This is a genomic window from Pseudoalteromonas sp. 2CM28B (assembly GCF_023161935.1).
Window position 1 is genome coordinate 115,344 of the sequence record NZ_JALNTH010000013.1, and the last position, 45,701, is coordinate 161,044.

General features: G+C 41.3%; 33 protein-coding genes and 3 pseudogenes (1 of these 36 only partly in view). 17 read left to right on the plus strand and 19 right to left on the minus strand.

What is annotated here, in order from left to right:
- Window positions 1-386 carry the end of an OprO/OprP family phosphate-selective porin gene (locus MTN96_RS17890; RefSeq protein ID WP_248532416.1) on the plus strand. Its footprint begins 706 nt before the window's first position, so 386 of the gene's 1,092 nt are visible here — the last part of the coding sequence; its start codon lies beyond the left edge, outside the window; it ends in the stop codon at window positions 384-386.
- A 383-nt stretch (window positions 387-769) separates the two neighbouring features.
- Here the strand turns inward: MTN96_RS17890 and MTN96_RS17895 are convergent, their stop codons facing one another.
- The 4 genes from MTN96_RS17895 to MTN96_RS17910 all read right to left on the minus strand — a co-directional run bounded on the left by MTN96_RS17895 (window position 770) and on the right by MTN96_RS17910 (window position 4,289).
- A complete protein-coding gene (locus tag MTN96_RS17895; RefSeq protein WP_248532417.1) occupies window positions 770-1,651 on the minus strand; it encodes an NAD(P)-dependent oxidoreductase in 882 nt (293 codons plus the stop codon).
- Window positions 1,652-1,800: 149 nt separating this feature from the next.
- A complete protein-coding gene (locus MTN96_RS17900; RefSeq protein ID WP_248532418.1) occupies window positions 1,801-2,220 on the minus strand; it encodes a hypothetical protein in 420 nt (139 codons plus the stop codon).
- A gap of 80 nt (window positions 2,221-2,300) precedes the next feature.
- Window positions 2,301-3,602: a S41 family peptidase gene (locus MTN96_RS17905; RefSeq protein ID WP_248532419.1), complete on the minus strand. Its 1,302-nt coding sequence runs from the start codon at window positions 3,600-3,602 to the stop codon at window positions 2,301-2,303.
- Window positions 3,603-3,779: 177 nt separating this feature from the next.
- Window positions 3,780-4,289 carry a hypothetical protein gene (locus MTN96_RS17910; protein ID WP_248532420.1) on the minus strand — a complete coding sequence of 170 codons (510 nt, stop codon included), beginning with the start codon at window positions 4,287-4,289 and terminating at the stop codon, window positions 3,780-3,782.
- A gap of 618 nt (window positions 4,290-4,907) precedes the next feature.
- Between MTN96_RS17910 and MTN96_RS17915 the strand changes: the two genes are divergently transcribed.
- The gene (locus MTN96_RS17915) at window positions 4,908-5,393 is read left to right on the plus strand and encodes a hypothetical protein (protein ID WP_024032946.1); all 486 of its coding nucleotides are present in this window, start codon (window positions 4,908-4,910) and stop codon (window positions 5,391-5,393) included.
- Between the two features lie 27 nt (window positions 5,394-5,420).
- On the opposite strand, the gene MTN96_RS17920 is transcribed toward MTN96_RS17915, so the two are convergent.
- Complete coding sequence (locus MTN96_RS17920; RefSeq protein ID WP_248532421.1) at window positions 5,421-6,626, minus strand: anhydro-N-acetylmuramic acid kinase; 1,206 nt, start codon at window positions 6,624-6,626, stop codon at window positions 5,421-5,423.
- 147 nt (window positions 6,627-6,773) lie between these two features.
- On the opposite strand from MTN96_RS17920, the gene MTN96_RS17925 reads away from it, so the two are divergent.
- From MTN96_RS17925 to MTN96_RS17935, 3 genes are all read left to right on the plus strand, one after another.
- Window positions 6,774-7,262, plus strand: a complete 489-nt coding sequence (locus MTN96_RS17925) for a GNAT family N-acetyltransferase (RefSeq protein ID WP_248532422.1) — start codon at window positions 6,774-6,776, stop codon at window positions 7,260-7,262.
- A gap of 177 nt (window positions 7,263-7,439) precedes the next feature.
- On the plus strand, window positions 7,440-8,468 hold the full coding sequence (locus tag MTN96_RS17930) for an NADP-dependent oxidoreductase (RefSeq protein ID WP_248532423.1): 1,029 nt from the start codon (window positions 7,440-7,442) through the stop codon (window positions 8,466-8,468).
- 48 nt (window positions 8,469-8,516) lie between these two features.
- Window positions 8,517-9,134, plus strand: coding sequence for a glutathione S-transferase family protein (locus tag MTN96_RS17935; protein WP_004586963.1), 618 nt, complete (start codon window positions 8,517-8,519; stop codon window positions 9,132-9,134).
- 66 nt (window positions 9,135-9,200) lie between these two features.
- On the opposite strand, the gene MTN96_RS17940 is transcribed toward MTN96_RS17935, so the two are convergent.
- Window positions 9,201-9,509 carry a YkgJ family cysteine cluster protein gene (locus MTN96_RS17940; protein ID WP_004586962.1) on the minus strand — a complete coding sequence of 103 codons (309 nt, stop codon included), beginning with the start codon at window positions 9,507-9,509 and terminating at the stop codon, window positions 9,201-9,203.
- A 45-nt stretch (window positions 9,510-9,554) separates the two neighbouring features.
- Window positions 9,555-11,483: an ATP-dependent DNA helicase RecQ gene (locus MTN96_RS17945; protein ID WP_121638252.1), complete on the minus strand. Its 1,929-nt coding sequence runs from the start codon at window positions 11,481-11,483 to the stop codon at window positions 9,555-9,557.
- Between the two features lie 503 nt (window positions 11,484-11,986).
- On the opposite strand from MTN96_RS17945, the gene MTN96_RS17950 reads away from it, so the two are divergent.
- The 3 genes from MTN96_RS17950 (at window position 11,987) to MTN96_RS17960 (ending at window position 17,128) form a co-directional block, all read left to right on the plus strand.
- Entirely contained in the window at window positions 11,987-13,291 is a 1,305-nt protein-coding gene (locus tag MTN96_RS17950; RefSeq protein WP_004586960.1) for an NAD(P)/FAD-dependent oxidoreductase, read from the plus strand.
- Between the two features lie 135 nt (window positions 13,292-13,426).
- On the plus strand, window positions 13,427-15,517 hold the full coding sequence (locus MTN96_RS17955; protein WP_248532424.1) for a cupric reductase: 2,091 nt from the start codon (window positions 13,427-13,429) through the stop codon (window positions 15,515-15,517).
- Between the two features lie 111 nt (window positions 15,518-15,628).
- The gene (locus MTN96_RS17960) at window positions 15,629-17,128 is read left to right on the plus strand and encodes a DUF2235 domain-containing protein (protein ID WP_248532425.1); all 1,500 of its coding nucleotides are present in this window, start codon (window positions 15,629-15,631) and stop codon (window positions 17,126-17,128) included.
- Between the two features lie 513 nt (window positions 17,129-17,641).
- Here MTN96_RS17960 and eat read toward each other — a convergent pair.
- The 3 genes from eat to MTN96_RS17975 are packed head-to-tail and all read right to left on the minus strand — an operon-like array spanning window position 17,642 to window position 21,347.
- Entirely contained in the window at window positions 17,642-19,045 is a 1,404-nt protein-coding gene (gene eat / locus MTN96_RS17965) for an ethanolamine permease (protein ID WP_248532426.1), read from the minus strand.
- Between the two features lie 20 nt (window positions 19,046-19,065).
- Entirely contained in the window at window positions 19,066-19,944 is an 879-nt protein-coding gene (gene eutC / locus MTN96_RS17970; RefSeq protein ID WP_248532427.1) for an ethanolamine ammonia-lyase subunit EutC, read from the minus strand.
- Window positions 19,944-21,347 carry an ethanolamine ammonia-lyase subunit EutB gene (locus MTN96_RS17975; RefSeq protein ID WP_248532428.1) on the minus strand — a complete coding sequence of 468 codons (1,404 nt, stop codon included), beginning with the start codon at window positions 21,345-21,347 and terminating at the stop codon, window positions 19,944-19,946. Before MTN96_RS17975 ends, eutC begins: the two co-directional genes overlap by 1 nt.
- Window positions 21,348-21,566: 219 nt before the next feature.
- Between MTN96_RS17975 and MTN96_RS17980 the strand changes: the two genes are divergently transcribed.
- Window positions 21,567-22,529 (plus strand): helix-turn-helix domain-containing protein, encoded by a 963-nt coding sequence (locus MTN96_RS17980; protein WP_024032959.1) that lies wholly within the window; start codon window positions 21,567-21,569, stop codon window positions 22,527-22,529.
- A 484-nt stretch (window positions 22,530-23,013) separates the two neighbouring features.
- Entirely contained in the window at window positions 23,014-23,577 is a 564-nt protein-coding gene (locus MTN96_RS17985) for a cytochrome b (RefSeq protein WP_126009533.1), read from the plus strand.
- A gap of 31 nt (window positions 23,578-23,608) precedes the next feature.
- Here the strand turns inward: MTN96_RS17985 and arfA are convergent, their stop codons facing one another.
- The 3 genes from arfA to MTN96_RS18000 all read right to left on the minus strand — a co-directional run bounded on the left by arfA (window position 23,609) and on the right by MTN96_RS18000 (window position 27,774).
- Window positions 23,609-23,809 (minus strand): alternative ribosome rescue factor ArfA, encoded by a 201-nt coding sequence (gene arfA / locus MTN96_RS17990; protein WP_024032961.1) that lies wholly within the window; start codon window positions 23,807-23,809, stop codon window positions 23,609-23,611.
- A gap of 219 nt (window positions 23,810-24,028) precedes the next feature.
- Window positions 24,029-26,569 (minus strand): TonB-dependent siderophore receptor, encoded by a 2,541-nt coding sequence (locus MTN96_RS17995; protein ID WP_248532429.1) that lies wholly within the window; start codon window positions 26,567-26,569, stop codon window positions 24,029-24,031.
- 227 nt (window positions 26,570-26,796) lie between these two features.
- Complete coding sequence (locus tag MTN96_RS18000; RefSeq protein WP_096042679.1) at window positions 26,797-27,774, minus strand: sensor histidine kinase; 978 nt, start codon at window positions 27,772-27,774, stop codon at window positions 26,797-26,799.
- 111 nt (window positions 27,775-27,885) lie between these two features.
- Between MTN96_RS18000 and MTN96_RS18005 the strand changes: the two genes are divergently transcribed.
- The gene (locus MTN96_RS18005) at window positions 27,886-29,217 is read left to right on the plus strand and encodes an HD domain-containing phosphohydrolase (protein ID WP_096043023.1); all 1,332 of its coding nucleotides are present in this window, start codon (window positions 27,886-27,888) and stop codon (window positions 29,215-29,217) included.
- 285 nt (window positions 29,218-29,502) lie between these two features.
- Window positions 29,503-30,522: a ferrochelatase gene (hemH, locus tag MTN96_RS18010; protein WP_004589664.1), complete on the plus strand. Its 1,020-nt coding sequence runs from the start codon at window positions 29,503-29,505 to the stop codon at window positions 30,520-30,522.
- A gap of 227 nt (window positions 30,523-30,749) precedes the next feature.
- On the opposite strand, the gene MTN96_RS18015 is transcribed toward hemH, so the two are convergent.
- On the minus strand, window positions 30,750-31,907 hold the full coding sequence (locus MTN96_RS18015; RefSeq protein ID WP_096042678.1) for a benzoate/H(+) symporter BenE family transporter: 1,158 nt from the start codon (window positions 31,905-31,907) through the stop codon (window positions 30,750-30,752).
- A gap of 377 nt (window positions 31,908-32,284) precedes the next feature.
- On the opposite strand from MTN96_RS18015, the pseudogene MTN96_RS18020 reads away from it, so the two are divergent.
- Together MTN96_RS18020 and MTN96_RS18025 are read left to right on the plus strand one after the other, a co-directional pair.
- Window positions 32,285-33,000 (plus strand): annotated as a pseudogene (locus MTN96_RS18020) (hypothetical protein).
- A 60-nt stretch (window positions 33,001-33,060) separates the two neighbouring features.
- Window positions 33,061-33,804, plus strand: a complete 744-nt coding sequence (locus tag MTN96_RS18025) for a zinc-dependent metalloprotease family protein (RefSeq protein WP_096042677.1) — start codon at window positions 33,061-33,063, stop codon at window positions 33,802-33,804.
- A 136-nt stretch (window positions 33,805-33,940) separates the two neighbouring features.
- On the opposite strand, the gene MTN96_RS18030 is transcribed toward MTN96_RS18025, so the two are convergent.
- Window positions 33,941-35,164, minus strand: a complete 1,224-nt coding sequence (locus MTN96_RS18030) for an alkaline phosphatase family protein (RefSeq protein WP_374275503.1) — start codon at window positions 35,162-35,164, stop codon at window positions 33,941-33,943.
- A 191-nt stretch (window positions 35,165-35,355) separates the two neighbouring features.
- Here MTN96_RS18030 and dgt point away from each other — a divergent pair, with 191 nt between their 5' ends.
- The gene (dgt, locus tag MTN96_RS18035; protein ID WP_096042675.1) at window positions 35,356-36,822 is read left to right on the plus strand and encodes a dGTPase; all 1,467 of its coding nucleotides are present in this window, start codon (window positions 35,356-35,358) and stop codon (window positions 36,820-36,822) included.
- Window positions 36,823-37,003: 181 nt separating this feature from the next.
- Window positions 37,004-38,677, plus strand: a complete 1,674-nt coding sequence (locus tag MTN96_RS18040; protein ID WP_248532430.1) for a cell surface protein — start codon at window positions 37,004-37,006, stop codon at window positions 38,675-38,677.
- 347 nt (window positions 38,678-39,024) lie between these two features.
- Here the strand turns inward: MTN96_RS18040 and MTN96_RS18045 are convergent, their stop codons facing one another.
- The 4 genes and pseudogenes from MTN96_RS18045 to MTN96_RS18060 all read right to left on the minus strand — a co-directional run bounded on the left by MTN96_RS18045 (window position 39,025) and on the right by MTN96_RS18060 (window position 42,080).
- A complete protein-coding gene (locus MTN96_RS18045) occupies window positions 39,025-39,588 on the minus strand; it encodes a hypothetical protein (RefSeq protein ID WP_248532431.1) in 564 nt (187 codons plus the stop codon).
- A 927-nt stretch (window positions 39,589-40,515) separates the two neighbouring features.
- Window positions 40,516-40,656 (minus strand): annotated as a pseudogene (locus tag MTN96_RS18050) (type II toxin-antitoxin system HipA family toxin); the annotation flags it as partial.
- The gene (locus MTN96_RS18055) at window positions 40,646-40,945 is read right to left on the minus strand and encodes a helix-turn-helix transcriptional regulator (RefSeq protein ID WP_004589614.1); all 300 of its coding nucleotides are present in this window, start codon (window positions 40,943-40,945) and stop codon (window positions 40,646-40,648) included. The gene MTN96_RS18055 and the pseudogene MTN96_RS18050, both read right to left, overlap by 11 nt.
- A 346-nt stretch (window positions 40,946-41,291) precedes the next feature.
- Window positions 41,292-42,080, minus strand: a complete 789-nt coding sequence (locus MTN96_RS18060) for a nuclease-related domain-containing protein (RefSeq protein WP_248532433.1) — start codon at window positions 42,078-42,080, stop codon at window positions 41,292-41,294.
- Between the two features lie 702 nt (window positions 42,081-42,782).
- Here MTN96_RS18060 and MTN96_RS18065 point away from each other — a divergent pair.
- Window positions 42,783-45,623, plus strand: a pseudogene (locus tag MTN96_RS18065) (DUF3427 domain-containing protein); the annotation flags it as partial.
- Window positions 45,624-45,701: the final 78 nt, after the last annotated feature.

The window sequence follows — 45,701 nt, forward strand, 5'->3', positions numbered from 1 at the left end:
GCGTAGAGCTACTATGGCTAAAAGACAGATTTACCATGATGGCCGAGTGGCAACAAGCACAAGTAACCAGTATTGAAAATACAACTAACGATTACGAAGGCGGCTATTTACAATTTGGTTATCAGCTATCAGGCGGATACCGCAAGTATAAAAACGCAAAACTAGGCGCAAGCTCAGAGCCAGGCTGGGAACTTACAGGCCGCTACAGCCTACTTAAGCTCAAGCAAGAAAACCAAGACGCAAAAACCTACGCCCTCGGCGTTAACTACACCGTAAACAAAAACATAAAGTTTATGGCCGACTACATTAAAGCCGACTACTTTGATGCAGGCGGTACTATCACATCGGGCAATGCAATCTCATTAAGGCTGCAGTATTCGTTTTAATACATTTGGTGTTTAGTAGGTTAGCCCAAACCTGTATTAAACGTTACGTTTAATACAGGGGCTTATTTTAATAGAGCTGTTATAAACTCCTAAAGGTTACTTATCAGGTTGGTACTTATTCCACTAATTACAGTGAGGGATTTAAGTTTACCTGTTCACTAATTAATATCGTTCAATAAAAATGAACACCAGCATTTAGTGAACAAAAGATGGACAAGGGCTAATACAGGCAGCTATCGAAAAACTAAACTTGCAAACGAGTTTAGGCACAAAGTATGAAACTTTTAAAAAAGAGTGTACTGAGGGCGAACTCGCTTTGCCTAATGTTAAAAGCAATGCATAGTAAAAACGCTGCCCATGCCGAATCACTCTTAATTGCTTTGTTAGCTGCGTTTCAAAATTGGCAATACTTCAGGTATTTCAGTATCTAGCATTTCCAAAACGCTTTTAAAACCATGTATAGGTGACCACCCTAATTTGTCACAGGCAGATGATGAGTCATATACGCGATCTAAGCTTTGAGGTAGTTGCCAATTTCTTTGTTTAAATGCTAGCGCGATGTCAGGACATTGACGCTCGATGACAGATGCTGCATCAGTATATAGAGCTTCACAATCAGAAAGTTGAAAAGGTGTAGCGCCTGAGATTATAAAACGATTAAAACCACTTAAGCGTTTTTCCACAGAACATAAATGAGCGTTTGCTACATCACGAGCATCTATGCCACGAGTAAGGCGAAATACTGCCATTAAATCCGCAGGTTCAGGAAAACATCTCGACATTTGCAGCACAGTAACTGGAAGCTGAAACAACTTTGAAATTTCTTCTAGCTTAGCTTCAGCCGCAATTTTACTTTTATGATAAATCGACTTGGGTTGAGGTGTGATGTCTTCATTTATCCAACCTGCAATACCTTTAGGTGTTGAAGCATAGCCGTACAATGCAGTAGTGCTGGTAAAAATAAAGTGCTTAATACCTGCTTTTAATCCAGCCAGAGCGAGTTTCTCGGTCGCGTCTACGTTGATAGACTGAAACTCTGAATCAGGTACTAAACCAACATGTGGAGCGTGAAGAGCCGCTGTATGAATGATGACATCAACATTTTTAAGAGCCCGATCAATCAGATCACTATCAAGAATATCACCAATGTAATCGGCTGTTGAGCAAGGCGTTTTATCAATGCCGACCACGTCATGGGTGCGCATTAATTTAATATAGATTGCACGCCCGACTCTACCGGCAGAGCCTGTTACTAAAATTCTCACTATGACACCTTACTAATGATTGACTTCAAAGCAGCTAACTTTTAAATAAGGGGCGCAGACATGTGGGGCATAATGGCGAAGCCGCCCCACGTGTATGCGTCCCAGCGAACGCAGTGAGTGTATTTATTGAGTTGTTATATGCGTGCCTTTTACAACACATGGACGTTGTTGATAGTTGCTGCATAAAATCCGTTACCTTGCGGGATAAACTCAAACTCCACTGTTAGATCCGTAATCTCACTATTAGACGGAAGATAAAAACCAAAAATTAGGTGTCCAGATTCGGTTTCCAAATATTCGGGAAAACATCTGGAAAGGTCTTCATTATGGAATGTTACTGGCGATGTGTTGTCGTAATATTCCTGTACAGCAAACTTCAATTTGGCTTCTGTCCAAGTTTCTCCGTAGCTGTTTGGGCAATCCAATAGTTTCTGGGCTTCGCTGAACTTTTGTAGAGAGAGCAGCCTTAACCAATTCTGACAGTAAGACTTCACATACACTTCTTTGTTTTGTTCAGCGATAGTTAGAATGAATTCCTCAAAAGCATATAACGCTTTGCTAAGCGGCAATAAAATAGCTGGCTAAAATTAGCGAGGAACGAGCAAAAGCCAGCTGTTTTTCGTCCATTTAAGCAACTTGTTAGCAATTTTTACATCGTTCTCTGAAACTCTCGTGCATCCTCGCCAAAAGAGAGCATTTTCAATGCTACGGCTTCTTTATCTTTATATATTGCTTGCAACCGTGCTTCAGTAAACGCTTTAAAAATAATAGTTTCTTTATCAAGTAGCTCTATTTCAAAAGCTGGATCATCTAAATATTGATAAAAAAGTTTGCCATTTTCTTGAAAAATTTTGCGCTTACCATACGTACCTATAATTTGATTGAAATCACTCTGACTTGGCTGGTACTGGCTGGATTTTGCTTTAACCAATGGATAGACCCATTGATGCAAACTAAGGTTGCTACTATTATTTTTGATTAAGGAATTAAGCACCTCAGCATAAGCTACATTAAGTGCATTGTCGCTGTTGGTTTCTATATTTGGTTTTACACCTTTTCTTTCCCAATTATCTTTTGTTCGAGGGTCAACAGGTCGTGTAGATGGTAAAGTGAGAATATAATCGTTATTGACTATTTCTGCACTTCTACCATGAGCGGCACCAGCAGTTACCTCTCCAACAATGGTTGCTCTAGTCAAACTTTGCATAGCATAGCTAAAGCCTTCTGCAGCGGATGCAGAATTTCTGCTGGTGAGAATATAAAGCGGAGTATCTTTAAACCTAGGACCCGGAACATATGGAGACGTCCAATCTTGCGTTTGAGTTAACACACCGTTTTCACGTTGTTCAAAGGTTGATAAGTGGACGGTATCTAAGTCAAAAAAGTAACTTGCTAAGGAAGTTACCATAAATGGGCTACCACCAAAATTGTTCCTTAAATCAATAATGATACCATCTGCATACTGTAAAAATTTCATCCCATTTTCAAGCGTCTCTCCACCTAAATGACTGTCAGAGAACATTCTTATGTCGAGGTAACCAATGTTTCCATCAAGCATTTCAACTTTTTTAAAACCATAGTTATCTGTCGGAGTTTCCATGGCTCGACTATCCGAAAACGCTTTAGTTTGTGCTGATGAACGGTATGTTTTCAGTTCATTTACCCATTGTGGGTCATAAACGACAGAGAGGTGTTTATCATTAGCAATTTTGTTTAATTCTAAAGTCATAAAATCAGCTATATCTTCAGCTGATTCTAGGCGACTGCAATCAGAGAGAAATAGCTTGGAGCGCATTAACTTAGATAGCTTTGTTGCCGTATTTTGAATTACGTAGTTATCTTCAAGCTGCTTAGCAATAATTTCTGACACATCACGACAATCTGCCGCAGCAACTGAATTACATAAAACTAATGAGCCAATGGCGAGGGATTTTAGTATTTTATTATTCATATTCTTCCTGAAATTTTATTATTATTTTTTAATAACGTCCGAACACACCAAAAGGGGTTAAAAAAATTTCCACATGCTAAATTAAATTGCTAACGCTCGATTAACGGGTTAAAAATAGTGGGCTAAAATTGAGCGAAGCGAAGAGCCCGCTGTTTTTAATCCCTGTTTAATTGCTTGTTATAAGCCACTTACCACTTTAAGGTAGGATTTAGTACCAATACCGAGCTGAGCCCAAACTTTACGTTTATGATTGCCGATATAATCGTATTGCTCACCCATTTCCCAAAGAGTAACTATTTGGTCAGGGAAAATATACTCTGACTCATTAAATGAATGACTCTCCGATTCATTAGCAGAAATTACTTTAAACAAAGTACTTCCATCAATATCAAACACGTCAATATCACCGAACATAAGTTGGTAATTTTCGTTTTGAGAAACCCCGATAAAGTTAACTAAGTCGTTTTCAAACTCAATTTGAAGACAGCTATCAAAATAAAAATCACTCGCCTCATCTGACAGACTGAAAAAGCCCGCAAGTAATTCTCTTACTTGCTCTCTATTCATTCCAAGTTTGACAGGTCCAATTCCATTGTGAGGCTTAATTAAAAACTCCATATCTTCCCATGGCTTATAACAATTTAATAGTGCGCTCATCGCGCATATTTCTGCCGACTTAGCGCTCATTTATCTACTTTATATAGTTTTAACAAATTACCTAAGGTATTACTATCACTAAGTTTTCTAAAGTTTTTAGGTAAACTTAAATAATCCAATTTGCGCGCAGCGCTCATTTCCATGAATATATGCGCAAAGCGCAGTTTAACCAATCAATTAACGGCGATATTTAGCCAATCTCAATGAGCGGTTATCGCTCATAAACGCCTTACTACATTTTTAACATAGGATAGCTTAGCTTGTGAGGGCACTCTTCTAATACGGGCTACAACAATAAACCGCAACCTATACCGTATTAAATCAAGAAAAATAAAGTATGGAATATTAATTTAGGATCTTTATTTAGTGTTTCAATTAGTTTAATCCCAACAACCAAATTCCAAACCTTATGAGAAAGCCCAAATAAGGAACAACAACACCATCGCTACAAGTCTTGCCACGTAAGGCTCTTTATTCCAGATGTGTGACAAACCATTCCAAAACCGAATGAGAAAGAACATATAGCGATCTTTTTTGATCAAAATACAGCGATTATACGATTAAGTGCAATTTGTCATAAAACTGCAATCAAAATAGGTGATAATTTAAACTCGAACTGTATTTTTTATAATCTAGAAGTTGAAGTAAATGAGCACACCAATGACGCAACTCACATTTGCGTTACAATCGTTTGAAGATCCTCTCTCTGCGGCTATGGGCCACACAATGGAATACGAGCAGTTAACCTTGCAAGCCAGTGCTATGCATGAAATAACGCTGCAATGCGTATTGCCTGACGACGCCCACGAAAACGATATTATTTCGCTGAGCGCAACGTATCCCAGTGCCCGTGATGCACAATACTTTACTGAAAAAGTACTCACTAACGCCGATTTAGAGCGTGGTTATGTATATTTAACATTAAGTAAAATTACCCAAAGCCACTGCTTAGTAATGCAATTGATGCTGCATGGCTTAAATGCCACTTTAAAAAATAGTTTACAGTTTGATATGCAAGTAAATGCGTTTGAGGCTGGTTATAAAAATCAGCAAGCCCTTAAAAGCCAAACTAAGCCACACGGCGTTAAAAAATACTTTCGGAATATGAGCTCAAGTTTATTTTCGTTTTTTTAATGTGTTGGTATACAAATTTATAAAAACTTAATCAGCAAAACTCACTTTACCCATAGTGACCCCTGCAATACCCTGCGCAGTATTATTTAGGTGCTGCTGCTCACCTGCTAGGCATTCGTTGGCTAAAATGGCAAATAGTACGGCCTCTTTGGCATCGGGGTTTATGCCTAAATCATCAGTATTTTTAAACGCTTTAATAGTCGGGCACAGCGCATTAAGGTGCGCCATTAATAATGGGTTATGAATACCGCCACCACTTGCGTACACCACACACTCTTTAGCACTTTGCCCACATTCATTTAACGCGTTTGCAATTACCCTCGCGCTAAACATATTTAAAGTTGCCATAACATCTTCATGGCTTAAGTGCTGTGTATTTGTTTGCAGCTGAGCTCCATGCAAATACGCTAAATTAAATACTTCAGGCCCTGTTGTTTTAGGCAGCGCAAGCTCAAAAAAAGTGTTGCTACACAATGCATTTAATAAGAGTGAATTAACCTTGCCAGCTTTAGCTATTTTAGCGCCATCATCAAAGTGCATGCCTTTAAAATGCTGCTGTACGTACGCATCCATAATAGTGTTACCTGGGCCTATGTCGCTACTAAATACGCTATTTGCATCACCACTTTTAGGTAAAAACGTTAAATTAGCAATACCACCCATGTTTAATAAAATGCGGTTCTCATTGGGGTTTGCAAAAAATAAGTAATCGCCATATAACGCAAGCGGTGCACCTTCCCCTCCTGCGGCTATGTGTTTTTGCCTAAAGTCGCCAATCGTTGTAATACCGGTAGTAACGGCTATTTGGTCGCTGTCGCCAATTTGTAATGTGCCATTAGTAAAGCTCTTATGATTATGCTGCGACTGTGGGCTGTGGTAAATTGTTTGCCCATGACTGGCAATTACATCAATACTTGCTGGATTTACCTGCCAAGTATGTAAGCACTGAGTAACCATCTCGCCATGGAGTTTACCCACCCACGGGTGCAGTAAGGTTACTAGTTCTAAGTCACACTCTCGTTTGGCAAATACCTGCTTTATTTTGCTTTTATACTCGTTGTTATAGTCAACGGTGGTAAAGTTAAGCACTTCAATTTGCGTATTTATACCTGCGCCCGTTACCTTACACAGTGCTACATCGAGCCCATCTAACGAGGTACCACTCATTAAACCTATAATTAAACGGCTTGGTTTTTGGGCACTATTATAAAGGGCTGCTATGTGTGGGTGCATAAAGGTATCTTAAACAGGTATCATATTTTGCTTATATTAGAGTACTTTAAAACAAAGTTATAGCCGTAAACGGTTAATCTTTGTGATTGTGCAATCTCTAATTGCTTGCTAAGTTGACCCGTATGCAACAGACACTTAATTAAAACAATGATCACCCTAAGAGACTTTAAACCAAAGGACGCGCCACACATTATTAATACCTTAAACGATGAACAGGTTACGCGCTTTTTATCCTCTAAAATTCCATTTCCGTATACTCAAGCCAACGCCGACTGGTGGATAAACCAAGGCTCTAAAAGTGGAATAGTTAAGGCCATTGTTGTAGATGAGCAATTTGCGGGGTGTATTGGTATCACCCCCGGAGAATTTGAATATAGCCGCAGTGGCGAAATAGGCTATTGGCTTAATAGCCACTTTTGGGGGCAAGGAGTAATGAGCCGGGCTATTTCGCAAATTTGCGATGACGCATTTAAAAGCTCAAACCTAAACCGTATTTTTGGCGCTGTATTTGCTGGCAATACAGGCTCTGTAAAGGCACTCACTAAATGCGGTTTTAAGGCCGAGGCTGTTCTCAAACAGGCCATTTATAAAAATGGTGTATTTTACGATAGCCATATTTTTAGCAAGCTAAAATAAACCGTTTAGAATAAATACTCTGCAAAGCTTGAATTACCAGCCTCGCGCCCAAAGCTCGTGTATTAAGGTACAAATTTTTATTTTCGTATAACTTAGCGCGCATTATTGTTTAGGCTCAACCTGGTTTTAAACGCGTAAACATTCGCTAAGTAAATTCACTCTTAAGAGGAGATTTTTATGTCTGCAACTAGTCGTCAACTTACTTTAGCATCACGCCCGCACGGTGCCCCTACCGATGAAAACTTTGAACTTAAAACAGTAGATTTACCAGCGCTTAAAGATGGCGAGGTGCTGCTGCGCACTATTTACCTATCACTTGACCCATACATGCGTGGCCGCATGAGCGATGCAAAGTCGTATGCCGATCCGGTTAATGTGGGCGATGTAATGGTAGGCGCTACCGTATGCCAAGTAGAAGAGTCTAAAAACGATAAATACAGCGAAGGCGAATGGGTACTTGCTTACACCGGTTGGCAAGATTACGCCATTACTAACGGCGAAGGTCTTATGCAATTAGGTAAAGAGCCAGAAAACCCATCGTACGCACTCGGTATTATGGGTATGCCAGGCTTTACAGCCTACATGGGCTTACTTGATATTGGTGCACCTAAAGAAGGCGAAACCGTTGTTGTAGCTGCAGCAACAGGGCCGGTTGGCGCAACCGTTGGCCAAATAGCTAAAATTAAAGGCTGTAAAGTGGTAGGCGTTGCTGGTGGCAGCGAAAAATGTACACATGCCGTTGAAAATCTGGGCTTTGATGCCTGTATTGATCACAAAGCTGATGACTTTGCAGAGCAGCTAGAAAAAGCCTGTGATAACGGCATAGATGTTTATTACGAAAATGTGGGCGGTAAAGTGTTTGATGCCGTATTACCTCTACTTAATACCGCAGCTCGTGTGCCACTGTGTGGTTTAGTGTCGCAATATAATTCTACCAGCCTTCCAGATGGTCCTGATCGTATGGGTATGCTAATGGGGCAATTGCTTACTAAACGTATTAAAATGCAAGGCTTTATAATTTTTGACGATTACGGCGACCGTTACGACGAATTTGCACAAGACATGCAAAAATGGCTACAAGATGGCAAAGTACAATACCGCGAACACATGGTAGAAGGTATTGAAAACACCATTAGCGCATTTAACGATATGCTAAATGGTAAAAACTTTGGTAAAACCGTTGTTAAAATTAACGAGCCACTTTAAATTTTACAAAGCGTTACTGCACATGCAGTAACGCCAACAAGGACTGACATGATTAAACTACACCATTTAAATAAATCGCGCTCAAAACGTATTATTTGGCTTTTAGAAGAGCTGGATGTTGATTACGAAATTGTTGCCTACCAGCGCAACACAGAGACCTTTTTAGCGCCTGACGAACTTAAAAAAGTACACCAATTAGGTAAGTCTCCAGTGATTGAAGACGATGGCTTAATTGTTACAGAATCTGGCGCGATCACCGACTATTTAATTACTAAATACGGTAACGGTAAATTTGCACCAAAAGCTGGCACTGCCGAATATGTTGAGTATCAACAATGGCTTCACTTTGCGGAAAGCTCTGCTATTTTACCGCTGTTGCTTAAAATGTTTGTTTTAAAAGATGGCGCTAAAACAGAGTTTTTAGAAAATTACGCCGATGCAGAAACCGTGAAAGTAATTAGCTACTTTAACGACCGACTCCAAGGTAAGCGTTATTTAGTCGGCGACACGTTAACCGGTGCCGATATTATGATGTCGTTTATTGTAGAAATAGTTAAAAACTCAGGCCAGCTTGCCCACTTTAAACACCTTGTAAAATACGATGAACAATTACAAAGCCACGAGAAGTTTCATACAGCTAATGAGCTAGAAGCTAAATACGATTAATTAAAGTACAAAACACAGATAAACCAAAGGGGCTTTTAAGCCCCTTTTTTAGTGCATATGTTTTTATTAAATACCCGCTATTTCGCGCTCTGTAATACACTCGTTTGAGGCCATTTCAAACTCGCGGCACGTAAGTGGGCGGTTTTCGTAAATAGTACACATTAGGGTATTGCGGTCGAGTGCTTGGCACCAGCCGTCGTCTGCGCGTTTCATTACTTCGCTGCCCCATTTGTCGTAATCAATGTACTGAAAAGGCACGCCCGTGTCGGTCACTATGCGCACTTCTAATTGGCAGCAACATGCCTGACAATTAGCGCAGGTTACGGGCTCAGGTGTAGAGGAAATAGTTTTACTTGGAATAACAGTATTAGGCATAGTGACTTACTTTTTTGAATAAGCCACTAGGATACAGTAACTAATTTAACGCGCTAGTAGTTTTGCTTTTATATCGCTGTAACGCATCTGCTCACAAAGCGCAAAACCACTCAGTTGGCGCACTTTATTACGTGCAAATAATGGCACACTCATGCCTGCTAAAAAGCGGCACTGGGTTTCAATACCTACACTGTGAATACCTTTTGTTGCCATGTGCGCTAAAAACTCATCCACTTTTTGATAAACCACGTCATCGGCAATATGAGCAGGCTCTATTGAATACTCAAGCTTTACAGCATTACCACGGCATACACTACAATGCCCGCATTGCGCTGGCGCATTTTGGTCGTCAAAATAGCGCGCCAAGTTATAGCTTAAGCAACTTTGTAGCTCAAAAAAGCGTACCAATGCAGCTATACGTTTAATCTCAGCTTGTTCTTTTTCGATAAAATAACTGTGTAATTGTTTTGCAAGTTCAGGGTTATTTATAACCTCACTATGCACTTTGTAAACTTGGGTAATACGTTTGGTTTCAAGGGTTATTAGGTTTTTTTCGGCTAAGTAGTCAAGCGCTGCCACTACGCGTTTACGGTCAACTTGGGCGGCTTGGGTAAGGGTGTCGAAATTAAGCGTGCCCCATATTTTTTTAAAATCGGTGTGGCTAAATATTTGCGTTAAAAAGGCTTGGCGCTGCTCGTCAAACTGGCTAAGTAGCTCGTTTTTATCAACCAAAAACTTGTATTTAAAATCGGCGTAATAGGCGTACTGCGGCGTTATTGCACCTTGCATTTCTAGTTGTACCAGCAAGGTTTTAAGCGCTAATTGGCGAATGTTACTTTCGCTTGAAAGACTGTACTCTTGCATTTCCCATTGCTGCGGCTGGGCTTTAATATCGTTAATTACGTATTCAATGCCGCTCAGCTCAGGGGTGTCGCCATACACAAAGTTTTCTACTGTGTTTAGGCCATCTAAATTAGCCAAGGTGTAGCAGTTTGATGGGTTGCCATCGCGCCCTGCGCGGCCAATTTCTTGGCTGTAGTTTTCAATCGATTTTGGTAAATCGTAATGAATAACAAAGCGTATATCTGATTTATCAACGCCCATACCAAAGGCTATTGTTGCCACAACAACGTTAATTTTACCCGCCATAAAATCATCTTGAATTTGCCAGCGTAGTGTATCTTCAAGCCCTGCATGATACGCAACCGCCTGAATACCTTGCGCACTTAGCGTATTAGCCACTTGCTCAGCACTTTGCTGAAGCGTTACATACACAATACCTGGGCCATTTTGCGCACGCACTATGTTTGTAAGCTCAGTGTTTTTATCAGCCGTTTTTACACTTAGCACACTTAAATCGAGGTTAGCGCGGTAAAAGCCTGTTTGTACAATACATTCTGGGGCAATATTAAAACGCTCGCTCATGTCGCGTTTTACTTTTTTTGTGGCTGTGGCGGTGAGTAATAGTACCAGTGGAATATTTAGCTCTTCGCGGTATCGCGGTAGTTTAAGGTAGTCGGGTCTAAAGTTATGGCCCCATTCAGATATACAGTGCGCTTCGTCTACCACCAGCATAGACAGCGCAACTTGGCTTATAAACTCTCTAAAACGCTCGTTTTTAAAACGCTCAACCGACACCATTAATACTTTAATTTTACCATTTCGTACATCGTTCATTACGGTGCTGCTTTGCATTTGGTCTTGGCTAGAATCAAGGCTTGCTGCGTAAATACCTTTGCTATTTAAAAAGCTAATTTGATCTTTCATCAATGCAAGTAAAGGCGACACCACCAAGGTTAAGTTTGGTAAATGCATAGCTGTTAGCTGATAACACAACGACTTACCCGACCCCGTAGGAAATATAGCCAATGACGACTGCCCATTTAAAAGCTGCTCAATGGTTTGCTGTTGCCCTGCTCTAAATTGGCTAAAACCAAAATGCTGCTCAAGTGATTTAATTAATGGCGTGGTCATAAATATCCTTTTTGGCTAGGGAATAGGCTTTAACAGCAAAAGTGCAACGTAAATGAAATATTTGCATATACCCCAAAGCATCTCAATATAAGAGTGTCGGTTGGCATTAAAAGCAATTTAGATAAAGCATAGATTGTAAGTATTAGCGGCTTTATCGCAACAATCAAAAAAGTATTGAAACTTACTTAAAATCAATAGATTAAAAGATTTAAAAGCATTTAATATCAGCGTTATACCCTATTAAAAGCAAGCTGTCTTTTATGTAAAGTAGCGCCTTTATATTAGGGCCCTGTAAAGCGCTAAATTTTTCATACTGAGGCGATTTAGACCTTAGTATACAACAAATAAGCTTATCAATTGCTGACATATGTTTTATTTAGGCGCAAAATACGCAGCAGATGCTCAATGGTGTTAACAGCCAAGCTAATTTTGTATACCCAAGTGATTTTTTATAAGCGTTATAAGCAGATTATTTGGGTATATTATTTTTTAAGGGCATTGCTATGAATATAACTAAACCTAAAATCGTCGTTATTGGCGGTGGCGCAGGCGGACTAGAGCTGGCAACACAATTAGGGCATAAATTAGGGAAGAAAAAACAAGCCGAAATTCTTTTAATCGATAAAAACCGCACCCACATATGGAAGCCGTTACTACACGAAGTAGCGACAGGCTCTATTGACCCTGATTTAGATGGCGTTGTGTATTCAGCCCACGCTGCAAAACATCATTATAATTTTCAGCTTGGTACATTTTGCGATATAGACCAAAGCAATAAAACCATTACCCTTGCACCGCATCTAGATGAGCTAGGCCACACTATTTTGCCACAGCGCAGCGTACGCTACGACCACCTTGTTATTGCCATTGGTAGCGTAAGCAACGACTTTAATACCCCAGGCATAAAAGATCATTGCTACTTTTTAGACTCAAACCAGCAAGCTGAGCGTTTTCAGCATTCTCTACTCGACAGCTTTACTCGCCTTCACCAAGACGACAACCAACAACAATCATTAAATATTGCCATTGTGGGCGGCGGCGCAACCGGTGTTGAGCTCTCGGCAGAGCTTTACCATGTATCTGAATTATTAAAGCTTTACGGCCTTACAAATATGTCGTCTAAGCGTTTACATATTCATTTAATAGAAGCGGGGCCCCGTATTTTGCCCGCCCTACCCGAGCGCATAGCCGATAGCGCAAAGCGCGAGTTATTAAAACTCGGCGTAAACGTACGGGAGCAAACACTGGTAAAAGAAGCCACCGAACAAGGGTTTATAACAAAAGACGAAGAACACATAGACGCCGATATAATGGTATGGGCTGCAGGTGTAAAAGCGCCAGATTTTATTAAAGATTTAGGTATTTTTGAGCTTACTCGTAGCAACCAAATTCAAGTAAACGAGTTTTTACAAAGCACAGTAGATGAAAGCATTTTTGTTATTGGTGATTGCTGCGCCTTTACCCAAGAAGACGGAAAGCTCGTCCCCCCACGTGCGCAATCGGCGCATCAAATGGCGCTATGTGTAGAAAAAAACCTCATTGCCACGTTAAAACAACAGCCATTGTGCGGCTTTAAATATAGCGACCATGGCTCTCTCGTTAACTTATCGCGCTACAGTACGGTAGGTAATTTAATGGGTAACCTAACCAGCAATACCTTTTTTATAGAAGGTAAAATTGCTCGCTTTATGTATATATCACTGTATCGCATGCACCAGCGCGCCATACACGGCAGCGCAAAAACCTTTGCGTTATGGATAAGCGAAAAAGTACTGCGCGTAGTACGCCCTAAAATGAAACTGCATTAATACATAAACAGCAGCTAAATAGTCAAAAAGCTTTAATAGGTAATGTAAATTATCTTTTAAAGCTTTTTTGCATTATGCGTATCTAAAATAGTACCATGCAGTTAGATGTAATTGTAATTCAAGGGATTGACGCTAATGAAAAAAGTACTTTTTGGGATTGTAATAATCACTGCTTTAGCTGTTTATTTTTTTCAAACTCAACCGCACTCTGTAGCTGTAGAGCAAGCAGAACAAGTTAAACCAACCACCTCTCAGACCAGCGTAGTTAATAAAAAGCAGCCAAATGAGGACTCACCGCTACAGGTAGTTAATAAACTAAAAAAACAGATTAGCCTGTGTAGAGATCAGTCACAACAACAAAGCAATAAAGTACAAACATTGAATCAATCGCTTGTTTCATTTTTTGTAAGTGAACTTAAAAAAGGGACATCGGTATCCACGCTTTTAAAGTATACAGATTTATCAAAAATCAATCAGCGTACATACATTGCCCTTTTAAAAGATGCCATTATTGCAGAGCAAAAGCAGCAACTTAACATTACTAGCTCTTTAAACGAGTTAGCTAATTGGCAAGGTATTGAGGCAATTAAGGGCTTCACCAATGATAAAGTAAAAGAAATGATACAACAGCTTGGAGATAATAAGCATAACCCTCCAGGACTTACTCTGAGTGTACCCCTTGATGAAAATGTACAAAAAGAAACGCTTTACGCTTTATTAAGCAACACCGATACATTTACCACTTACTCTAAAACGTTTATTAAACTTGAAGGCAGTGAGGTAATTTCTCCGGCGACATTGTTTGTGCTTAATGCAAATAAATTTACGCCAAAAGAGTTTGAGCAGGCAATTTCATCTAACCAATTTACAGTGAATGAAGTGGCTACCGCTATAAAAAACGATATTCCAAATGAGTATATTATTGCGCTTTTACAGCAAGTTCCCGTGCTAGATGCCATGCCGTTATACGAAAAAAACACTGTTTTATATAACTTAGCCGATATTGCGGTCAGTAAATTTAATTTACCTCTTGTAAAAGCACTGCAAACAAAAGGCGTTACGCCAACCAACGAGCCAGGCCTATTTACAGGTTTAGACGTGGCTATTGTAAACCTGCCTAAAAGCGGTAACTTAACCCTAGCCCCATTAGATACTAAGCACACCCAGCTTTTAGATTATCTTAAAAAGCGTGGTTACAAAGCACATAGCGGCAATGCGAATGAAGACCTAAATAGCAAAGGGGTATTTTTTGTAAATGACTTTATTTACCAGCAAGGGGCCTATATTAATAAGCAGGACAACCCAGCGCAATACGCTTACTTTAGCCCTATTGGTAAAATTAACAATAACGCGTTACCCCAAATAACTGAGCCTGATAATTCTGATGTTGCCCTTTTTTTAGTAGATTTAAAGCAGCAAAAAGCGCAGCTAAACAATAAAAGGCAAAACTGTGAGCTGTTACAACAACAGTTAAAAGATACAGAGCAGCTGCACACAGTAATGCAAGCTTATGACAAAGTTCAACAGGTTAAAAATAAGCACGGTTCTAACTTTGTACGTGTTTTGCACGATATAGACCCTGTTTTAGTCAATTATTGGTGGAGTAGTCTGAGTAACCAGCTTTCAAACGATAGAAGCCAAAGCACATTTAACGAATATTTATCTAAGAAAGAATATCAAAAAGCTTATGAATACAGCCTCAGTACGGTATTAACTCAAGCCGAAACCGATACGCTTTTTTCTTTATTACTCTTAAACCCTGATGATTTAATCACTACTTGGCAAAACCGCATAAACCCTAAGCCACCGCGTGAGTTAACACGATTAAGCCGCTTTTCGCTAAATCATTGGCAAGCACTCGCACAGGCGGGTTTTGATTTTTCGATTACCGATATACATGGGCGCGACGTTTATACACAAGCTGCATCGTCTTCTTCTGAGGCAGTACAGTTTTTAATTGATAATAAAATACCGGCTGATCCAAGTAAGCTTGGCGTAGATATACTCGACTTAGCACTAGAGCAAAGTTACAGCAAAGGGGAGTTAAGCCCAATGATTCCTTTAGCTTTGCAGCTTGTGGAAAAATTTGAGCCAAACCACTTAGCCCGCGTAGCACGATTAAAAATGTTTTACCCTGAGGTTTATCAGCAGTTAATTCAGCTAAACCCAGCGCTTAAGCCTGCCCAGGGCACAGAGCTAAATCATTATATATTTGATAATCACTAAATAACCCGCTAAGCACGCTAACGCCACTTAGCGTGCTATTTGAAAAATTAATGTCTTTAATATTTAACATTGCCTGTGTAGAGTATTTAAAACAATTAAAGGATTAGGGCTATGACGGGTAAAACGCTAATTTTTAATTTTGATGGTACTGGTGGCGAGCCTCGCGATGCTGAGCAATTTAGCTCAGACCATTTTAAAGAAGACAGTAGTATTTCTAATATTCTAAAGCTGCATTTATTATTAGGCGGCAAACTCGATGACTCCCCCACCACCCCATTTACAAACCAGCTTAGTTTTTATTATCAAGGTATTGGCACTAAAGGTAGCCGCTTAAAACGTATTTTAAACCAAACTTTAGCGCCACGTGGTGACGATGTTGCCAGTATTTTAAATCAAGCCATGAGTGATTTTAAAGCGCATTACCAACTCGGCGATACCCTTTTACTTACCGGCTTTAGCCGAGGCGGCGCACTCGCTCGGCGTTTTGCAAAAATCCTAGAGCCTTTAATTAACGATAATGTTTACGTATGTGTATTTGATACCGTGGCCTCAATAGGTTTATCAAAAGTCAGTAAAGCAACGCGCGGTGCCGAGCATGTAATATTTGAAAACCACACCATTGCTAATAATATTTCGCAGGCACTGCACTGTGTAGCACTTGATGAAAAACGCCGTGCGTTTGAACCCACCCTAATGAACCATCAAAATAATATTACCGAGCTTTGGTTTGCAGGGGCGCATTCAGATATTGGCGGCGGTTATTACCGCGATGGCCTAGCTGATATTTGCCTACGCTATGCGCTTGAATGGTTAATTGAGCAACCACTTAATATTAGCTTATTAACCAGCCACGATATTGACTACGAAACCTTATTGCCTGGCAGTAAATTAGTTGACCAAGACGATGTAACCGTAACGCCCGATCCTCTGGCTTTAAGCCATCAGCAAAATTACTTTTGGTTTAATCCCTTTTTTAAATTGGTGGATAGGGAGTGCTATGTACTTATTGATAACGAAGCCAGCAACTTAGAACCACATATACATCAAAGCGTAGCTACACGAATTAATAAACTAACTAGCTATCGCCCAGAATCGCTTAAAAACCTGCATTACAAAATTAGGTATAACGATAACAGCACATTAAGCTTTACTGGTTTAAGCCAACACATTGCCCTTGAAAACCAAAACATGAGCGTATTACAAGTTTCGCAAAGCCAAGATGTGATAGTGTTTGCCAGCGAGGCACATAACAATACAGGGCTTATGTTAGTTGAAGGCGCAACTTATAAGTTTGAACCTTACCCTAATCAATTTTGGTATGACGACGGCATTAAATGCACTGCAAGCGGCTGGCACCGCGATAATGTGCAATTAGGGGTTAAAGAAATCCCCATGGCATTGCTTGAACCATTTAGACGACTTCCTCGATCGCAGTGGTTCTCTTTGGTTGGCGCAATTAACAATAACGACGAATATTTATTTGAAATAGCCAATGGCGCTACAGTAACCATTACTAAATCAGGTGAATTTAGCCCCTTCGCCAATGACTTAAGCCGATTTTACGGCGCCAATGCAGGAAAAATAAAAGTAAAAGTAACCCGCATAAGTTAAATGGGCTGTAGGTGCGCAGCTTGATGGCGTTTAAAAACAATGCTTTAACCGAGGTATAAAGTGATTGTTTCACCACCGAGAAGCGAAGGAGAACACCTAGAGAAGTAACTAGCATCTTGCGCGAGCAAGCTTCGCGCCTACAGCTTTCACTTCTCATTTACTCCTCATTCCCTTCTCTTTGTGCATTTTTGTATTAAAGATCAATAAACCACAAAGAGGTTTAGAGGCGCTTCGCTTTTAGAGAAGTAACGAGCATCTTGCGCGAGCAAGCTTCGCGCCTACAGCTTTCACTTCTCATTTACTCCTCATTCTCTTCTCTTTGTGCATTTTTGTATTAAAGATCAATAAATCACTAAGAGGTTTAGAGGCGCTTCACTTTTAGAGAAGCAACTAGCATTTTGCGCGAGTAAGCTTCGCGCCTACCGACAAAATTAACACCGAGGTAAATTACCTTGTAGACGCGCAGCTTGCTGGCGTTTTAAAAGCAACGCTTTTACCCTAGTGTTAACCCCCTTAATTTGAGGCGGCTAAGTCCGCTTCAGCGTCGGCAAGCATAGCAAACTCTTCATCTGCACTTTTAGCGACTAAATGCTTAGCGCTATAGCCAAAGTAATAAGCTGCACCAATCACAAATAACACTACTGTGTATAAAAATGCACGAGGGTCAAACGCATACACACCCGTTAATGCAATAAGCGATAACACTAACGCAATACCCGATGTAACCACGCCACCTGGCGTTTTATACGGGCGAGCTAAATTAGGTTGCTTAATACGCAACATAATATGGCTCAGCGCCATTAACGCATATGATACCGTTGCACCTACCACCGCCATGGCTAGCATTAAATCGCCCTCGCCACTCAGTGAGGCAATAAATCCAAAAATAGCGGGTACAATTAACGCACGCGCGGGTACTTTGCGCTCTGTAGTAATTGATAACGAACGCGGCAAATAGCCCGCACGCGAAAGCGCAAACACTAAACGACTATAACCATAAATAATCGAAAAGAACGACGCGACCAGCCCCGCTAAACCTAAAATATTTACTACAGTGGCTAAGCTTGTATTGCCTGTGGCGTTAAGCGCATCAACTAAAGGAACTGCACTGGCGCCCATTGCGTTTGCACCACCGGTAGCAGGAACTAATACCACAACAAGTAAAGCGGTAAACAGTAAAAATAACATAGCGCCAATAATGCCTTTAGGTACATCTTTAGCCGGGTTTTTAGCTTCTTCGGCTGCAAGCGGCACGCCTTCTACTGCTAAAAATAACCACATAGCAAAAGGCAATGCAGCCCACACACCATACCAACCAAGTGGTAAAAATTCATTTGCACCTGCGGCATTAGTTACCGCAACATCAAATAAATTAGCCGCGTCAAAATTAGCAATTAACGCCACGGCGGTGGCAATAATAGCCAATACTGCTAAACCACTTATCACCATCATTACTTTTAGCGCTTCACCCACACCCGCTAAGTGAATACCCACAAACGTTAAATAAAACAGTGCATATACCCACGGGCCATTAAAACCCGTTAACGCCTCAACCGCCGAGCCAATAAATATAACAATGGCGGCGGGGGCTAATGCATATTCAATTAATACCGCAAGGCCAGTTAAATAACCCCCAGCTGGACCCATTGCTTGTCGTGCAAAACTGTAACCGCCACCCGCCGCAGGAATTGCTGCCGACATTTCAGCAAGCGATAACACCAGCGTTAAATACATTATTGCCATTAACACGGCAGCAATGGCAAATCCGCCCCAGCCGGCTTCGGCTATGCCAAAGTTCCAGCCTGCAAAGTCGCCCGAAATTACATACGACACCCCTAGCCCTGCAAGCAATAACCAGCCCGCAGTGCCACTTTTTAACTGCCTTTGTGCAAGATACTCTTTATTGTTATTAGACATATTGACCTCTTTTTATGGTTTTATTCCGCGATTAAAAAATTTGTGGTTTGAACCTGATGCTCTATTACATCGTCTTGTGTTCTGTCTTTTAAGTTAACCCCAGTAAGCCCGCACTTTTTGGCCTCTTGCAGTAAATATACGGCTCTTCGGGCAGCCTCAAAGTAGCTAAGCCCTGCAGGGCGAATGTTAGAAATACAATTACGGCAGGCATCGTTAAGCCCTGTTTTAGGCTCCCACGTTAAATAAAGGCCAAGGCTGTCGGGGGAGCTAAGCCCTGGGCGCTCACCAATTAATACCATTACCACTTGTGCGTTTAACAGCTCGCCAATATCATCACCAATCGCTACGCGGCCTTGCTCTACTAGGGTAATTGGCGCAATTTTGTAAGGTGAGGGCTCAGTAGGAAGCTGCTTTAAAAGCTCGCTTATAAATGGCGCTGCGTTTTTTTGTACCGCCAACGACGAAAGCCCATCAACTACTACAATGGCTAAATCGTATTGCGCCTGTGTACTGCTTTGCCTACTTTGCATAGTATTTAAAAGCGTTGTACGCCCTGCTTGGTTTAGCTTTCGGCCTAAATCGGGGCGCTGTAAATAGGTAACACGATCAACAGCCTCACTTTGTACACTTAGCGGTTTTTCAACCTCGCTAAGCGCATCAATAGCACTGAGTGTTTTTGTCATTTCGCTAATATCTAACGGAAAGTTAACCGCATCGCGCGCCTGAGCATGCGATAGCTGAAACGCTAGCATTTCAGATGTAGGTAAACTAATGCCTGCGCGGCCAAGGCCTATACGGGCATCGGTAAAACGACGTAAATCGCTCCATGGGTTTTCAACCACTTTGCCATTATCGTGATCGTTGCTGCTTTGCGTGTTTATGCTTTTAACCGCTTTCATTACATCCCTCCTTGTACAGCTTTTAATGGCTTAGCAAAGGCAGTTGGTAAGGTGTTCGATAAAATAGTCTCGGCGGTATTTTCCATAATTTTCATTTTGCTAAGCCACGCTTCAAACTCGGGCGCTGGGCGCGAGCCTAAAACTCGGCGCACATATAAGGCATCATGAAATGAGGTAGTTTGGTAATTAAGCATAATATCGTCCGAGCCTGGAATCCCCATTACAAACGAGCAACCCGCCACACCTAATAAGGTAAGTAAGTTATCCATATCGTTTTGGTCGGCCTCGGCGTGGTTGGTGTAACACACATCGCACCCCATAGGTATGCCTAAAAGCTTGGCACAAAAATGATCTTCAAGCCCTGCGCGGGTAATTTCTTTACCATCAAATAAATACTCGGGGCCAATAAAGCCTACAACAGTATTAACTAATAAAGGGTTAAACTTACGTGCTACAGCATAAGCACGCGCCTCACAGGTTTGCTGGTCAAGCCCATGGTGTGCATTAGCCGAAAGCGAGCTGCCTTGCCCGGTTTCAAAATACATTACATTATTGCCAACCGTGCCACGCTTTAAGCTCAGCGCAGCATCTTGCGCCTCAGCTAGTGTATTTAAATTAAAACCAAAGCTTGAATTTGTAGCCTCTGTACCGCCTATTGACTGAAACACCAAATCAACCGGCGCGCCTGCTTCTATGCACTCTATGGTGTTAGTGACATGGGTAAGCACGCAGCTTTGTGTTGGAATTTCGTATTTTTGAATTACATCATCCATCAGCGTCATTAACTTAATGGCTTGCGCTACGTTGTCGGTGGCGGGATTGATGCCAATTACCGCATCGCCATTGCCGTATAAAAGGCCATCGAGCATGCAGGCAGCTATACCATTTATGTCATCGGTTGGGTGGTTAGGTTGCAAGCGGGTTGATAAATGCCCAGGCAAACCTATGGTGTTTCTAAACGCGCTTTTTACGTGGCACTTTTTAGCAACAAGTATGAGATCTTGATTACGCATTATTTTACTTACCGCAGCGGCCATTTCAGGGGTAATGGCTTGCCTAACACTTGCAAGTACCGCAGGCGTTGCAAAATCACTTAATAACCAGTTTCTAAAATCTCCCACGGTTAAGTGCGATATAAGCTTAAAAGCGTTTGCATCGTGCTCGTCAATAATAAGGCGTGTAATTTCGTCTTGCTCGTAGGGAATAAGTACATCGTTTAAAAATGTTTTTAGCGGTACTTCGGCCAATGTCATCTGCGCTACAGCGCGCTCTTGTGCCGATTGTGCAATATCTCCCGCTAACCTATCACCCGAACGCTGTGGCGTAGCTTTAGCCATTAACTGCGCTAAGCTCTTGAATTGATAAGTATGTGTTCCTAAAGTATAACTGTACGTATGCCCCATGATTTACTCCGCATAACTAATATTACAAACCTTGGTATAGGTCTTGCCTTATATAAGCTATAAATCAATTTTGAATAGTCACAAGAAGGCTTAATTTGTACCAAGTGGCTATCGAATTTTGGCAAATCACGTTTTATTATTTTATTTCAGTAAGTTAATGCCTTTATTTGGCATTCACTTAAACTAAAAATATGTTTACTTTAAAAGAGCATCACCTATATGGCGCAGCAAGGTAGCAACAACGCACCACAAAAGAGCAAGGTATACACGCACGATATTGACGAGCAAGCCCACAACCTCACTCAATGGCAGCAAAAGTACGACCAAGTAAGCGATGGCCGCTTTTATGGCTGTATAGAAGGCGTAAATTACAACGATATTCATGCATTTAAAGAGTACACCGAGCGTGCGCTGCGCCAGCAATGCAATATAGCCCCTAACTCTATTTGGCTTGGCATACCGAGTCAGTCGCAGCAAAGTAAAATTAATGGCCTTGATGTAGCGAGCAATCAATTTATGTGCCGTACCAGCAGCAGCGACTTTGAGCTAATTACCCCTGATCAATTTGATATTTACGGTTTGGTTATTGATTGGCATTCCATTGAGTACATGGCGCAGTTACAAGGCGTAACTATTAAAAATCTATCATCTGCACAATCTGCTCGTTTAACGGTAAGTGATTCATCACTGCAAACAGCAAGGCAAATTATTAATAGTATGGTTGCCTGTAAGGGCTTTGGGCTTAAACCAGAGTCACAGCAAGATATGCTTAGTATGCTAGCACTGCATTTACTGCAAGCCGATAACCCGCAGCAAAACATAGCCCCAAGCTACAAACACCGTAAAGCGGTGGTCGATAAAGTAAAAGAGTACGTGGCAGCCAACCCACAAAAAACAATAACCATAACCGAACTTTGCGAGCTTACTTTTGTTAGTAGGCGCACGTTGCAGTACAGTTTCGAAAGCATTTTAGGTATTAACCCGCTTAGGTTTTTGCGTTTAACTCGACTTAACAATGTAAGGCGCGAGCTTAAAGTGGTTGGACAAACTAAGCCTATATCAATCATAGCGGCCAATTGGGGGTTTTGGCACGCAGGGCAATTTACTAAAGATTACACGCAGTTATTTGGTGAAAACCCCTCTCAAACTATCGCCAATAATATAAAAGAAAGTGGCCTTTGAGTATTAAATGCTGCGCATCGCGCGCGAGCAAGCTTCGCGCCTACAATTTTCACTTCTCATTTTCTCCTCATTCCCTTCTCTTTGTGCATTTTTGTATTAAAGATCAATTAATCACAAAGAGGCTCAGAGGCGCTTCGCTTTTAGAGAAGTAACTAACATCTTGCGAGAGCAAGTTTCGCGCCTACCACTTTCACTTCTCATTTACTTCTCTATCCCTTCTCTTTGTGCATTTTTGTATTAAAGATCAATAAATCACAAAGAGGTTCAGAGGCGCTTCGCTTTTAGAGAAGCAACTTACATCTTGCGCGAGCAAGTTTCGCGCCTAAAACTTTCACTTCACGTTGCGGGTTTATCCTTTTAAATTTAAAAAATAAGTTTCGTTAACCCTACTTTAACCCTCTATAGTTTAAGCTAGCTGCATTAATGTAGATTATTCAATTGTACACGCAACTAAGCGCCACTTTTTAAGTTAGGAATAACCACAATGAAACTTACAAAAGATACAACAAGTACGTTAAGCAAAACCACCATAAGCCTGCATTGGATTGTAGCTATTTTAATTATCGGGTTATTAGGCTCAGGCCTATATATGGAAAACTTTAAAGCGTTTTTTCTAATGAGTTGGCACAAGTCATTTGGCGTAATGCTGCTTGCTTTTGCGTTATTAAGAGTAACATGGCGCATTGTAAATGGCTGGCCAAAGCACGATGTTAAACACCCAAATTATGAGCAAGTGTTAGCTAAAATTGTGCATTACGTTCTTATAATAAGCATGTTACTTATGCCTATTTCGGGGCTGATTATGTCGGGCTTTGGTGGGCATGGCGTAGAGGTGTTCGGGCTAGAGCTTATACCGCACAACCCCAACCCAGAAAACCCACAAAAAAGCCTCGCTTTTAACCAAGGCTTAGCAGAAATAGGAAAAACCGTTCACGGTATTACAGCAAATGCGCTTCTTATCGCGTTAGGTTTACATATTGTGGGCGCTTTAAAGCACCATATTATTGATAAAGACAACACCCTTACGCGTATGCTTGGCAAAAAGTAGGCAGTTAAAAGTCTTATTTGATCGGTGCTATTTAAGCCGCGATTAAATAAGACTCTCGTCCTACGTGTTTGTTATTGCGCTTAAACGAGCCTTTCCCTTTTTTAGCTTTAACCACTTGAGGTTTAAACACTTTAGAGGTTACTAGCGCCGCCAGCGCATTATGATTAATAACACCTCGGCCGGTGTCTACCGCACTATTATTTGCGGCTTTGGTTTTCGATTTTTTAGCCATTTTATTTCCTAACTATTTATAACAATAAGAACCTTAAGAAGTGGCGATTGTATGCCTAATTTTCAACCTTGCAAGTGTTTTAACGCTCTTTTTTCATAATAAATAAACATAAAAAAAGCGCAGTAAATAACTGCGCTGAGTAACCTGAACGCTGGATAATAAAATATGCTGGTATATCTCTTAACCAGAATTCAGGTTAAATAGGTTTAGCTCAAATAATTAAAATTCAAAGCTTACTTTTGCATAATAAGTACGCCCGTCAAAGCCGTAAGGCAATGCACGTACAGGGTATTTAAACGCGCCGTTGGTAATAAAATTAAGCACTTCGTCATCACCTAGCTCATCTGGGGTTTCATCAAAAATATTATCAGCCCCTACCGATACGTTAAATATTTCGTTAATTTGGTAGCTAACGTTTAAATCCACTAGTACTGCTGATTCAACTGTACTTGTTGGTTTAAACGACCCCGTAGGTGAAAGCTCACCCGGTAGTGAAATATGGTCATTACCAAAGTATTTAACGTCTGTTTCGCCAAAGTAATTAAAGCGAAGCGTTGTTTCATACGCATCACGCTCATAGTCAAACGTTAAAGTTGCGCGCTCACCTGGCTGGCCGTCGGTAAAAAAGCTACGTTGTAAATCATCAAACGCCACCGACTCAGGAATACCTTCTTCTGCGTTCACGTTATCAATTTTAGTGTCGTTTAAGTTACCCGCAAAGGTTACTCCAAAATTACCGCCCTCTACATCAGTACGGTAAGATGCAATAATATCAACACCTTGTGTAGTTGAATCTACTGAGTTTGAAAAGTAGTTAGCTTGCACAGCGCCGGTTGCTTGAAGCGCGGCTACGGCTTCATCGCTAAAGGCAACATCCTCTGCAGAAAGTAAACTACCAAGCGTAATACGGTCTTTAATTTCTACGCGGTAAAAATCAACCGTTAACGAAAGCTCACTTGTTACATCGTAAACAAAACCAGCACTGTAGTTAGTTGAGGTTTCAAGCTCTAGGCTATCTACACCTAACGCACTTGGAAAAGCAGTCCCCGTATTTGCAGTGAACGACTGCGTAAGTGTGCCATCTGAGCCTAGGTTAGTTGTAAATGCGGTATAACCACTTTGCTGAAGCGATGGCGCTCTAAAACCAGTAGAAACCGCACCACGTACTGCAAAGTCATCGTTAAATTCATAACGTGTTGCTAATTTACCAATTAAGTCATCGCCCGCATCTGAAAAGTCTTCATAGCGCAGCGCACCACTTACGTTCCATGCATCCGTTACCATGGTTTCTATATCTACATAAAACGCGTAGCTGTGGCGATCGCTCTTGTTTGTTGCCTCTGGGCGCAAACCGTTATAAGCCTGAAAACCACACTCAGCAAATTGATCAGGATCGTTTACTGAAGGGTACGAAGCATCGGTATTTGCTAAACCACATGCGTAAGAGGCTTCATCGCCAGGTACTATTTCGTAGTTTTCTTTACGGTATTCAGCACCAATAGTTACATATAAAGGCTCATTGCGGCCAATATCAACAATGCCGTTAAAATCAGCATTAACTGTTGTTTGATCAAATCTAAAACCACCAGAGTAACCGCCGCTTGGGCCTGCATTTGCTGCTATATCGGCATCGCTTGCATCTGGGTTATTAAATACGTACTCCGCCGCATAAGAGGCATTTATAGTATTACGTGAGGTAAAGTCGTATTGGTTTTCACCATACACTGCCGATACATCGTATCCCCAATCTGGGTTTATATCGCCTCTAAAACCAACCGCTACTGAAATATCTTCAGCTTCGTTATAAATGCGGGGTAAAAAGCCATCACTGTATACTTGCGTTACATTTTTAGACGCTTCGTTAAAGTTACGGTAAAAACCATTACCCAGCGCGGTACGCTCAGAATAGCCACCAAATGAGTACAATTCGCTGTCGCCCATTGGCAAAGCCATGTTGTAAAACAACGAGGTAAATTCACTTTCTGAGTTACCTTGGCCCCAACGTACATCTTCACTCAGCGTGCCTGGCTCAACATTTAACGACCCACCGGTATCGCGCTCTGCACGGTTAGTGCCATCGGCATCACGATACTCAAGCGATAAATTAATAAAGCCGCCTTCGTTACCTAAGTCAAAACCACGGTTTAAACCTGCAGAAAGCGTATCGCCGTCGCCTTCACTGGTGCCGCCGTACTGTACGTAACCCGTTGTTACGCCAGTTGAATTATTAAGCGATAAATTAATTACGCCAGCTATCGCGTCAGAGCCATATTTAGCTGCTGCGCCATCGCGTAGTACTTCTACACCTTTAAGCGCAGTTAGCGGAATGGCGTTCATGTCGGTGCCGGCTGCGCCTGCACCTACAGTGCCGTTAAGGCCAAAAATAGATTGATTATGGCGGCGCTTACCGTTAACCAACACTAACGTTTGATCTGGCTGTAAGCCGCGCAGCGTTGCTGGTCTAAATAAATCAGAGCCATCAGATACTTGCGTACGAGAAAAGTTAAACGACGGGGCAGTAGCTTGCAGACTCTGCCCTAGTTCTGTAAAGCCGCCTTTGTTTAAATCATCAGCATCTATTAAATCAATAGGTGACGAAGACTCAGTAGAGGTGCGGTTAGAAACGCGCGACCCTAATACAGAAATTTGTTCGATATTTTGTGCAGCCTCAACAGGTGCTTCTTGAGCGCTTACAATGCTTGGTGCGCTTACGGCAAACGCAACAGCGGCAGCTAATGTATTTAAACGGTATGTTGACATGGTGACGACCCTGTTTAGTGTGTTCTTTAATATTTGTTATTGCGATGTAACGCATCGCACTGGGGAACATCCTAGCAACATATGCAAATAAAAAGAAATGAAAAAAACTAAATAATAGGTCTAACTATGCAAAAAAATGTAAATACTAAAAAATAACACTTAAACTTGTTTAAAACACATACAATTAAGGATTTTAATTTCAACCCCAAACTAAATTAACACTTTATTTACAATGGGTTTATCACGCTTTCTTGTACTTTTACGGGTAACCAACAACAAATGGTAGTACCTGTTCCTAAAGTACTGCTAACTTCTATTTTTCCGCCGTGATCTTGCAAAATAAAGTTAACAACGGTCATTCCTATTCCTAATGAGTGGGCGGTTTTATGTGTAGTAAAAAAAGGCTTAAATAAGTGCGCTTGGGTATTTTCATCCATTCCACAACCGTTATCTTTCACTTTTATACATACCCCCTCATTTTGCTGCGTTACGCTTAGTTCAATAATGGTGCCTTTTTCTAATTCATGTTCGCACGCTTGTTGAGCATTTAATAACAGCTCAACAAAAATTTGATGAATAGACGACAGCTCCCCCAAAATTAGGGGCACTTGCTCAAAATTGGTTTTTATTTCGCAGTATTTAAGCTGCCCTTGCAACACGCCTAAAGCAGAGCCTGCAACCTCGCTTGCATCTAAATATTGCTTGTTATGGGTACTTGTAAATTGGCTAAGGTTTAATAAATTATGCACGGTTTGCTTTATGCGCTTTAAACCATCTAGGCTTTCGCTCAACTGCGAGTAAATTTCGTGTCCATTCCATGCCAGTTCGTATTGTTTTTTTAGATCAACCAACACGTTTTTAAATTGCCCTGCATTTAATTGGCCGGTTAAAAACTGCTCGTTATAGTGAAGAGATTTTGATAAAAGAGGGCTAACATATTGCAAGCTTTCTATATTACTAATTACATACGAAAGCGGGTTATTTATTTCATGCGCAATACTGCAAGACAAAACACCCACACTTGCCATTTTGTCGGCCTGAACAAACATTTGCTGATACAAAGACAGCTCAGCAACGTTTTTGGTTAGTTCGCCATTTAACACAACTAACAATTGGCTTTTATCGGCAAGCAGTTGCTCTGCTGCTATGCGCTTTTGCTGCTCATCTAAAAAGGCTTGTTTGTAGTCGTCGGTTAAAGTGCTCATCCTATTAGCTCCATAAATACGCATCCATGTATAACGTTTAGTTTGCCATACGTAATTATGCAAACTAGGGGCAATTTTTAGGCTATGCTTATTATTTTAAAAGGTAGCACTATGACCAAACCAGCAGACGCTGCACATTCAATCACTGCCGTAGATGTACTTTGTGTTGATGACGACGAAATTGTTCTGCGCTCACTAACCTCCCTATTAAAAAATAATAACTTTAGTTTTATGACCTGCAAAAGCCCAGTGCAAGCGCTTGAGCTTTTAAACAGCCACGAATTTAGCTTAATTATTAGCGACATGAAAATGCCCACCATGAATGGCGCGCAATTTTTAGAGCAAGCCCGTAACAAAGCCCCCGAAACACAACGTATTTTATTAACCGGCTACGCTGAAATAGAAACCACCCTAGCCGCTGTAAACCTAGCGCAAATTAACGGCTACATTCAAAAACCATGGCAAAACGATATGCTTTTGCGCAGCATTAACGACAGCATCGAAAAATTTCAGCTAAAAAAACAAAACAAGCAACTCGAGCAGCAAGTAAAACAGCAAAACAAAGAACTTCTCGAATTAAATAACTCATTAGAGCAACGATTAGAAAAGCGTACAAAACAAATTAAGCAAGTACTTAAACAGCTAGAAGATGCCAACGAGCGCGAAAAACACGAACACAAAGCCACCGTAGAGCTACTTTATAATTTTATAAACGCCAATCCGTACTTAGATGGCAACAAAGCGCAAAAAATTGCCGACACCTGCACCCAAATAGCACTGTACTTAAACCTCTCGCAAAAAAGTATAGATTTAGCCCCCATGGCGGGTTACTTAGCGCAAATAGGTTTGCTTGCTATGGACCCAGAGCTCTATAAAAAGCCAGTGAGCCGGCTAAGCGAGCAACAGCGCAAAGCCTTTTATACACACCCAAGCACAGCACAATTAATGCTGATGCCTGCAATACATTTACATGATGTATCTGATGCAATTTATCATCAATATGAGCGCTTTAACGGCAACGGTTTACCAAAAGGATTAGCAGCAAACGACATTCCTATTGGCGCTATGGTGCTTAGCGTTGCTCGCGATTATTGGAACGCATTTGAACAAAGCCAAAGCCCCACAGACAAAGAGCGCCATAGCGATGCGCTCGAAAGCGTTAAAATGTACAGTGGCACTTTTTACCACCCTAAAATTGTGCGCGCACTCGAGGCAAGCCATAGCAAATTAAATGAGCAACTTAATAATGCGGGCTCTATTATTATATGCAGCGCTCAAGAGCTAAAAGCTAATATGGTTTTAGGCCATACGTTACACAGCCACAGCGGTATTATGTTGTTACCTAAAGGCCATGTGTTTGGTAAAAAATCCATCGAAAAACTACAGCAACTAGAAGCCAAAAAACCGACCCCATTTAGAATAATGGTAAAAAGCGCTAAATGAGTGATCTAAACTGTGGCTTTTTTCGTTACAATTACCGTAAATAAGCTAAACTAATTCAAACAGGTACCTGTTAATCTGGGTATAAATTTTAAACTGTTTAATACCAATCCGCTTAATTAAGTAATTTATTTTGAGGGTGGAAAAACGTGTAGATAGCTAGGCAAAAAATTCGCTATTTAGTTGTTCTAAATGAGAGTTTTTTAACGCTGGTAGCGACACGTTTAGCCCCGCAAAATGATCAAGTATTATTGCGAATTGGTATCACATTGCTTTAAGGAGCACAGCGTGTCGCGATTTTCTGCAGTCACTGACAATCCCCACGACGGACGTTTTAATCAAAAAACGGGCATTTTACTTACCAACTTAGGCAGTCCAGACGCGCCCACACCAGCGGCACTGCGTACCTACTTACGTGAATTTTTATCCGATCCGCGCATTGTAGAAATTCCACGTTTAGTGTGGATGATAATACTGCACGGTATAATTTTGCGTATTCGCCCTAAGCGCTCAGCAAAACTATACGAAAGCATTTGGACCGAAAACGGTTCGCCGCTAACACATATTACCCGCCTGCAACGCGACAAACTAAACGCGCTACTCCAAGAGCAAGGTTACACCAATACCGAAGTTGTTATGGCCATGCGTTACGGTAACCCTTCAATAGAGGCGGGCCTGGAAGAGCTGCGCGATAAAGGCCTAACGCGCATAATTGTACTACCGCTTTACCCGCAATATTCAAGCCCTACCACCGGCTCAACATTTGATGCCGTATCAAGAGTATTGCAAAAATGGCGCTGGGTGCCAGAGCTACACTTTGTAAATGGTTATCACAAAAACACCGCTTACATTGATTCATTAGCTAGCAGCATAAGTGAAGATTTAGAAAAAAACGGCATGCCACAAAAATTAGTTTTTTCATACCACGGTATGCCAAAGCTATTTTTAGATAGAGGCGACCCTTACCACTGCCTATGTTTGCAAACCACGCGTTTAGTGGTTGAAAAACTAGGCCTTGATAAAGATAAAGTAATTAGCACTTTTCAAAGCCGCTTTGGTAAAGCCGAATGGTTAAAGCCATACACCGACGCCACGCTTGCATCGTTACCTGATGAAAACATTACCGACGTTGCAATTTTAAGCCCTGCTTTTAGCGCCGACTGCTTAGAAACACTCGAAGAGCTTGAAGAAGAAAACCGCGAAATATTTGAAAATGCGGGCGGCGAAAAGTACCGTTATATTGCAGCCTTAAACGACAGAGACGATCACATTAACGCTTTATATGATGTGCTAAAACCAATGCTTTAAACACATCTTTATTGCCTTAACGTAAAAAAGCGGTGTTAAATTTAACACCGCTTTTTTGATTGTAAGGTAAGCAATTATTAAATGTCATAGCCACTATTTTGCGCGAGCAAGCTTCGCGCCTACCAATAAAATTAACACCGAGGTAAATTACCTTGTGGACGCGCAGCTTGCTGGCGTTTTAAAAGCAACGCTTTTACCTGTTTTAACCTATTCGTTAACGCTTTTCTTTAACTTTTACGGGTGATCATCAACGTACAAACGCCGGCAATTATTCCCCAAAACGCAGAGCCCACCGAGAGCATGGTTAAATCAGATGCGGTTACCAAAAACGTAACTATTGCAGCCTCTGTGTATTGGGCTGAGCTTAAAGCTTGCTGCAAGCTATTAGCAATGGTGCCAAATAACGCAATACCCGCTAAGGCTAAAATTAATGCCTGCGGTAAACTTGCCACTAAACCAACAAGCGTTGCCGCGCAAAGTGCCATAACAATATAAAATACGCCTGCTGCAATACTTGCCCAATAGCGTTTATCGGGGCTTTTATCGGCCTCATCGCTCATACAAATAGCAGCGGTAATAGCGGCTAAATTAATAGAGTACGTACCAAACGGGGCTGTTAAAATATTAATAAAACCAGTTACGTTAAGCGTAGCCGAGATAGGCGCTTTATAATTATGAGCTTTTAGTACAGCAATACCCGGTAAGTTTTGTGAGGTCATGGTTACTATATAAAGTGGTAAGCCAATACTTATACACGCTTGCAAGTTAAACACCGGCGCTATGTATGCAAATTCACTTATTTTCCAATGAATAGCGCCAGTATCAATATGCCCCATTTGCCACGCCAGTAGCACGCCTGCAACTAAAACACTAAGCATGGCAAAACGCGAAAAAAAACGTTTTCCTAAAAAATACATAAGCACCATTAGGCCTATAACCAGTGGTAGCTCATTCATAAAATTAAATACATCTATACCAAAGGTGACCAATACGCCTGCCAGCATGGCACAGGCAAGTTCGCTCGGTATACGGTTCATTATTTTTTCAAACCAACCGGTAACACCCGACACAAAAACCAATGTAGCGGCAAACATAAATGCACCAATAGCTTCGCCTAAATGGTAGCCCTGCGCGCTGGAAATAAGTAAAGCCGCCCCAGTGGTAGACCATGCAATTAAAACGGGCACTTTATAATAATACGACAACCCAATAGTGGTTATACCCATTACCAGCCCTAGCATTAAAAGCCAGCTTGCGACTAAATCGGGCGTGCCGCCAAGGGTTATAACAACTTGATAAATAAGCGCAATGGAACTTGAAAAACCAATAATAACAGCCACCAACCCTGCGGTTGCTCGATTAAGCAGCTGATCGGAAAACATCATAAAATCCCTCTTAATTTTAGATTTTTAAGCCCACAACATACGTTGCCTATTTACGCTTTGCAATTAGCGTTTACGCTATTAAGCGTGAAAAATATTCATTATTTTAAAATTTTTTTTACCTATAAAGATCACACCTTTCATTGCCAAATTAAAAACAAAAACAATTATTCGCTTACACTTGCACCCCGCTAAAACTCTATAAAAACCCATCCTTTTTAGCTCAATAAATCAAACCCATTATAGGTAAATTGTTTATTTACAATTATTTACAATGTAAATAATTAGCACTTTTATACTACCACCACTAACTTGATCTAATTATCTAGATGATATAAAACGTAACAATTAGTTAACCAAAAACCCCGTAAGAGAAACAAATGAAACGCGCTATTTTAATAATTGTTGCCCTTGGTCTATCTGCCTTTGCTATTTATAAGCTGCTATTTAATACCGAAAAACCTCAGCAGGTAACGGCGCCTGTTGCAGTGGATATAGTGCCCGTTGACTCTCAATTTGCAGCAAATAAAAAGCACCGCAGCCCATAGATATGAGTAAAGATCCCGTTAACGTAAAACCTAAAACCATTGAGGCACCAGCGAAAAGAAACCAGTTTGAGGCTATAAACAAGGTATCTGAAAAAGCTAAATCGGTACTTACCAACGCCAACGTACTACCAAGCGATTTAAACAACGAAGCCTACATAGAGTTCGACCTAAATACGTTACAAGCCCTTGAAGCTGGCGACTCGTTTGATATTTCAATCCCGCAAACCGCCGAAACCTACAGCGCCGAAATCACCTCGTTATCAGAGGCGAGTAATGGCGATAAAAGCATATTTGGCCAAGTTATTGGTGCCAATGGGCAACTACACACCACGGTTATGACCGTAGGAAACGATGCAATTTATGGGCAATTTACTGCACCTAGCGGCAATTATGTTTTTGAAAGTAAAGGTAAATATGGCTGGATTGCAGCAAAACGCGACTTGTACCAAAACCACATAGAGCATCACGTAGATGCACCCACACCAAAAACAGATAAAACCATAGATATGTTTGCCCCAAAAAAAACTGAACAACCCAACACGCAGTAACCAAACTAAATCAATCAGCAGTAAAACTTCCAACCACTACATAAGTAAGGAAATATAAAAATGAAAAAACTAATCACGACGGCAGCCATTGCCAGCGCGCTATTTGCAACCAGTGCAGCACAGGCAGTAGCGATTGATATTGGTATTTTATATACCGACCAATCGGCCGCAGCTACGAGTAATATAAACACTAAAATAAACCAGCTGATCGCCTTTAGTAACCAGGTTTATAGCCAAAATGGGGTAGACATTACACTGCGTTTAGCGGGCACAGAAAACCTAGGCGATTACGCAATTACACCGTCTGAAGATTGGTTAGATGCTGTAACTAACAGCAGCTACATAGATGGTTTACGCACTAGCTGGAAAGCCGACATGGTTGCCGTACTTGGTACCGGCCAAAGTGCGGGTAATGGTTTAATCTCGTGTGGTTTAGCTTGGGTTGGCCAAGGCACTAACGGTAATTTATACAGCTCAATGAGCGACCGTATGTACTCTATTACTGCTATTGACTGTGGTGCCACTACGTTTGTACACGAACTTGGTCATAACCAAGGCCTAGCGCACTCACGTAAACAAGGCGATACATCGGGCGGTGTGTATGTTGATGGAATGGGCCACGGCGTACAAAACGAATTTGCCAGCATTATGGCCTACCCGCACGTTTACGGTAGCGCAACGCAGTACGATTACTTCTCTAACCCTAATTGGAGCGTAAATGGCTTACCCTTTGGTGCAACTAACCAAGCGTATGCTATTCGTACGGTTACCGACACAAAAACAAGCATTGCTAACTTTAAGTAAGTGATTTAAAGCAGGCTGTATTTAGCCCACTTATAATTATTTCCCTTTAGAGCGCATTTGCGCTCTTTTTTATTTGGCTTAAGGTTTGTTGATCTTTCAAGGTTAAGTCACTAAAAGCCTAAAAGTGCGCAGCTAATTAATGCACTACTATTTTTTGTTTTATAGCAGGCATTAACGTTTTACCGTCACCATCTACTTTACTTAAAAGCTTAAGCCCCATTACTTTGGCAAGTACCGGGTAAATATCAAGATTATTTACCTTTTCAAGGCTTAGCCCTTGTTTAAAAGCAGGCCCTACTGCAATTAACGTAGCCGCCATATCATCGGTATAGGCATAGCCATGAGTACCTAAGTACATTGCTTTGCCTTCGTTAGTAAATACCGCTGGCGCATTAGTTTGCACAACAATATCGCCCACACGAGTGCCTTTATTATAATGATACCCAGCTAATTGCTCGTCGTTTAATACCGTATAACGCCCATTGGCTGCTTGTTGCAAACGTTGTTTGTAAGTTGCAATTTGCTCGCTTGTTACAGCAGGCTTTGCATAAATAAGTAAACGCGGGCCGGTATTTTTAACTATAAAATTATCGTTTTTAGGCAATGTAGAAACATCAATACTTTGCTCTGGGTTTACATGCGCCATACCGTGATCGGATACAATAACAAGGTTAATCTCTTGCTCTAGCTTGCTTAAACGGGTTTGTAATTGCCCCATTAGTTCATCTAATTGTTTTACCGCATCGCGAGTTTGCGGTGCGTCTGGTCCAAACTCGTGGCCCATGCTATCAACAAGTGAAAAATAACTTGCCACAAAACGTGGGCGCTGCGCTTTAGGTAAGCTTAGCCACTGTACTATTTGATCAATACGGCCTTGGTACTCACTGTATTTAGAATAATGAAAGTAATAGTCGGGCGTCATACCGTTAAAGCGCGCATCCGACTCTGGCCAAAAATAAGTAGCCGACTTTAGCCCCTGCATTTTTGCTAAATTCCAAAGTGGAATGCCATTTACCCACGTGCTATCGCGCATGCCTTTCCCCATGCTGTAGCACTCGTTTTTACGGGCTTTATCACAAAAGTTATTATCTACAATGCCATGATTTACCGGCAGCAACCCTGTAATAATAGAAATATGATTAGGAAACGTTTTTGTTGGGTAAACAGGCATTAGCTTTTGCGCGCGGACACCTTTAGCAGCCATTGCTTTTAAATTAGGCGCGCCGTGTTTTTCTATATAATCCCAACGCATGCCATCTATTGATATAAGTACAACGGTTTGCTCTTTTGCCGCATATGTCGCTTGGCTGGTTAACACTAAAAAAGCCAACTTCATGGCCTTTAAAAATACATACTTCATTACAAATACTCGCCTACATTAAAATGCGTTAAATACTGAAAAATATAGCTTTATAATACAATTGCCAGGCCTTAAATGATACAAGCACCTGTACCTAACTCGTCTAGATGTATATATTAACAAGTAAGTATTTAAAACGAATGACAACGCGCATTTACTTTGCCAGTCGTCACCACTAAGCAAGGACTCCGATGACTATCGACTTTAGTAAAAAAATAACCCCAGCGCGCATGTATCGCACGACTGCAAATTTACAAATGGCGATGGAAAGCGATCGCGGTCGTATAATTAACAGTGCAGCTATTCGTAGGTTGCAGCAAAAAACCCAGGTTTTTCCGCTAGAGCGAAACGCTGCGGTGCGCTCGCGCTTAACTCACTCACTAGAAGTACAGCAAGTTGGCCGTTTTATAGTACAGCGTATTTTTGCAAATTTAAGCTTTGAGCAACAAACCGAATTTGGCTTAAAAGGGCTAGAGCGCCCACTAGAAAGCCTAGTAGAAATGGCCTGCCTAATGCACGATATAGGCAACCCACCCTTTGGACATTTTGGCGAAGCTGCCATAAATCACTGGTTTAATAACAATTTAGCAAGTGTGACACCAGCGCGCTGCCAAGAACAAAATACCGGCATAGGGGTTATTTTTAAGCATCTAGCGCACGATATTTGTAATTTTGAAGGCAACGCCCAAGGCATACGCATAATTCATTCGCTACTGGGGTTAAACTTAACTTATTGCCAAAGCGCGGGCATTTTAAAGTACACCCGCCCCGCGGGATTAAACCCAAAAGACATACCACAAAATAAAAACTACTTAATGAAAAAAGTAGGTTACTACTACAGCGAAAAAACCTTTGTAGAGGCACTGCAAAACGAGCTGGTTATAGAGCCATACTGCCGCCATCCGGCAAGTTACATAATGGAAGCCGCCGACGATATTTCGTATTGCTTAGCCGACATAGAAGACGCCGTAGAAAAAGACATAATAACCACCGAGCTACTTTGTCAGCAGCTAAAAAGTGAATATAAAAAAGCCCTTATAAATCTAACCATTGACGACACCGAACACCTAAATTTTGTAGATAAAGCAGTAGATTACGCACTAGAGCGCGCCAACGCGCAGCCTTACAACTTTAATAGCGAATTTTTTATTTACCTACGCGTGGCCTTGCTTCACCCACTTGTAAACCACGCCGCTAAGCGTTTTATAGAGCACATTGAGCCTATTTACCACGGCGACTTTAACCAAGCATTATTAGAAGATAACAGCCACTTACATGCCGTTACTAAAACCCTTAAACAGGTGGCGCTTAAGCATGTGTTTTCTCATAAAGAAGTAGAAAAACTCGAACTACAAGGCTATCGCATAATTAACGGCCTGCTCGATTGTTATAAACCACTGCTACAACTTAACAGCGACGATTTTAAACGCGCATTAAATGGCGACTCACGATTATTAATCGAATCGCGTTTGGTTAAAAAGCTCTCTAAAAAGCACTTAAATAGTTATCAGCACGCCATAGATGCCATGCAAGAAGAGCCCGATCACTTTGCCGCTTACGAGTTTTACTATCGCTGTAGGCTAATTCAAGATTACATAAGTGGCATGACCGACCAATTTGCCTACGACGAGTACCGCAGCCTAATGGTGATTGATTAACGAGGGCGTGCTGTTGGGTGGTTTTTACTTATTTCACTAGGTTACAAACCTCACGCCGCGATTTAATCGCCCTTAGATTGAACAAATTTTCAATCCACAAAGGTCAACACGCCCTTAGTGCCTAGATATATTTTAATTTTGCGCTTAAAATCAGACTATTGATACTTAAGCGCCGTGTTTTATGATTATTAGACTCTCTCAACTTATTTTTTGCTTTGCTTTATTTTACAGTAGCCAAAGTGCTGCCTATAACGAAGCCATGTGTATTTTAATAAAGCAAGAAATGCAGCAGTACAGTAATAATAAAGCCAGTGCCAAATACCGCAGCGCCGCACGCGATTTTAAAAGAAACTGTAATAAACCCAAGCAAGTACAAACAAAACCAAAACCTGTAGAGCCGCCAGTAGTTGAACAAGAGCCACAACCACTTGCCCTTACCCCCGAGCAAGAACAACAACTGCTTGAGCAAATAACTGCGGCCGAAAAAGCTATAAAACAAAGCGCAAGCAAAGCCACTACAAGCACTCAGCCTACAAACCAAATAAACCAGCAAAACCCAGAAAATAACGAGCCAGAGACTGCGCCAATTAATACAGTAAAGGATGCGCCAAGCACGCCTAAGGCCGAACTTGCGCCTAATAACAGCGAGTTAACACCTACAACTAGCCAAGCGCAGCCGGTGGCCACTGAAACCGCCCCAAAAGCAGCGCCTATAATAGAGCCTAAAAAAGAGCAGGCAACGGTTAATACAACGCCCAAACCCGCACCTGTACTTATACCTGCGCCAGTTGCTGAGCCACCAAGTTCATTATTGTTACCAAGTTTGCTACTGCTTATTGTGGTATTAATTGGCGCCATGGTGGTTATACGTTTACGCCGCGCTAAACAAAATAAGCCCGAGCCGCCGGTTGCTCCACCGGCTACAGCCCCAAAAAATAACAACAAAAGCGCAGAGCAAGCAGCACCACCCAAAACGGCTCCAGCCCCAAGTGATGAGCTTTCAAAACCAGTTGTGCCGACGGTTTCGGCCCCGAGCGTGCCAGAGCCTGCAAGCTCTAATGCACCAAAAAACGAGGCAATTAACGAGCCACTGCCTGCCGATACGCAAGCCACAGAGGCTGAGCCAGAACAAGCTAAACCAGAAGAAGATGCACCAGCACCTGAACCTAAAAAAGTAGCGCCAGAGCCAAACACCGCAGAGTTTGAAGCTGCCGCAAAAAATACATTAGCGCGTATTCAAAATGCAAAAGGCTTTGCAGAGCCCGAAGTAAGAGAGTTTAACCCAGATGCTCCTTCGGTTAAGCGCACGCGTAAGCACAAAGCCGCCGCAGTAGAACAGCCAAAAGCAGAGCCCATTGAAGAAGTAAAACCACAAGAGTCTACTCTTGTAAACGAACCGGCTGCGCCTAGTAACCCTATCAATGAGCCTAATACCAGCGCACAGCTGCATACAGCCGATAAAAACAGTGAGCTTGATCAAACCACGTTAAATAGCGAACACGACTTTAAAGAGCCCGAAATTCGTACCTACAATCCAGATGCCCCTTTAAAACCAAGTAAAGAGCCTGCACAATCTACAGTTTCAGCAAAACCAAATAACGAACTCACGTTAGATGCGCCAATATCAACAGCTCAAGAACCACAGCCAGCTCAAGAAAAGCCAGCGCAACCAGAGCCTGATAGTACGCCCAAGCAAAGTAATTCTAGCAACCCATTTGCAAACCTTTCGCTAGATGAAAGCTGGGACCCAAATTCAGATAAAAAGCCCGTGATTGAGGAAAAAAAGAAAGCGCCTAAATCACAAGCCTTAATAGAGGCAGAAGAGCGCGCTAAAAACATGCAAACAAAAGAATAGCCGAGCAAATAAGCTTGATATTATTGCTCTATACAAATAATTTTTAACGCAGCAAGTACGCTATTTAAAGATAAAACTGCCATTACTCAATTACCAGCACAAAAAAGCGGCCACAAGGCCGCTTTGTCGTTTAAAAATATAGAGTTGTATTAATGCGCTTACTTAAGCGAGCTATTTTAAGTATGGATTTAAGAGTGGGAAAACGTTTTATTGCTACAAAAAATGCCTTGTTTAGTTGTTAAAACTAACTAGTTGTACATTGCTGTACTTTTAGCATCTTTGTATTTGTAACACAGCTAGCACCAAGTTTGGCGGCTCAAAATAATTAACTATTATTACGCTTAGTATTATTCGGGGGGCATGTTTTTAATATTTAAATCGTATTGTAAAATACCATCGTTATTAACCGCTACACCGGCTAATTGCACAGAGTGATTAGCAAACTCTTCAGACGCCGATAAATGCGCTAACACGCCGGCTATGTCTTCGTGTTTAGGTTGGCCGTCGGTTGCCACAATGCCTGCATTACAATCGTTTTGCTTACACTCAAAGCTGTATAAAAATAGCGACTTTTCAGCAAAGCTGCTTTGCACTTTATCTAAAAACGCTTGCTCTGACTGTGCTAAATCAAGCGTACTTTGAATTTGAGCAGCGCCTTCTAGTTCAGAATATTCACCTACCTCTTGGGGAGTAATCACTATTTGCTCGGTAAGTGCAGTGCCTTCTTTATTAGTTACATCGTGGCTACTTTGCATTGCTTGTATATCTACCACCAGAGGTTGAGCAGGCTGCACAGCCGTGGTGTTAGTTATTGAGTTGGGTAGATTATTTTGAGCCAAGGCGGTCAAATCGTTTTTAAACACGTACAAAGTTGCAGCAGTGATAGCGCATGCAATGAGTAATTTGTTCATAATACTTCCCTCCTTCAACCAATTTACGCAATACAATTAAGTGAAATGCTTTTTAAGTGTAGCCAATGTTAATATTATGTTTTGTTTGGGTGTGTACTGTCAATCTTTAATACTAGACAGTGCAAATTAAAAGAACAATTTTATCAATGTTAATATTTAATGAACCACTGGTAAGCTCAGCGCGCCACATTATAATGCTAGCAATAGCTACACGCTCATTTTGCAACCAGGCAGTGCGTTATTTATTTGTAACAAGCTGTAAAAAGCAGCTCTTTTTATGACCACACCCCAAGCAAAAAGTTTGCGTTTATTGTTACTAAAACTTAAATAAAATTACCCAAAGTAAATAACCGCATAATTAAAACCGCACACAGCAGCTTTAATTTGCTAAAAGATGCAAAGATTACATAAAGAAAGGCACCAACATGTAGGCGCGAAACTTGCTCGCACAAAATGACAGGAGCGTACCTCGCGTTTGGTATGAAGTTTTTCGCGGCATATAAAGCCGCTGCTACTAGTTAATTGCACCACAAAGGGCACAGAGGCGCTACGCGCCTACACGGAGAAAACACAGGAATAAGTAAGTCACTTCTCCTGCTCTTCTCGGTGGTGACATAATCACTTTTGAACAGAACCAATGCGCGCCTACAAAGTTAAATTTTACGCTGACGTGGATGTGGTGCGTAGGCGCGATTTTATATCGCGCTTGTAGATACAAGACGTTGAGCTTGCTCACGTTAGAAGCGCAGCTTCTCATTACTTAAAAAATTAACACCGTAAAAGCCCTGCTTTTAAACGAAAGCAATGTGCGTCTACAAGGTTACACCAAGCTTTGCTGTTAGCACTCGATGTAGGCGCGAAGCTTGCTCGCGCTCTGTATTTTTAGTTCCCTATGTCGCGTTGGCGATGGCGTTGGCAACCAAGGGGCGCAAACGCATCAGAGCGCGCAAGGTAACTTTTACCATAATTAAACTCACCTCGGCCAGTTTGTGGATTTAACTTAAAAAAACCACAAATTATGGGGCTCTCTTCTAAACCGTCAATAAATACATAAGCTTCAGAAGTCATCGTTAATCACCTGAGTTTTATTGCTTTTACGCTGTCTTGCATTATAACCGCCCACATCTGCGGCTAGCTCGTTAATTTCATCCAGCAATGAGCCTTGCAATTGAAGAACAACAAGGGCTTCAAACAATATATCGCTTTTTACTACCTCTCCTTGTTCAAGCTTTTGTACCGTGGAGCGAGATACACCAATCATCTTAGCGAACGTGCTCTGGGTATAAAGTAAAGTACGATGCTGACGAATTAAATCACCCAAGCGGCGCGCCAACTTTAATGCTTGTTCAGATCTCATAAATGACTACCTAATCGGTCATTAATAAACTAATGATTAGTTTAGCGGTATTTAATATAATTGCAATATTATTTAAATAGAGACGTAATGAGCTTCGAGGAGCGAACTTAAAGCGCCTAGTCCCTTTTGCGTTACCTCTTCAGCGCAGCGCTTCATAACCTCTTTGTGAATAAATCACTTAAAACCATATATGCACAAAGAGAAGTGAATGAGGGTAAATGAGAAGACAGTAAGCTATGGGTAACGAGCCGCGAGCTACGGGCTATAAATTCAGACTAACCCCTAGCGCCTTTAACCTATTCCTACCGTAGGCGTTAAGCTTGCTGACGCTAAAAAAGCTAGGCTTTTAAATTGCTTTACTTTCATGCAGTGAACGCTGAACTACTTGATAACAAATCGCACGTTGCTGCTCTTGGTTTAAATTTACTTGTCGCATCGAAAGAATCGTTTTCACTATTTGTTTATGCGAAACAATTGGAAAGAGTGGGCGCTGTTTTAATTCGACAAACCAACCAGGAAAGCACAAAACAGGGAAAACTTGAGTGTTAAAACCCGTTGCCTCTTGTAGCCATTTGTTCACCCAATTAGCCTGCTTTTGGGCTTGTTCTAGCGGCTTACTTTCAAACCAAGAGGGAAATGCTAAATGATTATTCTCAAATTTAACTTTGTAATTTGTATCGTCCTTTATTCGCTTGTGCCTGCCCTTGGTTTCAATAGCAAAAATACCATTTGGCCCTACTACTAAATGATCAATGTTAAAACCATCAGCTTGTATATCATGAAATACTTGGTATCCGTGAGACTGTAACTCTATAAGTTCAGAGGCAACAGCAAGTTCGGCATCACGCCCAAGCTTTAACTTTATTAAGTGATTTGATTTAGCCCAAAGCTTTCTTGCTACATAAGCTAAACCTAGCAAGATCATAATAATTAAAAAGTAATTAAACTTGCCGCTAGCAAGCATTTCAGCAATCCCTTTAATTGCAAAAGGCATTATAACGATGAGTGCAGCCAAAAATATTAGGCCAATAACATCAACAATCTTGTCATTCACTTGCTCTTGAAGAGTTTGTGCAGCAACACGTTTAAGCTTTTTACGATCTACAGGTAGTTTTGCATTTTTTGATGAAGCCATATTTTGAGAAACAAAACGCCTAATAAGGAATAAACACTACCTACAATAACTAAAAGGCTTAAACCTTGGTTTAATAAATCATCCATGATGGGTTCCTATAATCACAATGTTTACGTTATACCTTAAAAACAGGTACATGTCGCATTATTCAAACTCCGTACAATCTATTCAACAAATTTCACCTAAACACCTGTAGACGTAGAGCTTGCTCACGTTAGAAGCGTAGCTTCTCATTACTTAATAAATTAACACCGTAAAAGCCCTGCTTTTAAAACGCCAACAAGTTGCGCGTCTACAGGTTATATCAAAGTGTTCTGTTAAAACTCGGCGTAAGCGCGAAGCTTGCTCGCGCTAAAAGCAGAGCTTTTGAAATAATACAAACAGTTCATAAATATCGCGTTGGCGATGGCAACCAAAGAGAAGTAACCGCCGACTTCTCTTTGGAATCTCTCGGCGCCCCGAGGATCACACTATCTCCTCAATTTAAATTAATGATATGAACGTAAACGCGATGAAACACGTCCGTGTATAAGCATCACTTAACGCGCATCCATGCGCTGCTATTACTCATCACTAATTCAATTTCGGGTGTGATCACGGGGGAGTGGCCTAAGCATCAGCCTTCAATTCAATAATGAGTTAATGCTTGTTTACAATGCACTTTTAAGTAAACTAACTGCACGCAAACAGGGAGTGGTTTTAATGCAGCAAATTGGTATTTACGAGCAGTTAATTACGCAAGTAATTGAGCAAAATTTAAATCGTGACCAATTTTATGTGGGCGAACGTCAACTAGAATCGGCAGAGGCCGCAACATGGCTTTCGCGCTTTTTGGGCAAGCTTGTTGAACATGCCATAAATTCTATTCCCAACTCGGGCGAGCGTTTGCAAGAGCAAATTAGCCTAGCTAATAGCCTTGTTCTTTGGCTTAAAGATCATATTCGTGATGACGAGCTAATTAACGAAAACCTTATCGACAGCCAAGGCAGAATACTCACCGCGTTGTTTAATACCCAAAACCCCATTGCTGCAAATCTTAAAGATTATTCAAGCGATATTTTTCCGCTAACAGGTCTTACCCAAAGCGAATTATTTAGCGGTGCAAATGCAGGTATATCGCTCGAAACCGAGCTAAAGCGCGAGATCAAATCGTCCGACACTATTTACTGGCTTGTTTCATTTATAAAATGGACGGGGCTGCGCATTTTTAAAAATGAGCTTGAAGCGTTTACTAAAAGCGGCAATAAACTCAAAGTAATTACTACTTCGTACATGGGTGCAACGGATGCAAGGGCGGTTGAATTTTTAGCAAACCTACCAAATACCGAGGTAAAGCTTAGCTACAACAATCAGCAAGAGCGTTTACACGCGAAGTCATATTTGTTTATGCGTAATACAGGTTTTCATACCGGTTATATTGGTTCGTCTAACTTATCGCATTCGGCTCTTACCAGCGGCCTAGAGTGGAACTTAAAAATTACAGCGCAAGAAATCCCACACATAATAGCCAAAACCAAAAGCACGTTTGAAACCTACTGGCAATCGCCAGATTTCGAGCTATTTACAGGCAAAGCTGAATGTAAAGAAAAGCTAATAAACTCTCTTAATGAGCAACGCGGTGTTGGGCAATCAAGCAGCCAGTTTTATTTTGATATAACACCAAAAACACACCAGCTAGCTATTTTAGAAAAACTAAGCGCTGAACGTAGCGTGCATAATCGTTTTAAAAACTTAGTGGTCGCCGCAACAGGCACGGGGAAAACCATAATATCGGCGTTCGACTTTAAAACCGTTTACGATAAAAACCCAAACGCACACTTTTTGTTTGTAGCCCACCGCGAAGAAATACTTAAACAAGCGCAAAGCGCTTACCGCGGCGTGCTTAAAAATAACGACTTTGGTGAGCTGTGGGTAGGTAACTACAAACCACAGCGCTACAACCAATTATTTGCATCAATCCAAACGCTGAACAGCCAAATTGAATCGCTCAATTTAACTCACGATTACTACGACTACATAGTGATAGACGAAGTACACCACGTAAGCGCAGCGAGTTATCGCGCTATATTAAATCACTTTGCGCCCACAATATTACTTGGCTTAACCGCTACACCAGAGCGACAAGATGACGCAAATATACTCGATGACTTTTGCGGTGTAATAGCCGCCGAAATCCGCTTGCCAGAGGCAATAAATCAACGCCATTTATGTCCATTTCAATACTTTGGATTAGATGACGATACCGACCTAAGCCAAATAACATGGCGCCGCGGCCGTTACGATATAACCGAGCTAAGTAACCTTTATACAGGCGAGAACAGCCGCGCTAACAAAATTATATCCAGCCTTGCTGATATAGTGACAAATGTTCATAACATTAAAGCGTTGGCATTTTGTGTAGGCCAAAAACACGCAGAATTTATGGCTAAAAAGTTTAACTTAGCAGGCATAAACGCCGATGTACTCACCAGCAAAAACACCAATGAGCGCGCGGCTAAACAGCAAGCACTACGCCAAGGCGAAATACAAATACTTTGCGTGGTTGATATTTTTAATGAAGGTGTCGATATTCCAGAGGTCGATACCTTACTATTTTTACGCCCGACTGAAAGCCTAACGCTGTTTTTACAGCAACTCGGCCGTGGTTTACGCCTGCCCGACAACAGCCAAAAACAGTGCTGCACCGTGCTAGACTTTGTAGGCAATGCTCGCCCAGAATACGACTTTGCCAGTAAGTTTCGCGCACTCATTGGTAAAAGCAACCAACCAATAAAAACCGAGGTTGAAAACAACTTCCCACATTTACCACTGGGTTGCCGCATAGAGCTACAAAAGCGCACACAACAAACAATACTAAAAAATATTCAGCAAGCCATAAACACTAAACGCCGTTTACAACAACTTATAAATAGCTATTCGCAACACACCAATGATGCGCTTACGCTCAGTAATTTTTTACGCATAAACCCACAAGTCACGCTTGAAGATATATACAAACCAAAAGATAAAAAACTCGGTGGCTGGCACTGGTTAAAAGGCGATGAAATCCCTGCCGAGCAAGCCGATATTTACACCGCGTATTACCGCGCTATTAACACCCAATTACTCGGCTGCGACTCGCTCAGCTACTTATGCTTTTTACGTGATTTATGTAATAACGACTTTAGCTTTACGCCAACAGCACAAAACCAACAGTACGCGCTTATGGCGCATTACAATTTTTGGGATAACACAGGCACAAGTTTAGGTTTTAAAACGCTTGAACAAAGCTTACAGGCACTTAAACACAACGAGTTACAGCAGGAACTTGCACAAGTGATTACGCTGTTAATAAACCGCATTCACCAGCAGGAAAGTGATTTAACGTGCCTACCTAATCACGCAATCAAATTACACAGCCGCTACACACGTCAACAAATACTCGCAGCATTTGGGGCGCACTCGTTTGATAAAAAATCCACCGCCCGCGAAGGTGTTTTAGAATTTAAAAATCAAAACCTCGAGCTACTATTTGTAACACTCAACAAGTGCGAAAAAACCTACTTGAATCGCCCCGAGTTCATCGGAGACCAGTTTGTTTAAGTCAGGCCACTTTACCTGACTCGTTTAAATTATCATAGT

Coding starts and splice junctions, on each gene's coding strand:
- arfA (WP_024032961.1), bottom strand. CDS start 23,809: ATGGCTAAAAAATCGAAAACCAAAGCCGCAAATAATAGTGCGGTAGAC.
- MTN96_RS17910 (WP_248532420.1), bottom strand. CDS start 4,289: ATGAGCGCTAAGTCGGCAGAAATATGCGCGATGAGCGCACTATTAAAT.
- MTN96_RS17935 (WP_004586963.1), top strand. CDS start 8,517: ATGATTAAACTACACCATTTAAATAAATCGCGCTCAAAACGTATTATT.
- MTN96_RS17980 (WP_024032959.1), top strand. CDS start 21,567: ATGGCGCAGCAAGGTAGCAACAACGCACCACAAAAGAGCAAGGTATAC.
- MTN96_RS18005 (WP_096043023.1), top strand. CDS start 27,886: ATGACCAAACCAGCAGACGCTGCACATTCAATCACTGCCGTAGATGTA.
- MTN96_RS17925 (WP_248532422.1), top strand. CDS start 6,774: ATGATCACCCTAAGAGACTTTAAACCAAAGGACGCGCCACACATTATT.
- MTN96_RS17930 (WP_248532423.1), top strand. CDS start 7,440: ATGTCTGCAACTAGTCGTCAACTTACTTTAGCATCACGCCCGCACGGT.
- dgt (WP_096042675.1), top strand. CDS start 35,356: ATGACTATCGACTTTAGTAAAAAAATAACCCCAGCGCGCATGTATCGC.
- MTN96_RS17985 (WP_126009533.1), top strand. CDS start 23,014: ATGAAACTTACAAAAGATACAACAAGTACGTTAAGCAAAACCACCATA.
- MTN96_RS18045 (WP_248532431.1), bottom strand. CDS start 39,588: ATGAACAAATTACTCATTGCATGCGCTATCACTGCTGCAACTTTGTAC.
- MTN96_RS17995 (WP_248532429.1), bottom strand. CDS start 26,569: ATGTCAACATACCGTTTAAATACATTAGCTGCCGCTGTTGCGTTTGCC.
- MTN96_RS18015 (WP_096042678.1), bottom strand. CDS start 31,907: ATGATGTTTTCCGATCAGCTGCTTAATCGAGCAACCGCAGGGTTGGTG.
- MTN96_RS17945 (WP_121638252.1), bottom strand. CDS start 11,483: ATGACCACGCCATTAATTAAATCACTTGAGCAGCATTTTGGTTTTAGC.
- MTN96_RS18030 (WP_374275503.1), bottom strand. CDS start 35,164: ATGAAGTATGTATTTTTAAAGGCCATGAAGTTGGCTTTTTTAGTGTTA.
- MTN96_RS17950 (WP_004586960.1), top strand. CDS start 11,987: ATGAATATAACTAAACCTAAAATCGTCGTTATTGGCGGTGGCGCAGGC.
- MTN96_RS17905 (WP_248532419.1), bottom strand. CDS start 3,602: ATGAATAATAAAATACTAAAATCCCTCGCCATTGGCTCATTAGTTTTA.
- MTN96_RS18040 (WP_248532430.1), top strand. CDS start 37,004: ATGATTATTAGACTCTCTCAACTTATTTTTTGCTTTGCTTTATTTTAC.
- MTN96_RS18000 (WP_096042679.1), bottom strand. CDS start 27,774: ATGAGCACTTTAACCGACGACTACAAACAAGCCTTTTTAGATGAGCAG.
- MTN96_RS18025 (WP_096042677.1), top strand. CDS start 33,061: ATGAAAAAACTAATCACGACGGCAGCCATTGCCAGCGCGCTATTTGCA.
- MTN96_RS18060 (WP_248532433.1), bottom strand. CDS start 42,080: ATGGCTTCATCAAAAAATGCAAAACTACCTGTAGATCGTAAAAAGCTT.
- MTN96_RS17975 (WP_248532428.1), bottom strand. CDS start 21,347: ATGGGGCATACGTACAGTTATACTTTAGGAACACATACTTATCAATTC.
- MTN96_RS17920 (WP_248532421.1), bottom strand. CDS start 6,626: ATGCACCCACACATAGCAGCCCTTTATAATAGTGCCCAAAAACCAAGC.
- MTN96_RS17940 (WP_004586962.1), bottom strand. CDS start 9,509: ATGCCTAATACTGTTATTCCAAGTAAAACTATTTCCTCTACACCTGAG.
- MTN96_RS17955 (WP_248532424.1), top strand. CDS start 13,427: ATGAAAAAAGTACTTTTTGGGATTGTAATAATCACTGCTTTAGCTGTT.
- eat (WP_248532426.1), bottom strand. CDS start 19,045: ATGTCTAATAACAATAAAGAGTATCTTGCACAAAGGCAGTTAAAAAGT.
- MTN96_RS17960 (WP_248532425.1), top strand. CDS start 15,629: ATGACGGGTAAAACGCTAATTTTTAATTTTGATGGTACTGGTGGCGAG.
- MTN96_RS17915 (WP_024032946.1), top strand. CDS start 4,908: ATGAGCACACCAATGACGCAACTCACATTTGCGTTACAATCGTTTGAA.
- MTN96_RS18055 (WP_004589614.1), bottom strand. CDS start 40,945: ATGAGATCTGAACAAGCATTAAAGTTGGCGCGCCGCTTGGGTGATTTA.
- eutC (WP_248532427.1), bottom strand. CDS start 19,944: ATGAAAGCGGTTAAAAGCATAAACACGCAAAGCAGCAACGATCACGAT.